The sequence below is a fragment of the Burkholderia sp. WTPI3 genome, from assembly GCF_021483755.1.
Taxonomy (GTDB): Bacteria; Pseudomonadota; Gammaproteobacteria; order Burkholderiales; family Burkholderiaceae; genus Burkholderia.
In genome coordinates this window covers 1-57671 of sequence record NZ_JAGIXF010000028.1, presented here as the reverse complement: position 1 = coordinate 57671, position 57671 = coordinate 1, and the positions used below count along the sequence as shown (strand labels likewise).

The 57671-nt window shown below is 66.2% G+C and carries 48 protein-coding genes, 1 tRNA gene and 1 pseudogene; 29 read left to right on the top strand and 21 right to left on the bottom strand.

The annotated features are described in order from the left end of the window. Positions 1-127: 127 nt before the first annotated feature. Positions 128-826 carry a phosphatase PAP2 family protein gene (locus J7024_RS17400; RefSeq protein ID WP_124826460.1) on the bottom strand — a complete coding sequence of 233 codons (699 nt, stop codon included), beginning with the start codon at positions 824-826 and terminating at the stop codon, positions 128-130. A gap of 249 nt (positions 827-1075) precedes the next feature. Between J7024_RS17400 and J7024_RS17395 the strand changes: the two genes are divergently transcribed. Next, entirely contained in the window at positions 1076-2185 is a 1110-nt protein-coding gene (locus J7024_RS17395) for an extracellular catalytic domain type 1 short-chain-length polyhydroxyalkanoate depolymerase (protein WP_124826459.1), read from the top strand. Between the two features lie 81 nt (positions 2186-2266). Further along, the gene (locus tag J7024_RS17390) at positions 2267-2443 is read left to right on the top strand and encodes a DUF3563 family protein (RefSeq protein ID WP_124826458.1); all 177 of its coding nucleotides are present in this window, start codon (positions 2267-2269) and stop codon (positions 2441-2443) included. Between the two features lie 107 nt (positions 2444-2550). Here the strand turns inward: J7024_RS17390 and J7024_RS17385 are convergent, their stop codons facing one another. From J7024_RS17385 to J7024_RS17365, 5 genes are all read right to left on the bottom strand, one after another. Continuing rightward, a complete protein-coding gene (locus tag J7024_RS17385) occupies positions 2551-2970 on the bottom strand; it encodes an organic hydroperoxide resistance protein (protein ID WP_011658280.1) in 420 nt (139 codons plus the stop codon). Positions 2971-3124: 154 nt separating this feature from the next. Next, on the bottom strand, positions 3125-3577 hold the full coding sequence (locus tag J7024_RS17380; RefSeq protein WP_124826457.1) for a MarR family winged helix-turn-helix transcriptional regulator: 453 nt from the start codon (positions 3575-3577) through the stop codon (positions 3125-3127). Between the two features lie 172 nt (positions 3578-3749). Next, positions 3750-4559: a BPSS1780 family membrane protein gene (locus J7024_RS17375; protein ID WP_124826456.1), complete on the bottom strand. Its 810-nt coding sequence runs from the start codon at positions 4557-4559 to the stop codon at positions 3750-3752. Next, positions 4550-5548 carry a homoserine kinase gene (locus J7024_RS17370; protein WP_124826455.1) on the bottom strand — a complete coding sequence of 333 codons (999 nt, stop codon included), beginning with the start codon at positions 5546-5548 and terminating at the stop codon, positions 4550-4552. The genes J7024_RS17375 and J7024_RS17370 overlap by 10 nt, the downstream gene beginning before the upstream one ends. 107 nt (positions 5549-5655) lie before the next feature. Further along, complete coding sequence (locus tag J7024_RS17365) at positions 5656-6063, bottom strand: hypothetical protein (protein WP_124826454.1); 408 nt, start codon at positions 6061-6063, stop codon at positions 5656-5658. A 140-nt stretch (positions 6064-6203) separates the two neighbouring features. Between J7024_RS17365 and J7024_RS17360 the strand changes: the two genes are divergently transcribed. After that, positions 6204-7730 (top strand): AMP nucleosidase, encoded by a 1527-nt coding sequence (locus J7024_RS17360; protein ID WP_124826453.1) that lies wholly within the window; start codon positions 6204-6206, stop codon positions 7728-7730. A 114-nt stretch (positions 7731-7844) separates the two neighbouring features. Here the strand turns inward: J7024_RS17360 and J7024_RS17355 are convergent, their stop codons facing one another. Next, positions 7845-8123 (bottom strand): hypothetical protein, encoded by a 279-nt coding sequence (locus J7024_RS17355; protein WP_124826452.1) that lies wholly within the window; start codon positions 8121-8123, stop codon positions 7845-7847. Positions 8124-8521: 398 nt separating this feature from the next. Next, on the bottom strand, positions 8522-9283 hold the full coding sequence (locus J7024_RS17350; RefSeq protein WP_175760231.1) for a TIGR00730 family Rossman fold protein: 762 nt from the start codon (positions 9281-9283) through the stop codon (positions 8522-8524). Position 9284: 1 nt separating this feature from the next. Between J7024_RS17350 and polA the strand changes: the two genes are divergently transcribed. The 3 genes from polA (at position 9285) to J7024_RS17335 (ending at position 14949) form a co-directional block, all read left to right on the top strand. Beyond that, positions 9285-12038, top strand: coding sequence for a DNA polymerase I (polA, locus tag J7024_RS17345; RefSeq protein WP_124826450.1), 2754 nt, complete (start codon positions 9285-9287; stop codon positions 12036-12038). A gap of 281 nt (positions 12039-12319) precedes the next feature. Next, positions 12320-13654, top strand: coding sequence for an NAD(P)/FAD-dependent oxidoreductase (locus J7024_RS17340; RefSeq protein WP_175750659.1), 1335 nt, complete (start codon positions 12320-12322; stop codon positions 13652-13654). A gap of 419 nt (positions 13655-14073) precedes the next feature. Beyond that, the gene (locus J7024_RS17335) at positions 14074-14949 is read left to right on the top strand and encodes a dienelactone hydrolase family protein (protein ID WP_124826448.1); all 876 of its coding nucleotides are present in this window, start codon (positions 14074-14076) and stop codon (positions 14947-14949) included. Between the two features lie 51 nt (positions 14950-15000). Here the strand turns inward: J7024_RS17335 and J7024_RS17330 are convergent, their stop codons facing one another. Then, positions 15001-15870 (bottom strand): sulfurtransferase, encoded by an 870-nt coding sequence (locus J7024_RS17330; protein WP_124826447.1) that lies wholly within the window; start codon positions 15868-15870, stop codon positions 15001-15003. A 117-nt stretch (positions 15871-15987) separates the two neighbouring features. After that, positions 15988-17094, bottom strand: a complete 1107-nt coding sequence (locus J7024_RS17325) for an aromatic ring-hydroxylating oxygenase subunit alpha (RefSeq protein WP_234745324.1) — start codon at positions 17092-17094, stop codon at positions 15988-15990. Positions 17095-17365: 271 nt separating this feature from the next. On the opposite strand from J7024_RS17325, the gene J7024_RS17320 reads away from it, so the two are divergent. The 4 genes from J7024_RS17320 (at position 17366) to folE2 (ending at position 21490) form a co-directional block, all read left to right on the top strand. Next, a complete protein-coding gene (locus tag J7024_RS17320) occupies positions 17366-17659 on the top strand; it encodes an exodeoxyribonuclease VII small subunit (RefSeq protein WP_124826445.1) in 294 nt (97 codons plus the stop codon). After that, entirely contained in the window at positions 17656-18540 is an 885-nt protein-coding gene (locus J7024_RS17315; protein ID WP_124826444.1) for a polyprenyl synthetase family protein, read from the top strand. The genes J7024_RS17320 and J7024_RS17315 overlap by 4 nt, the downstream gene beginning before the upstream one ends. A gap of 81 nt (positions 18541-18621) precedes the next feature. Beyond that, complete coding sequence (gene dxs, locus J7024_RS17310; RefSeq protein ID WP_124826443.1) at positions 18622-20526, top strand: 1-deoxy-D-xylulose-5-phosphate synthase; 1905 nt, start codon at positions 18622-18624, stop codon at positions 20524-20526. Positions 20527-20680: 154 nt separating this feature from the next. Beyond that, a complete protein-coding gene (folE2, locus tag J7024_RS17305) occupies positions 20681-21490 on the top strand; it encodes a GTP cyclohydrolase FolE2 (RefSeq protein WP_124826442.1) in 810 nt (269 codons plus the stop codon). Positions 21491-21589: 99 nt separating this feature from the next. Here folE2 and tsaD read toward each other — a convergent pair whose 3' ends face one another. Continuing rightward, a complete protein-coding gene (gene tsaD, locus J7024_RS17300; protein ID WP_124826441.1) occupies positions 21590-22630 on the bottom strand; it encodes a tRNA (adenosine(37)-N6)-threonylcarbamoyltransferase complex transferase subunit TsaD in 1041 nt (346 codons plus the stop codon). 120 nt (positions 22631-22750) lie between these two features. Here tsaD and J7024_RS17295 point away from each other — a divergent pair, with 120 nt between their 5' ends. The 7 genes from J7024_RS17295 to J7024_RS17265 all read left to right on the top strand — a co-directional run bounded on the left by J7024_RS17295 (position 22751) and on the right by J7024_RS17265 (position 31450). Then, a complete protein-coding gene (locus J7024_RS17295) occupies positions 22751-23980 on the top strand; it encodes an NAD(P)/FAD-dependent oxidoreductase (RefSeq protein ID WP_279607234.1) in 1230 nt (409 codons plus the stop codon). A gap of 105 nt (positions 23981-24085) precedes the next feature. Continuing rightward, positions 24086-24298, top strand: a complete 213-nt coding sequence (gene rpsU / locus J7024_RS17290; protein WP_006479415.1) for a 30S ribosomal protein S21 — start codon at positions 24086-24088, stop codon at positions 24296-24298. Positions 24299-24480: 182 nt separating this feature from the next. Continuing rightward, a complete protein-coding gene (locus J7024_RS17285; RefSeq protein WP_059524656.1) occupies positions 24481-24927 on the top strand; it encodes a GatB/YqeY domain-containing protein in 447 nt (148 codons plus the stop codon). A gap of 70 nt (positions 24928-24997) precedes the next feature. Beyond that, positions 24998-26866, top strand: coding sequence for a DNA primase (dnaG, locus tag J7024_RS17280; RefSeq protein WP_124826591.1), 1869 nt, complete (start codon positions 24998-25000; stop codon positions 26864-26866). An 88-nt stretch (positions 26867-26954) separates the two neighbouring features. Then, complete coding sequence (gene rpoD / locus J7024_RS17275) at positions 26955-29372, top strand: RNA polymerase sigma factor RpoD (RefSeq protein ID WP_234745323.1); 2418 nt, start codon at positions 26955-26957, stop codon at positions 29370-29372. Between the two features lie 138 nt (positions 29373-29510). Further along, positions 29511-29589 (top strand) — tRNA-Ile (locus tag J7024_RS17270). A 310-nt stretch (positions 29590-29899) separates the two neighbouring features. Further along, entirely contained in the window at positions 29900-31450 is a 1551-nt protein-coding gene (locus tag J7024_RS17265; RefSeq protein ID WP_234745322.1) for a phospholipase D family protein, read from the top strand. 150 nt (positions 31451-31600) lie between these two features. Here the strand turns inward: J7024_RS17265 and J7024_RS17260 are convergent, their stop codons facing one another. The 5 genes and pseudogenes from J7024_RS17260 to J7024_RS17240 all read right to left on the bottom strand — a co-directional run bounded on the left by J7024_RS17260 (position 31601) and on the right by J7024_RS17240 (position 38620). Then, the gene (locus J7024_RS17260) at positions 31601-33262 is read right to left on the bottom strand and encodes a DUF3300 domain-containing protein (RefSeq protein ID WP_124826437.1); all 1662 of its coding nucleotides are present in this window, start codon (positions 33260-33262) and stop codon (positions 31601-31603) included. Positions 33263-33623: 361 nt separating this feature from the next. Continuing rightward, a pseudogene (locus J7024_RS17255) lies at positions 33624-34055 on the bottom strand (S8 family serine peptidase); the annotation flags it as partial. A gap of 369 nt (positions 34056-34424) precedes the next feature. Next, a complete protein-coding gene (locus J7024_RS17250; RefSeq protein ID WP_175750655.1) occupies positions 34425-35912 on the bottom strand; it encodes an efflux transporter outer membrane subunit in 1488 nt (495 codons plus the stop codon). A 13-nt stretch (positions 35913-35925) separates the two neighbouring features. After that, positions 35926-37512: an MDR family MFS transporter gene (locus J7024_RS17245; RefSeq protein ID WP_124826435.1), complete on the bottom strand. Its 1587-nt coding sequence runs from the start codon at positions 37510-37512 to the stop codon at positions 35926-35928. After that, the gene (locus tag J7024_RS17240; protein ID WP_124826434.1) at positions 37505-38620 is read right to left on the bottom strand and encodes an HlyD family secretion protein; all 1116 of its coding nucleotides are present in this window, start codon (positions 38618-38620) and stop codon (positions 37505-37507) included. Before J7024_RS17240 ends, J7024_RS17245 begins: the two co-directional genes overlap by 8 nt. Positions 38621-38712: 92 nt before the next feature. Between J7024_RS17240 and J7024_RS17235 the strand changes: the two genes are divergently transcribed. Next, complete coding sequence (locus J7024_RS17235; RefSeq protein ID WP_124826433.1) at positions 38713-39510, top strand: CerR family C-terminal domain-containing protein; 798 nt, start codon at positions 38713-38715, stop codon at positions 39508-39510. A 50-nt stretch (positions 39511-39560) separates the two neighbouring features. On the opposite strand, the gene J7024_RS17230 is transcribed toward J7024_RS17235, so the two are convergent. Beyond that, the gene (locus tag J7024_RS17230) at positions 39561-42041 is read right to left on the bottom strand and encodes a mechanosensitive ion channel family protein (protein WP_175770040.1); all 2481 of its coding nucleotides are present in this window, start codon (positions 42039-42041) and stop codon (positions 39561-39563) included. A 333-nt stretch (positions 42042-42374) separates the two neighbouring features. Further along, positions 42375-43334, bottom strand: coding sequence for an LLM class oxidoreductase (locus J7024_RS17225; protein ID WP_175760228.1), 960 nt, complete (start codon positions 43332-43334; stop codon positions 42375-42377). 162 nt (positions 43335-43496) lie between these two features. On the opposite strand from J7024_RS17225, the gene J7024_RS17220 reads away from it, so the two are divergent. The 5 genes from J7024_RS17220 (at position 43497) to J7024_RS17200 (ending at position 48429) form a co-directional block, all read left to right on the top strand. After that, the gene (locus tag J7024_RS17220) at positions 43497-43895 is read left to right on the top strand and encodes a lysozyme inhibitor LprI family protein (protein ID WP_234745321.1); all 399 of its coding nucleotides are present in this window, start codon (positions 43497-43499) and stop codon (positions 43893-43895) included. A 935-nt stretch (positions 43896-44830) separates the two neighbouring features. Continuing rightward, a complete protein-coding gene (locus J7024_RS17215; RefSeq protein ID WP_124826429.1) occupies positions 44831-45727 on the top strand; it encodes an NAD-dependent protein deacetylase in 897 nt (298 codons plus the stop codon). 8 nt (positions 45728-45735) lie between these two features. Next, on the top strand, positions 45736-46374 hold the full coding sequence (locus J7024_RS17210; protein ID WP_124826589.1) for a DUF938 domain-containing protein: 639 nt from the start codon (positions 45736-45738) through the stop codon (positions 46372-46374). Positions 46375-46471: 97 nt separating this feature from the next. Beyond that, complete coding sequence (gene gndA / locus J7024_RS17205) at positions 46472-47884, top strand: NADP-dependent phosphogluconate dehydrogenase (protein ID WP_124826428.1); 1413 nt, start codon at positions 46472-46474, stop codon at positions 47882-47884. A gap of 200 nt (positions 47885-48084) precedes the next feature. Further along, positions 48085-48429: a DUF4148 domain-containing protein gene (locus J7024_RS17200; protein ID WP_096504037.1), complete on the top strand. Its 345-nt coding sequence runs from the start codon at positions 48085-48087 to the stop codon at positions 48427-48429. 102 nt (positions 48430-48531) lie between these two features. On the opposite strand, the gene J7024_RS17195 is transcribed toward J7024_RS17200, so the two are convergent. Continuing rightward, positions 48532-48852, bottom strand: coding sequence for a hypothetical protein (locus tag J7024_RS17195; protein WP_234745320.1), 321 nt, complete (start codon positions 48850-48852; stop codon positions 48532-48534). 399 nt (positions 48853-49251) lie between these two features. On the opposite strand from J7024_RS17195, the gene J7024_RS17190 reads away from it, so the two are divergent. Next, positions 49252-49986, top strand: a complete 735-nt coding sequence (locus J7024_RS17190; protein WP_124826426.1) for a peptidoglycan DD-metalloendopeptidase family protein — start codon at positions 49252-49254, stop codon at positions 49984-49986. Positions 49987-50034: 48 nt separating this feature from the next. On the opposite strand, the gene J7024_RS17185 is transcribed toward J7024_RS17190, so the two are convergent. Next, positions 50035-50673 (bottom strand): Pr6Pr family membrane protein, encoded by a 639-nt coding sequence (locus tag J7024_RS17185; RefSeq protein ID WP_124826425.1) that lies wholly within the window; start codon positions 50671-50673, stop codon positions 50035-50037. A gap of 228 nt (positions 50674-50901) precedes the next feature. On the opposite strand from J7024_RS17185, the gene J7024_RS17180 reads away from it, so the two are divergent. From J7024_RS17180 to J7024_RS17160, 5 genes are all read left to right on the top strand, one after another. Then, positions 50902-51435: a cytochrome b gene (locus J7024_RS17180; protein ID WP_096504031.1), complete on the top strand. Its 534-nt coding sequence runs from the start codon at positions 50902-50904 to the stop codon at positions 51433-51435. A gap of 158 nt (positions 51436-51593) precedes the next feature. Next, a complete protein-coding gene (locus J7024_RS17175) occupies positions 51594-51962 on the top strand; it encodes a DUF2946 domain-containing protein (protein WP_175770038.1) in 369 nt (122 codons plus the stop codon). Between the two features lie 84 nt (positions 51963-52046). Next, positions 52047-54176: a TonB-dependent copper receptor gene (locus J7024_RS17170; protein WP_124826422.1), complete on the top strand. Its 2130-nt coding sequence runs from the start codon at positions 52047-52049 to the stop codon at positions 54174-54176. Between the two features lie 221 nt (positions 54177-54397). Continuing rightward, complete coding sequence (locus tag J7024_RS17165; protein ID WP_124826421.1) at positions 54398-55492, top strand: triacylglycerol lipase; 1095 nt, start codon at positions 54398-54400, stop codon at positions 55490-55492. 3 nt (positions 55493-55495) lie between these two features. After that, positions 55496-56527, top strand: coding sequence for a lipase secretion chaperone (locus J7024_RS17160; RefSeq protein ID WP_124826420.1), 1032 nt, complete (start codon positions 55496-55498; stop codon positions 56525-56527). A 9-nt stretch (positions 56528-56536) separates the two neighbouring features. On the opposite strand, the gene pdxR is transcribed toward J7024_RS17160, so the two are convergent. Beyond that, a partial coding sequence (pdxR, locus tag J7024_RS17155) for a MocR-like pyridoxine biosynthesis transcription factor PdxR (RefSeq protein ID WP_234745319.1) occupies positions 56537-57671 on the bottom strand: 1135 nt, incomplete at its 5' end.

Here is a 57671-nt window from a genome sequence, read left to right as displayed (position 1 = left end):
GTTTGAATGGTGGAAAACCGTAATCGTAATATAGGGCAGGTTATAACGCTCGACATACCGCTCATGTGACGGTGCACATGAAATTGTCAGACGTGAGAGCGGGCGGGAATGACGCTCGCGTGGCCCGTTACGCGTGCAGCAATGCCGCCGACGATTCGCTGCGCTGCAGCGACGACGGCTGCGACGCCGGCCGGTAGTTCGGATTGGCTTTCCAGCGTGCGCGAACGAACGGGCGCTTGTGCCCCGACAACTCCAGCGCGACCTTCGTGACCCAGCGGTGCGACGGGACCGTGATGCCGTGCAGTGCGACCGTGACGAGGGCGAGGCTGGCGACCACGGCCGGCACCGACCAGCGGTGCGGCACGGCGCGCCACGAACCGGCGATGAACGCGAGCGCGGCGATCGCGCCGACGATGCAGCCGGTGATCGATTCGGACGGCGAATGGGCATCCAGCGCGACGCGCGATACGCCGACCGCGATGCCGGCCGCGAGCCCGAGCGCGATGCCGGCGATCCGGATCGGCGCGCGCGTGCGGATCAGCGCGAGGAAGATCGCGACGGGATACACCGACGTCGACAGCATCGCGTGGCCGCTGAAGCCTGTGAAGTCCCATGAGCGGATGCCGATGCCCCAGCCGAGGAACGCGATCTTCGTGAGCGCGACGATCGCGATCGCGGCCGCGAGCACCCCCAGCCATGCGGCCGAACGCTGCCACGAATAGCCGAGCGCCAGCCAGACGGCGATCGTGACCGCGAGCGGCAACGTCAGGCCGGCGCCGCCGAATGCGGTGATCATGATCCACAGGTGAGACGACAGGTCGAACATCGGGAAGGGGACAGGCAGAGGCGGGACGAATGCTTAAATCAACGCGCGAGCCGGAAAGAACGACTACAACGGATACAAGCGGCCAAACCCGAGTATAGCGCCGCGTGTGCTCGAGGCCCGTTTTTCGCGGCGCGGGGAACTATCCCCATGCAGGAAAAATCCCAGAAACAGTGTTATGGTGCATTGCACAAACGTGAACGATGCCCCCTGTGTGGTGTCCCCCATTTTCCCTGACTGCGAGCCCGATCGATGACCAAAAGTCTGACGAAGGTATGGCTGGGCGGCGTGAAACGCATGCTGTCTCCGGCTGCCAAACGTGCGGCGCGCGATGCCCAGCGGATCACGCGAGATACGCTCGAGGCCGCAGCGTCGTCCGCTGCTGCTGATCTGTCCCCGCCGCGCGAATCGCGCGTGCGACCCCGCGCGGCTGCGTGGGCGGCCGGCGAATGGACGCGCGGCGAGCATCCGATGGCGCCGGCGCTCGGGCGCCTGGTCCAGCAACTTGCATATGGCCTCTATGTGCCACCAGGCCGTCGACGTGGCGCGATGCCGCTCGTTGTGATGCTGCACGGCTGCCAGCAATCGGCCGACGAGTTTGCGCAGGGTACCCGGATGAACCTGCTGGCCGATAAGCACGGTTTCGCGGTGCTGTACCCGGAGCAATCGCTGCGTGCGCATGCGCACGGCTGCTGGCACTGGTACGAAGACACCGACCGCGCGGGCCGCGGCGAAGCGGATGCGGTCGCATCGCTCGTCGACGCGCTCGTCGACGAGCACGGTTTCGATGCGTCGCGCGTGTACGTCGCGGGTCTGTCGGCCGGCGCGGGCCTCGCGTCGCTGCTCGCGCTGCACCATCCCGACCGCTTCGCGGCGGTCGCGCTGCATTCGGGCCCGGCGCTCGGCGAGGCGAATTCCGGGATCAGCGCGATGGACGTGATGCGGCGCGGTCTGCGGCAGAACCCGGCCGTGGCCGTCGATGCGCTGGTCGACCCCGGTTCGCATCCGGGCATGCCCGCGCTGATCGTGCAGGGCGACGGCGACCATGTCGTCGCGCCGAAGAACGCCGATCAGTTGACCGTCCAGTTCATGCGCCTGAACGGGCTCGCGGACAGCCGCGGCGCGCTGCGCGGCGGCGACCGCGCGGAGACGCGCGAGGCGGGCGCGCAGATCACCGACGTGCGTCGCGACGGCGAACCGGTTGTGCGGCTTTGCCACGTGAAAGGGCTCGATCATGCGTGGGCGGGCGGGGACGAAGCCGTGCCGTTTCACGCGGCCGTCGGCCCCGATGCGAGCGCCATGATCTGGTCCTTTTTCGAACAGAATCGTCGAACTGTGGCGACCGAGCGACGCACCGTCTGATCGACGCTAGCCAAGATTTAGGGTTTTCCCTATAATTCGGGAAAACCCTAGTCGAAGAACCTTTGGATTGCGAGATCGAACATGTACCTGCTGAGCCACCTCTTCCTGATGCTGACCAAAAACGCCGAGAAGGCCTCGAAAGAGCGCGCCGAAGCGTACCTGTCCGAAGCGACCGACATCTACGATCTCGAATTCCGTATGCGCAAGATCGATCGCGAAGCGGCGATGAGCCGTCCGTTCTCGTTCGGCTCGCGTTAAGCAGCGCAGCTCGGGCCGGCTCGTCAGTCGGTCCTGCGAATCACGCAAAAGGGCGTGTGCGGCACAAGCCGCACACGCCCTTTTTGCATTTGACGTCGCGCGTCGCGTCAGACGACCGTCAGTCGCACCGGCACGTTGTTGCGCGTGGCGTTCGAGTACGGGCACACGTGGTGCGCCTTGTCGACCAGCGCCTGCGCGTCGGCCTTGTCGAGACCGGGCAGCGACACGCGCAGCTCGATGTCCAGCCCGAAGCCGCCTGCATCGTTCGGGCCGATGCCCACTTCTGCCGTGACCTGCGTGTCGGCCGGCAGCGTCTGCTTGTTCTGGCCGGCGACGAATTTCATCGCGCTCAGGAAACAGGCCGAGTAGCCTGCGGCAAAGAGCTGCTCCGGATTCGTGCCTTCGGCGCCCGTGCCGCCGAGCTCGCGCGGCGCGGCCAGCTTTACTTCCAGCTTGTTGTCGGCGGACACCGCGCGGCCGTCGCGGCCGCCCGTGCTTGTGGCGCTCGTCTTGTACAGAATGTTCATCGTGCAGCTCCTGTCGAAAGAAAGGGAGGAAAGCGGCCCGGTCGGACGGGATGTCGCCGGCCACGAAGAAAATATAGAACACAAATGATTTGTGTGCAAATGAAATTTCAAAGAAAAGGCCCGGCGGTGCCGGGCCCGCTGGCGGAGCGGTGCGTCAGCTTTCGTTGGCGTCCGACAGCGCGCTGCGCAGTTGCTGGAGATCCGCGCGCAGCCGCACCAGGAACTCGGGTGTTTGCTGCATCGCGCAAAAGAGATCGGCGGGTACCGAGCGTGCCTTGTCCTTCAGCGCGCGTCCCTCTGCTGTCACGCGCACGTTCACGACGCGCTCGTCGGTCGCGCTGCGCACGCGCTCGACATAGCCGAGTGCCTCGAGCCGTTTCAGCAGCGGCGTGACGGTGGCCGGGTCGAGGTCGAGCCGGCCGGCGATGTCCTTCACCGCGATGTCGTCGCGTTCCCACAGCACGAGCATCGCCAGATATTGGGGATAGGTCAGTGACAGCTTGTCGAGCAACGGCTTGTACGCCTTCGTCATCGCATGCGAAGTGGCGTACAGCGCGAAGCAGAGTTGCTCGTCGAGCGTCTGGGGCAACTGGGGCAGACGGTCCATGATTCAGGCGGCGCGGCGGACGCGCTAACGATTTGCACGCAAATTATTTTGCGCGCAAATGATTGGGTTGAACAGGGGAGCTGGGCAAGCGGCGGCGGGCTGGACGGGCCGGCGGCGATGTCCGGCCCTGGCGGGGGGAGGCGGCCGGCGATGCGCGCCGGCCGATCCGGGTTCAGCGGCCCGACGCGGGCGTCGGGGCGCCCGGTTCCTGCACGCCGAAGCAGCCGCGATAGGTCGCGTAGAACGAGCAGTACATCATCGTGACGATGATGATCGTCACCGGCATCATGATCGTCAGCCCGTAGGCGCCGGCGCCGAGCGCCTGCAGCAGCAGCGACAGGCCGAACGACGTGCCGAGCGCCACGCCGAACCACAGCAGGCCGTACACGACGAACGCGCCGCGATTGCGCCAGCAGCTGACGATGCTGAAGAACAGCGCCTTGGCGGGTGGAATGTCATGCCACGCGGTGAGCACGGGAGCGAACCAGAACAGCATCGCGACCGGCGCGTAGAGCAGCGTCGCGAGGAGCAGGGCGCCGAGCGTGCCTTGCGCGGCGAGCGCTTCCGGCGTGGTGCTCGTGTCGCCCGTCGTGCCCAGCATCATGTGGAGCAGTGCGCCGCCGTCCACGATCGACGAAGCGGCGAACACCAGCACCATCAGCGCGACATAGACGACGCCGAGCACGAGCAGCCGTTGCGTCGTGGCCGGGCCGTACGAGCGGAAGCCGTCGATGAGGATCGTCGGCATCACCGGTTTGCCGGCCACCGTGTCGCGGCACGCGGCCATGAAGCCGACCGCGATGCCGGGGATGAACAGCAGCGGCAGCGCCGCGCCGACCACCGGCACCATCGACACCAGCGTGATCGCCAGCAGGTACGTGAAAAACAGCGTGATGAACGCGAGCGGGTTCCGGCGGAACAGCCAGATGCCTTGACGGAACCAGACATAGCCCGCTTTCGCGGGCACTTCGATCAGTTGCATGCGGTGTGGATCTCGGGAAGCGCGGGCGTATGGGCAATACGCTCACGCAGGATGCGTTCGAAATGGCCGGGGTCGTGCGGTTTGAGCATTTCGGCCGCGCGCGGCAGGTAGAAGTCGTACAGGCGCGATACCCAGAAGCGGTACGCGCCGGCGCGCAGCATGTCGCTCCAGTGGCGGCGTTCCTCGGCCGTGAACGGGCGCACCGTCTGGTACGCGCGCAGCAGTGCGTCCGCGCGCGCGACGTCGAGCACGCCGGTCGCGAGGTCGACGCACCAGTCGTTGACGGTGACCGCGACGTCGAACAGCCATTTGTCGCAGCCGGCGAAATAGAAGTCGAAGAACCCGCCGAGCCGGACGTCATGGCCGGTATCGGGCGCCGCGTGCGCAAACAGCACGTTGTCGCGGAACAGGTCGCAGTGGCACGGGCCGCTCGGCAGCGCCGCGTAGTCGTCCGACGCGAAGAAGGTGGCCTGGTGCGCCAGTTCGCCCTCGAGCAGTGTGCGCTGCGCGTCCGAGATGAACGGGACGATTGCCGGCACGTTCTCCTGCCACCACGGCAGGCTGCGCAGGTTCGGCTGGTAGCGCGGGTAGTCGCGCCCTGCCAGGTGCAGGCGGGCGAGCATCTGCCCGACCTCGATGCAGTGTTCGACCCCCGGTGCGAGCTCGGCGGCCCCGTCGAGCTTCGTGACGATCGCCGCCGGCTTGCCGTGCAGCTCGCCGAACAGCGCGCCGTCGTCGCGCGGGATCGGATCCGGCACCGGCACGCCGTGGCCGGCCAGATGGCGCATCAGGTCCAGGTAGAACGGAAGTTGCTCCGCCGTCAGCTTTTCGAAGATCGTGAGGACGTATTCGCCGCGCGTCGTCGTCAGGAAGAAATTGCTGTTTTCGATGCCGGACGGAATGCCGCGGAACGCCAGCACGTCGCCCAGTTCATAGTGGCGCATCCATTGCGCGAGATCGGAGTCGGAAACAGCGGTGAAAACGGCCATGCGGGATGCGTCTGGTCAGTTGTCGGCCCGCGCGGGGCGTGCAGCGCGACAGGAGGTGAAGGGGGAACTGGCGTGCCGCGTCGGGATCGATGCGGCGCGGCAGGAAATCAGTAGCGCAGGTTGACCGACGGCAGGCGCGTGATCGGGACGCCCGCGTCGTGCGGCTTCGGCGACGTGTCGAGCGTCGAGCTCATCTGGTAGCGCGTGCCGAAGTTCGACTTCACGTCGATCTCGACCGGCTTGCCGCGATCGCGATACTCGGTGACCTCGGTGCCGTTCTTGCTTTTTTCATGGAAGCTCGGCGTGCGGCGGATGTCGGCGAAGTCTACTTTCGACGTGACTTCGGCGCCCGGCCGGTTGATCTTGCGGAGATCGGGCAGGCCGGCGGCTTCGTTGGCCTCGGCCTGGGCCTGCGCGTCGGCGGCCGGCGTGCTGCCGGCGGCGTAGGCGGCGCCGGCAGTGGCAAACACGCCAGCGAACGCGGCGGCAGCGGCGACGAGAATGAGCGGCTTCATGATGAGTCTCCAGTGAACCTTCCGATTTTAGCAAATACTGCGCGTCGCCCGGCCTTCACGTGCAGGCGGCCTGCAAGCGGGCGGCCATGATCGTGACCGGGTTCCGTGGTAATGTCGTCGGATCAGACGAGGTGATGAAAATGAAGAACGATTTGAGCCGCCGGCACCGGGTGCTGACGCCCGAGAGCCCGCCCGTCGAAGCATTCGACGACCCGATCGCCGCCGTCGCGCGGCTGTCGGCGATCTACGACACGAATACCGGTTTCCTGCGCGATGCATTCGCGCGCTATCGCCGCCACGAACCGATCACCGAGCACGTGCGTGCGTGCTATCCGTTTGTACGGATCCGCACCGAAGTCAACACGCATGTCGATTCGCGCCGCTCGTACGGTTTCGTCGCGGGCCCGGGCGTGTTCGAGACCACCGTCACGCGTCCCGATCTCTTCGCGAACTACTATCGCGAGCAACTGCGTCTGCTGTCGAAGAACCACCATGTGAAGATCGAGGTCGGCGTGTCGTCGCAGCCGATTCCGATTCACTTCGCGTTCCCCGAAGGGATCCACCTCGAAGGCGAACTCGACCGCGACCGCCTGCTCGCGATGCGCGACATCTTCGATACGCCCGATCTGTCGTATCTCGACGACCGCATCGTCAACGGCACGTTCGAGCCCGAGCATGGCGAGCCGCATCCGCTCGCGCTGTTTACCGCCGCACGCGTCGACTTTTCGCTGCACCGGCTGCGTCACTACACGGCGACGTCGCCCACGCACTTCCAGAACTACGTGCTCTATACGAACTATCAGTTCTACATCGACGAGTTCGTGAAGCTGGGCCGCACGCTGATGACCGAAAGCAGCGATCCGGAGGTGCGTGCGTACCGCAGCGAGTACAGCGCGTTCGTCGAGCCGGGCGACGTCATCACGTACAACGCGAATCTCGGCAGCGAGGCGGCCGAAGGCGCCGCACCGCCGCGGTTGCCGCAGATGCCCGCGTATCACCTGAAGCGCGCGGACGGCAGCGGGATCACGATGGTCAACATCGGCGTCGGCCCGTCGAATGCGAAGACGATCACCGACCACATCGCGGTGCTGCGTCCGCATGCATGGGTGATGCTCGGTCACTGCGCGGGCCTGCGCAACACGCAGCGTCTCGGCGACTACGTGCTCGCACACGGTTACGTGCGCGAGGATCACGTGCTCGACGCCGACCTGCCGCTGTGGGTGCCGATCCCGGCGCTCGCCGAAGTGCAGCTCGCACTCGAGCGCGGCGTGGCCGAAGTCACGCAGCTCGAAGGCGTCGAACTGAAGCGCGTGATGCGCACGGGGACGGTCGCGAGTGTCGACAATCGCAACTGGGAGCTGCGCGATCACCGCGAACCCGTGCAGCGACTGTCGCAGAGCCGGGCGATCGCGCTCGACATGGAAAGCGCGACGATCGCCGCGAACGGGTTCCGCTTCCGCGTACCGTACGGCACGCTGCTGTGCGTATCGGACAAGCCGCTGCACGGCGAGCTGAAACTGCCGGGCATGGCCGACACGTTCTATCGCGGGCAGGTCGACCAGCATCTGCAGATTGGCGTGAAGGCGATGGAGATCCTGCGCACGAACGGGCTTGACAAGCTGCATAGCCGCAAGCTGCGCAGCTTTGCGGAAGTGGCGTTTCAGTAACGCGCGCGGCGCAGCCGCGCCTGCAATGACAAAGGCCGCACGCGAACCTTCGTTCGCGTGCGGCCTTGTTTTTTTACGTCAGTGCGCGGCCTCGAAGGCCCTGCGCCCGGGCGTTCAGCACTCGCCTTTCTTCATGTGTCCCGGCGGGCAGTGGTACCCGTCGCGGCCATCGTGGCCATGGTGGCGCTGATGGTCTTCCCATTCGCGGCGTTCCCAGTAGCGATGGCCGTCCCAGTAGCGGTCGCCGTGCCAGCCGACCACCGCCACGGGTGCCGGCGCGACGACGACCGGCGCGGGCGTGCCGATGTTGACATCGACGTTGACGGCGTGGGCGAGGCCGGACAGCGAGAGGCCGAGGCCGGCGAAGGCGAGGGCGATCAGCGAGCGTTGCATGTTTGTTTCCGTGATGTCGTTGTTGAGAGGTCGGCGCGACGCGATGGACGCGAGGGGGAATCGTTCCACCGGGGGGCCGCCACGCCGACGACTGCAGTGTGCGGGCGCGGCGTGGAAAAGGCGAGGCGCGCTTGTTACGGCGGATTGGCGTGACGCAGCGCGACCGAATGGCGCGCGCAGCGTGATTTGACAATGACGAGCCGCACGCACGGGACGTTGCCGCGCATTGCGCGGTGCGGGCTGCCGGGATTTGACATTCGACGGCACGCGGCCGTGAAACCGGATTAACGCGGCGTTACAAAGTCATGCGCGGCAGGAGGCCGAATGGCCATGCCTGCCGCGCGTGAAGCGATACGCCGGCCATGAGGCCGGCCATCGACATCGATCGATTGACGGATTTACAGGTAGAACATGCGGTCTTCTTCGGGCCCCGGCGGATGACCTTCGGCATCGTCCGAGCCCTCCTCTTCGCCGCTGTCCTCGTAGAACGCGAGCACGGCGTCGAGCACCTGGTCGGGATCGTCGATCACCTGCATCAAGTTCATGTCTTCCGGATTGATGAGCCCCATCGGAATCAGCTGATCGCGGAACCACTGCAGCAGGCCCTTCCAGAACTCGCTGCCGACGAGAATGATCGGCACGAGGCGCGACTTTTTCGTCTGGATCAGCGTGAGCACTTCGGACAGTTCGTCGAGCGTGCCGAAGCCGCCCGGCATCACGATCACCGCATCGGAGTTCTTCACGAACGTGACCTTGCGCGTGAAGAAGTGACGGAAGCGCAGCGAGATGTCCTGATAGTGGTTGCCGGCCTGCTCATGCGGCAACTCGATGTTCAGGCCGACCGACGGCGCCTTGCCGGCGTGCGCGCCCTTGTTCGCGGCTTCCATGATGCCGGGGCCGCCGCCGGAGATCACGGCGAAGCCGGCGTCGGAGAGCTTGCGTGCGATCTGCACGGCGAGCTTGTAGTGCGGCGTGTCGGGTTTGAGGCGGGCAGAACCGTAGATGCTGACGGCAGGGCGGATCTCCGACAGGTACTCGGTCGCCTCGATAAACTCTGCCATAATCGTGAACATCTGCCACGATGCGCGTGCCTTCTTGGCCGTCGCGCGTTCTTGATCTGCGAGCGAACGCAGACTCGGAATCACTTTTCTCTTGTTCATAATGCCTGAAGAACGAAATCTGGAAGGTAAGACCCTGCTATTGGTTGACGGTTCGAGCTATCTGTATCGGGCTTACCATGCGATGCCTGATTTGCGTGGCCCTGGCGGGGAGCCGACCGGAGCGCTCTACGGAATCATCAACATGCTGCGCCGTATGCGCAAGGAAGTCAGTGCAGAGTATAGCGCTTGCGTGTTCGATGCAAAGGGCAAGACGTTCCGCGATGACCTTTATGCCGACTATAAGGCAAACCGTCCGTCGATGCCGTCCGATCTTGCATTGCAGGTCGAACCGATTCACGGCGCGGTGCGTGCACTCGGCTGGCCGTTGTTGATGGTCGAGGGTGTCGAAGCCGACGACGTGATCGGCACGCTTGCGCGCGAAGCCGAGCGGCACGGCATGAACGTGATCGTGTCGACCGGCGACAAGGATCTCGCGCAGCTTGTTACCGATCGCGTCACGCTCGTCAATACGATGACCAACGAGACGCTCGATCGAGACGGCGTGATCGCGAAGTTCGGCGTGCCGCCCGAGCGGATCATCGACTACCTGTCGCTGATCGGCGACACCGTCGACAACGTGCCGGGCGTCGAGAAGTGCGGGCCGAAGACGGCCGTCAAGTGGCTGTCGCAATACGACAGCCTCGACGGCGTGATCGAACACGCGGGCGAGATCAAGGGCGTGGTCGGCGACAATCTGCGCCGCGCACTCGACTTCCTGCCGCTCGGCCGCAAGCTCGTAACCGTCGAGACGGCCTGCGATCTCGCGCCGCATCTCGAATCGATCGAGGCGTCGCTGAAATCCGATGGCGAAGCGCGCGACCTGCTGCGCGACATCTTCGCGCGCTACGGCTTCAAGACGTGGCTGCGCGAAGTCGAGAGCGCGCCCGCCGAAGGCGGCGGTGCCGATGCGCCGGAAGGCGAGCCGGCGCCGGTGGTGATGGCCGACATCGTCCGCGAATACGACACGATCCAGACGTGGGAGCAGTTCGACGCATGGTTCGCGAAGATCGATGCGGCCGCACTGACCGCATTCGATACCGAAACCACGTCGCTCGATCCGATGGTGGCGCGACTCGTCGGGCTGTCGTTCTCGATCGAGCCGGGCAAGGCTGCCTATCTGCCGGTTGCGCATCGCGGCCCCGATCTGCCCGAGCAGCTTCCGTTCGACGACGTGCTCGCACGCCTGAAGCCGTGGCTCGAATCGGCCGATCGAAAGAAGGTCGGCCAGCACCTGAAGTACGACGCGCAGGTGCTCGCGAATTACGGTATCGCGCTGAACGGCATCGAGCACGACACGCTGCTCGAATCGTACGTGCTCGAATCGCATCGCACACACGACATGGACAGCCTCGCGCTGCGTCATCTGGGCGTCAAGACGATCAAGTACGAAGACGTGGCTGGCAAGGGCGCTAAGCAGATCGGCTTCGATGAAGTCGCGCTCGAGCAGGCCGCTGCGTACGCGGCTGAAGATGCCGACATCACGTTGCAGCTTCATCAGGTGTTGTATCCGCAGGTCGCGCGCGAGCCCGGCCTCGAGCACGTGTATCGCGACATCGAGATGCCGGTGTCGCTCGTGTTGCGCAAGATGGAGCGTACCGGCGTGCTGATCGACGATGCGCTGTTGCAGGCGCAAAGCAGCGAGATCGCCACGCGGCTCATCGAGCTCGAAGGGCAGGCGTACGAACTGGCCGGCGGCGAATTCAATCTCGGCTCGCCGAAGCAGATCGGGCAGATCTTCTTCGAGAAGCTGCAGTTGCCGGTCGTGAAGAAAACGCCGAGCGGCGCACCGTCGACCGACGAAGAAGTGCTGCAGAAGCTGGCCGAGGATTATCCGCTGCCGAAGCTGCTGCTCGAACATCGCGGACTGTCGAAGCTGAAGTCGACGTACACCGACAAGCTGCCGCGCATGGTGAATCCCGAAACGGGCCGCGTGCATACGAACTATGCGCAGGCCGTCGCCGTCACGGGCCGCCTCGCGTCGAACGATCCCAATCTTCAGAACATTCCGGTGCGCACGGCCGAAGGCCGGCGAATTCGCGAGGCATTCATCGCGTCACCGGGCCACCGGATCGTGTCGGCCGACTATTCGCAGATCGAACTGCGGATCATGGCGCACATCTCGGGCGACGCGTCGCTCTTGCGTGCGTTCTCGCAGGGCGAGGACATTCACCGTGCCACCGCCGCTGAAGTGTTCGGCGTGACCCCGCTGGAAGTCAATTCCGACCAGCGCCGGATCGCGAAGGTGATCAACTTCGGGCTCATCTACGGGATGAGCGCGTTCGGCCTCGCGTCGAACCTCGGCATCACGCGCGATGCGGCGAAGCTCTATATCGACCGCTACTTCGCGCGTTACCCCGGTGTTGCGCAGTACATGGAAAATACGCGCGCCGTGGCGAAGGAAAAGGGCTACGTTGAGACCGTTTTCGGCCGTCGCCTGTGGCTGCCGGAAATCAACGGCGGCAACGGCCCGCGCCGTCAGGCGGCCGAACGCGCGGCCATCAATGCACCGATGCAGGGCACGGCGGCCGACCTGATCAAGCTGTCGATGATCGCGGTGGACGACTGGCTCACGCGCGACGGGCTTGCGTCGCGGATGATCATGCAGGTGCACGATGAACTGGTGCTCGAGGTGCCCGACGGCGAACTGTCGCTCGTGCGCGAGAAGTTGCCGGAAATGATGTGCGGCGTCGCGAAGCTGAAGGTCCCGCTCGTCGCCGAAGTCGGCGCCGGTGCGAACTGGGAAGAGGCGCACTGACGCATCGCTGCCTGATTCCCGCATTCCCGCGGCATATTGTTGCGGAGATGTTGAATATCGAGACGGTTTGCTTGTGGTCAACGCGCAAGCTCCCGGACAATGCATGTCAGTCAGGTCATTGTCGCGGGGGCTGCGTGCCACGCGTTCCGGGATCGGACGCATCGAAGTGCTTCGAACTGCACATCGATGATGTCCGAACTGGTTAATCCAGCGGGCGATGCGAACGCATCGCGTCTGTATCGTCCGGCGGCAGCAGTTTCGAATCGCAAAGGGGGAGTCAGATGCATCGGATCATCATCGTAGGCGGAGGCGCGGGCGGCCTGGAACTGGCGACGCGGCTCGGCGACCGTTACGGCGCGCGCGGCAATCGTCCTGCGCGTGCGCTCGTCACGCTCGTCGACCGCAATCCGACCCACATCTGGAAACCATTGCTGCACGAAGTCGCGGCCGGCAGCATGGACCCGTTCACGCAGGAGCTCGAATACGCGGCGCAGGCGCGCTGGCACGGGTTCGAGTTCCAGCAGGGCGAACTGAGCGCGCTCGACCGTGCCGCGAAGCGCATCACGCTGTCGCCCGTCAACGACAGCGATGGCGAGGAGCTGCTGCCGGCGCGTGACCTCGAATACGACACGCTCGTGATCGCGATCGGCAGCACGACGCACTTCTTCGGCGTGCAGGGCGCGGCGGAAAACACGATCGCGCTGGATACCGTCGGCGAGGCCGAGCGTTTCCGCAAGCGGCTGATCGCTGCGTGCATGCGCGCCGAACATCAGGCGCCTGCCGAACCCGTGCCCGGTGCGGCGGCCGAGCCACGCATCCAGGTCGTGATCGTCGGTGGCGGTGCGACGGGCGTCGAGTTGTCCGCGGAGTTGCGCAATACTGCCCAGGTGCTGTCCGTGTACGGTCTGCACAAGCTCGATCCGCGGCACGACGTCGGCATCGTGCTGATCGAATCGGGGCCGCGGATTCTCCCGGCATTGCAGGAGCGCGTGTCCGCGGCGACGGCTGAACTGCTCGAGAAGCTCGGCGTGCGGCTGATGCTTGCCGAGCGCGTGACCGAGGTCGCGCCGGGTGTCGTGCATACCGCGAGCGGCAAGGCGGTGCGCGCGGACCTCACGGTCTGGGCGGCCGGCATCAAGGCGCCGTCGGTGCTGTCGCATCTCGACGGCCTTCAGGTCAACAAGCTTGGCCAGCTCGACGTGCGTCGCACGCTGCAAACTTTCACCGACGACAACGTGTTCGCGCTCGGCGATTGTGCCGCATGCGTGTGGCCGGGCAACGAGCGCAACGTGCCGCCGCGCGCGCAGGCCGCGCACCAGCAGGCGAGCTTCCTGCTGAAGGCGATCGGCTGCCGGCTCGACGGGCGTCCGCTGCCCGAGTTCACGTATCGCGATTTCGGTTCGCTCGTGTCGCTCGGTCACTTCAGCGCGGTCGGCAACCTGATGGGCGGGCTGATCGGCGGCAACATGCTGATCGAAGGGCTGTTCGCGCGGTTCATGTACATGTCGCTGTACCGGCTGCATATCGCGGCGCTGCACGGCTATCCGCGCATGGTGCTCGACACGTTCGCGCACTGGCTGCGGCGCACGACGTTGCCGCGCGTCAAGTTGCACTGAGCGCACGGATCGCGCATGAAGCGGGCAGGGAACGGGTTCCTGCCCGTCGTTGCTTCAGTTGCGGGAAGCGTCGCCGCACGCTGCGCTTGCCAGCGCACCGCTGGCTGCAACGTCTTTTTGTGTTTCGATCGGCAAGCATTCGATTACGCAGCGGCGTGTCGCAGCATACCTGCTGCGTGTGGATTTCCGGTCCCGTCGGCGCGCATCGACATCGCCATCGACACCGCTCGATCGAGTCGTCGTAATCGAGTCTTACACATCTGACAGTTGACGTGGCAACGGATTATTGGGCATCTTGTCCGGGTTTCCGTTTGCGGCGGGGTGCCAACCGCCGCAACAACCGCGCCGTCCGCCGGCGCGATGCCCCGTCAGATCGAATCCGTGACCGTGACGGCGGCGCCCAATCGAGGAGTGCATTCATGTTGAAACCCGAAGTCGACAGCCTGGTTCCCCACGTTCCGTTCTCGCGCCGCAAGTTCATGCAGGCCGCGCTGGGCGGTACTTTCGCGGCAGCGGTGCTGCCCGTGTCGGCGCAGACGGTCACGACCGACAGCGCCGGGCTGGACGTCGACACCATCGAGATCCGCTCGGGCGATGCGAGCATCCCCGCGTATCGCGCGCAACCGGTCGACAAGACGAACTTGCCGGTCGTCATCGTAATTCACGAGATCTTCGGCGTGCATGCGCATATCGCCGACGTCTGTCGCCGCTTCGCGAAGCTCGGCTATCTCGCGATCGCGCCGGATCTGTTCGCACGGCAGGGCAACGCGGCGAAGTATCCGACGATGAAGGAACTGTACGACCACATCATCAGCAAGGTCCCTGACCGGCAGGTCACCGAGGATCTCGATGCGACCGTCGCATGGGCCGGGAAGAACGGCGGCGACCTGTCGCGTCTCGGCGTGACCGGGTTCTGCTGGGGCGGTCGTCAGGCGTGGCTGTATGCGGAGCACAATCCGCACGTGCGCGCCGCGGTGGCGTGGTACGGGTTCGTCGAAGGCAAGACCGACGAGATGACGCCGTTCAATCCGGTCGATCGTGCGTCGTCGCTGAAGGTGCCGGTGCTCGGGCTGTACGGCGAGAAGGATCAGAACATCACGCAGGCGTCGCTCGCGGACATGCGTAAGGCGATCCAGACAAGCGATTCGAAGCTCGCCCGCGAGTCTGAGATCGTCGTCTATCCGGATGCTGGCCACGCGTTTTTCGCCGACTATCGGCCGAGCTACGTGAAGGGTGACGCCGAGGACGGCTGGAAGCGCGCGATCGCGTGGTTCCACAAGTATGGCGTGATGTAAACAGCAAGCGGCGGCCGGGGCCGCCGCTTCGTCATCGTGCCGCGCCGATGCTTACGGCGTCGGGCCGGTCGCGACCGGTCGCGACGGATCGGCGCTCCACTCGCTCCACGAGCCCGGATACAGCGACGCGCCGTGCAGCCCCGCGATCTCTAGCGCGAGCGCGTTGTGGCATGCGGTGACACCCGAGCCGCACTGCAGGATCGCGCGATTCGGTTCGGTGCCGGCCAGCAGTGTCGTGAACGTCTCGCGCAGCTCGTGGCCGGTCTTGAAGCGGCCGTCGGCGTTCAGGTTGTCCTTGAAGAACCGGTTGCGTGCGCCCGGAATGTGGCCGCCCACACGATCGATCGTTTCGTTTTCGCCGCGATAGCGGTCCGGTGCGCGCGCGTCGATCACGACACGCGCGGGCGACGTCACGTTCGCGAGCACGGTTGCCGCATCGACCGTCGATTCTAGCGGCGCCCCCGTACGGAAATCGCCGGCGGCGGGGTGCGGCACGTCGGTCGTCAGCGGCTGGCCGGCCGCTTCCCATGCCTGCAGGCCGCCGTCGAGCACGGCGACCGAATCGTGCCCGAGCCAGCGCAGCAGCCACCACAGGCGCGCCGCATAGGCGCCGCCTTGTGCGTCATAGGCCACGACCTGCTGGCCCTGTTTGACGCCGCGGCTCGCGAGCAGGGTGGCGAGCGCGTCCCGGGTCGGCAGCGGATGGCGGCCGTTGGTGCCCGTCTTGCGTCCGGACAGGTCGCGATCGAGATGAAGGTACTGGGCGCCTGCGATATGGCCGGCCGCATAGGCGGCTTCACCCGCGTTCGGATCGACGAGATCGAAGCGGCAGTCGAACACGGCGACGCTGCCGGGCGCGGCTGCCAGGCGCTCGGCGAGATTGGCTGCGGAGATGAGCGTGGTGTAGTGGGTGTGTGGCATGACGGCTCCCTGGAGTGCAAACGGCCTGATACTCCAAGTCTAAACAAAAAAAGACGGGCCGAAACCCGTCTTTTCATATGCCGAATGCCGTGCGGCGCCGGAGCGCCGCGGAGGCCGTCAGATATCGCCGAGATGGCGGCGCAGGAACTCGTGGAAGTGCTGCATGCCGTCTTCCATCGGGCTCTGGTATGGACCGACCTGCGACTCGCCGCGCGCCATCAACGCACGCCGGCCTGCGTCCATCCGCATCGCGATTTCGTCGTCCTCGACGGCCGTCTCCATATAAGCGGCGCGCTCGGCCTCGACGAACTCGCGCTCGAACAGCGCGATTTCCTCGGGGTAATAGAACTCGACGATGTTCGTCGTCTTCTGCGGGCCGCGCGGGATCAGCCACGACACGACGAGCACGTGCGGATACCACTCGATCATCAGGCCCGGGTAGTAGACCATCCAGATCGCGCCGAACTCCGGCGGCACGCCGTTGCGGAACTTGAGCACCTGCTCGTGCCACTTCTGGTAGGTCGCGCTGCCCGGCTTGGCGAGCGCGTTGTGCACGCCGACCGTTTGCACGCTGTACCAGTCGCCGAACTCCCAGTTGAGATCGTCGCACGACACGAAGCTGCCGAGGCCCGGGTGGAACGGAACGACGTGGTAATCCTCGAGGTAGACCTCGATGAACGTCTTCCAGTTGTAATCGCACTCGTGCACTTCGACGTGATCGAACTGGTACTCGGAGAAGTCGAAGTGATGCTTCGTGCCGAGGTTCGCCAGGTCGCGCGCGACGTTGCGGCCTTCGGCCTCGAACAGCAGCCCCTGCCAGTTCTGCAGCGGGCTCTCGCCGAGGTTCAGGCACGGCTTGTCGGGGAAGTGCGGTGCGCCGAGCAACTGGCCTTCCAGATCGTACGTCCAGCGGTGCAGCGGGCACACGATGTTCTGTGCGTGGCCGCGCCCGTTGAGCATGATCGCCTGCCGGTGGCGGCACACGTTCGACAGCAGTTCGATCTGGTTCGCCGGATTGCGGACCAGCACGCGGCCTTCCTTCTCGGACGGCAGCGCAAAATAATCCCCCGCCTCGGGCACCATCAACTCGTGCCCGACGTAACGAGGTCCTTTCTTGAAGAGGGTTTCGATCTCGCGCTCGAGCAGCGCCTCATCGAAATATGCAGTGACTGGAAGCTGGCTGTGAGCCGACTTCAACTGAAGCGCATCGCTCAGATTGGACATTCCCACTCCCGGTGTTAGCGTGAAAGCAGTGAACAACCCAACCATCGAAAAATCGATTTAGGGAAACGGGGAATTATACCCGGTTCGCCTCGCAAGGCTAGGATTAAGTGCCTGATTTGTGTCAATTTTTTGTCGGGCGACGATCGCCGGGTGCACAATGTGTGCAACAGAAGGGGCCCGAAGCCGGGCCAGGGTGCCCAAGTCGGCAGGTCGGAAAATTCTCTTTTGCCGTAGAATGTCCGACTTGTTTTGAAATTTGACACCCTCGTCCATGGCGAAAACCGCATCCCAAGGCGCTACCCCGCCCGGTAATGGCACCGAGCCGTTGCCGGATAATTACGAAGCGGCGCTCGCGGAACTCGAGACGCTGGTTGCCCGGATGGAAGGCGGCGCACTGAGCCTCGAGGATTCGCTGGCGGCGTATCGCCGCGGTGCGACCCTCGTTGCATTTTGCCAACAGCAACTCGAGAAGGTGGAGCAGCAGGTCCGCGTGCTCGACGGCGCGACGCTGAAGCCGCTTTCGTCCGGAACGGCCGCCACGGACGGCGAAGACGACGATCTATGACATTCGAACAATGGATGCGGTCCGTGCTCGACCGCGTCGAGGACGCACTCGGCCACTATTTGCCGGCTGAAAACGTGGTGCCCACGCAGCTCCACGAAGCGATGCGCTACGCGGTCCTCGGCGGCGGCAAGCGCGTTCGCCCGCTGCTGTGCCATGCGGCAGGCGAACTGACCGGCGCGACGGAAGCGGCGCGCAACGCGGCGGCGGCGGCGCTGGAGATGATCCACGTCTACTCGCTCGTGCACGACGACATGCCGTGCATGGACGACGACGCGCTGCGACGCGGCAAGCCGACCGTGCACGTGCAGTACGACGAGCCGACGGCGCTGCTGGTCGGCGATGCGCTGCAGTCGCAGGCATTCGTCGCGCTGACCGACGCCGCTGCGCTGTCGCCGGTGCAGCAGGCCGCGCTCGTGCGCGAGCTTGCGCTCGCGAGCGGCTCGATCGGCATGGCCGGCGGTCAGGCGATCGACCTGGCGAGCGTCGGCCTCAAGCTGACGCGTGAACAGCTCGAGACGATGCACCGGATGAAGACGGGCGCGCTGCTGCGTGCGGCCGTGCGGATGGGGGCACTGGCTGGCGAGGCGCCGTCGGCGGAAGCGATGGCTGCGCTCGATGTATACGCGGGGGCCGTGGGTCTGGCCTTTCAGGTCGTCGACGATATTCTCGACGTCACGACCGATTCGGCGACGCTCGGCAAGACGGCCGGCAAGGACGCGGCGAACGACAAGCCGACCTACGTATCGATCCTCGGCCTCGACGCGTCGCGCGAGCTCGCAGCCCAGCTGCGCGCCGAAGCGCACGACGCGCTGAAACCGTTCGGCGCACGCGCACAGCGTCTCGCCGAACTTGCCGACCTGGTGGTGAACCGGGTCAGCTGACGCGAAAGCCCGCCGCTGCGCACACGCTACGGTGCGTGCAATAGAATGCGGGCGCGTTTGATTTCCTACAATGGAACGACGATGTACGACTTGCTGAAAACCATCGACGACCCGGCGGATTTGCGCCGCCTCGATCGTCGCCAACTCCAACCGCTCGCGGACGAACTGCGCGCGTTCGTGCTCGACAGCGTGTCGAAGACGGGCGGCCATCTGTCGTCCAACCTCGGGACGGTCGAGCTGACGATCGCGTTGCACTACGTGTTCAACACGCCGAACGACCGGATCGTCTGGGACGTGGGTCACCAGACCTACCCGCACAAGATCCTGACGGGGCGCCGCGACCAGATGCATTCGCTGCGCCAGTACGGCGGCATCTCGGGTTTTCCGCGTCGCAGTGAATCCGAATACGACACGTTCGGCACCGCACACTCGAGCACGTCGATCTCGGCGGCGCTCGGCATGGCGATCGGCAGCCAGCTGAACGGCGACGATCGCTTCTCGATCGCGGTGATCGGCGACGGTGCGATGACGGCCGGCATGGCGTTCGAGGCGATGAACAACGCGGGCGTGTCGGAGGATGCGAAGCTGCTCGTGATCCTCAACGACAACGACATGTCGATTTCGCCGCCGGTCGGCGCGCTGAATCGCCATCTCGCACGCCTGATGTCGGGCCGCTTCTACGCGGCCGCGCGCGCAGGCGTCGAGCGCGTGCTGAGCGTCGCGCCCCCCGTGCTCGAACTCGCGCGCAAGCTCGAGGAGCATGCGAAGGGCATGGTCGTACCGGCTACGCTGTTCGAAGAGTTCGGCTTCAACTACATCGGCCCGATCGACGGTCACGATCTCGATTCGCTGATCCCGACGCTGCAGAACATCCGCGAACTGCGCGGCCCGCAGTTCCTGCACGTGGTGACGAAGAAAGGCCAGGGCTACAAGCTCGCCGAAGCCGATCCCGTGCTCTATCACGGTCCCGGCAAGTTCAACCCGGCAGAAGGCATCAAGCCGTCGACCACGCCCGCGAAGAAGACATACACGCAGGTGTTCGGCGAATGGCTGTGCGACGAAGCCGAGCGCGATTCGCGCGTCGTCGGCATCACGCCCGCGATGCGCGAAGGTTCGGGCATGGTCGAATTCGAGAAGCGCTTCAAGGATCGCTACTACGACGTCGGCATCGCCGAGCAGCACGCGGTGACGTTCGCAGGCGGCCTCGCAACCGAGGGGTTGAAGCCCGTCGTCGCGATCTACTCGACGTTCCTGCAGCGTGCCTACGATCAACTGATTCACGACGTCGCGCTGCAGAATCTGCCGGTCGTGTTCGCCATCGACCGTGCGGGCCTCGTCGGTGCCGACGGCGCGACGCACGCCGGCGCGTACGATCTCGCGTTCATGCGCTGCATCCCGAACATGACGGTCATGGCTGCGTCCGACGAGAACGAGTGCCGCCAGATGCTGCACACGGCGCTTCAGCAGCCGAACCCGACCGCGGTGCGTTATCCGCGCGGCGCGGGCACGGGCGTGGCGACGGTGAAGGAACTCACCGGGATCCCGCTCGGCAAGGGCGAAGTGCGTCGCCGTACGTCGCAGCCGGAAGGCAAGCGCGTCGCAATCCTCGCGTTCGGCACGATGGTCGCGCCGTCGCTCGTGGCGGGTGAAGAGCTCGACGCAACGGTCGCGAACATGCGCTTCGTGAAGCCGGTCGATGCGGCGCTCGTGCGTGAACTCGCCGAGACGCACGACTACCTCGTCACGGTCGAGGAAGGCTGCGTGATGGGCGGTGCGGGCTCGGCCTGCGTCGAAGCCCTGATGGAGAGTGGGGTTATCCGACCCGTAATACAATTGGGCCTCCCTGACCAGTTCATCGATCACGGCGACCCCGCGAAGCTGCTGTCGCAATGCGGCCTCGACGGCGCGGGCATCGCGAAATCGATTCGCGAACGCTTCCTGAGCCCGGCGGCCGATGTCGCCGGTCAGGCGAAGCGCGTCGCGTAAGCTGGCGCCGCCCGCGGGCGGCGTCGGTGCGACTGGCATAACCGGTCTTCATTGATTCGGAAAACATGGGCCTGCGGGCCCATGTTGCTTTTCCGGCTGCCGCATGACGCGGCGTGCGCGTCGTCGAACGCGCGGCTTACAAGGATTGAACAAGATGAACCAGATGAATCCCGCCTTCGTGATGCCCGACGTGCAGAGCACGGTGGATACCCGCCAGATTCCGATTCAGCGCGTGGGCGTGAAGGCGGTCCGGCATCCGTTGACGGTGTGCACCGAGAGCGGCGACGTGCAGCCGACCGTCGGCGTCTGGAACCTCGACGTGCGTCTGCCCGCCGATCAGAAGGGCACGCACATGTCGCGCTTCGTCGCGCTGCTCGAAGACAACCGTGCGCCGCTGACGGTCGAACGCTTCCGCGCGATGCTTGCATCGATGCTCGAGAAGCTCGAAGCCGAGGCCGGCCGCATCGAGGTCACGTTTCCGTATTTCGTGAACAAGACGGCGCCGGTGTCGGGGGTGCAGAGCCTGCTCGACTATGAAGTGACGCTCGCGGGCGAAAGCCGCGACGGCGAGACGCGCCTGTTCCTGAAGGTGCTCGTGCCGGTGACGAGCCTGTGCCCGTGCTCGAAGAAGATCTCGCAGTACGGCGCGCACAACCAGCGCTCGCACGTGACGATCGACGCCGAGCTCGCGGCCGACCTGCCGGTCGAAGCGCTGATCCGCATCGCGGAAGAAGAGGCGTCGTGCGAGCTGTGGGGCCTGCTGAAGCGTCCGGACGAGAAGTTCGTCACGGAGCGTGCGTACGAAAACCCGAAGTTCGTCGAGGATCTGGTGCGCGACGTCGCGCAGCGTCTCGATGCGGATGCGCGCGTGATCGCGTATGTGCTCGAAGCCGAGAACTTCGAGTCGATCCACAATCACAGCGCGTATGCGCTGATCGAGCGCGACAAGCGCCACGCCGCGTAACGCTGCGTCGATTCGCCGCTGCAATGAAGAAGGCCGCTCGAATTGAGCGGCTTTTTTTCGGAGCGTGCCGGCCGGCGCGGGGTTATCGCGTTGTGCGGCTCAGCGTGCGAGCGACGCGAGATCCCAGCGCGGTTTGACCGTGAACGCGTAGTCGGCGCTTGCTTGCTCGGGCCAGCGGCCGAGTCGCAGCGCGCCGGCGAGCGCGATCATTGCGCCGTTGTCGGTGCAGAGCGCGAGGTCGGGGTAGTGCACGTCGAAGCCGCGCTTGGCCGCGGCGGCCGATAGCGCCGCGCGCAACTGGCGATTCGCGCCGACGCCGCCGGCGACCACGAGCCGCTTGAGCTTCGTTTTCTTGAGCGCGGCGAGCGACTTCGCGACGAGCACGTCGACGGCCGCATCGACGAAGCCGCGCGCGAGGTCGGCCTTCGCGCGCTCCAGCGCCTCGCCTTCGAGCTTCGCGGCCTCGAATTTCTTCATCTGCGTGAGCACGGCCGTCTTCAGGCCGCTGAAGCTGAAGTCGAGATCGCCGGAATGCAGCATCGGACGCGGCAGCACGACGGCGCCCGGCGTGCCCGTTTCCGCGAGCTTCGAGACTTCCGGGCCGCCCGGGTAGCCGAGGCCGATCAGCTTCGCGGTCTTGTCGAACGCTTCGCCGGCCGCATCGTCGAGCGTCTCGCCCAGTGTCTCGTACACGCCGACGTCGGTCACACGCATCAGTTGCGTATGGCCGCCCGACACGAGCAGCGCGATGAACGGGAACGGCGGCGGCGCGTCGACGAGCAGCGGCGACAGCAGATGGCCTTCGAGGTGATGGATGCCGACGGTCGGCTTGTTCCACGCGAGCGCGAGCGCATTCGCGATGCTCGCGCCGACCAGCAGTGCGCCGGCGAGGCCGGGGCCCTGTGTGAAGGCGATCGCGTCGATGTCGTCGCGGTGCGTGCCGCTTTGGGTCATCACTTCCTCGAGCAGCGGCAGCGCGCGGCGGATGTGGTCGCGCGAGGCGAGCTCGGGCACGACGCCGCCGTATTCGCGATGCATCGCGATCTGCGAATGGAGCGCGTGCGCGAGCAGGCCGCGCTGCGTGTCGTAGAGCGCGAGGCCGGTTTCGTCGCAGGAGCTTTCGATGCCGAGAACGAGCATGGGTGCGGGCAGGGCGCGCCGTATCGGACGTGCCGCAGGAAGGTCAACGTATCCTGAAATTATAGCAGGCGAGGGCTGGCCGCCGCCGCGGGCGGCCCGGTCCCGGGCTGGGCAGGTACAATCCGCGCCATGGAAACTTATGACATCGCCGTGATCGGCGCGGGCGCCGCCGGGATGATGAGCGCCGCGGTCGCCGGGCAACTCGGCCGCCGTGTGGTGCTGATCGACCACGCGCCGCGGCTCGCAGAGAAAATCCGCATCTCGGGCGGCGGCCGCTGCAACTTCACGAATCTGTACGCTGGCCCCGACAACTACCTGTCGTCGAATCCTCATTTCGCGCGCTCGGCGCTCGCGCGCTATACGCCGCGCGACTTCCTCGGGCTGCTCAAGCGCCATCATGTCACCTGGCACGAAAAGCACAAGGGCCAGCTCTTTTGCGACCACGGCAGCGACGCGATCATCGACGTGCTGAAGCATGAGTGCGACGCGGGCGGCATCGCGTGGCGCCGGCCCGTGGTCGTGGACGCGGTGCGCCACGCGCCGGAGGACGGCTTCACGCTCGACACGCAGCAGGCGGGGCCGATCCGCGCGCGCGCGCTGGTCGTTGCGACGGGAGGCCTGTCGATCCCGAAGATCGGCGCGACGGACTTCGGCTACCGGCTCGCGAAGCAGTTCGGCCACAAACTCGTCGATACGCGGCCCGCGCTCGTGCCGCTCACGTTCGCGCAGCAGGACTGGGAGCCGTTCGCGGCGCTGTCCGGCGTGTCGCTCGAGGTGCGCGTGTCGACCGGCGACAAGAAGCGCGGCGGCGAATTCGTCGAGGATCTGCTGCTGACTCATCGCGGCCTGTCGGGGCCCGGCATTCTGCAGATATCCAGCTACTGGCAGTCCGGCGATCCGATTCGCATCGACCTGCTGCCGCAGCGCGACGCGGTGGCCGAACTACTGGACGCGAAGCGCTCGTCGAAGCGCCAGATCGGCTCGTTGCTCGCGGACTGGGTGCCGTCGCGTCTCGCGCACGTGTGGCTCGACACGCACCGCGTCACGGCCGATGCGCGGCTCGCGGACCTGCCCGACAAGACGCTGCGCCAGATCGGCGATGCGCTGTCCGGCTGGACGCTGACGCCGAACGGCACCGAGGGCTACAAGAAGGCCGAGGTGACGAAGGGCGGTGTCGATACGCGCGAACTGTCGTCGGCGACGATGATGAGCGCGCGGGTGCCGGGGCTGTTCTTCATCGGCGAAGCCGTGGACGTGACGGGCTGGCTCGGCGGCTACAACTTCCAGTGGGCATGGGCGTCCGGCACGGCGGCCGGGCAGGCGGCGGCGGAGTTCGCGCGCGGCGCGTGACGGCCCGCGGCCTGCCCGTGTATACGGGACCCGGCCCTTATGTCTTTGTGCGGTGCTCTGCTATACTCGTAAATCTTCCCTGCAAACCTTTATTCGTGTCGGATCATGACGATCATTCGCGTTAAAGAGAACGAGCCGTTCGAAGTCGCCATGCGTCGCTTCAAGCGCACGATCGAGAAGAACGGTCTGTTGACCGAGCTTCGTGCGCGCGAGTTTTACGAGAAGCCGACGGCCGAACGCAAGCGCAAGAAGGCTGCCGCGGTGAAGCGTCATTACAAGCGGATCCGCAGCCAGACGTTGCCGAAGAAGCTGTACTGAACGATTGAGCGCCGCGCGATTCACCGAGCGGCGCACCGGCGATTCCGCACGGTCGGTCACGATTGCGGGGCGAGTCGCCGATGCCGGATTCGAGCAACCCGCTTGAGACATAGTCCCAAGCGGGTTTTTGTGTTGACGCCCTTTTGTGGGCGTCGAAGTCACACTTCCATCCCGGGTGCAAGATGAGTTTGAAAGAGCAGATCAGCGAAGACATGAAGGCCGCGATGCGCGCGAAGGAAAGCGAGCGTCTGGCGACGATTCGCCTGCTGATGGCCGCGATCAAGCAACGCGAGGTCGACGATCGCGTGACCCTCGACGACGCGGGCATCACGGCCGTGATCGACAAGATGATCAAGCAGCGCAAGGATTCGATCAGCCAGTTCGAGGCCGCTGGCCGCGACGATCTCGTCGCGAAGGAACAGGCCGAGCTGACCGTGCTGGGCGCCTACATGCCCGCGCAGCTGTCGGACGCCGAAGTGGCTGCCGAAGTCCAGGCCGCGGTCGCGGCAACGGGCGCGGCGGGCCCGCAGGACATGGGCAAGGTGATGGGCGTGCTGAAGGGCAAGCTCGCCGGCCGTGCCGACATGACGGCCGTTTCCGCGCAGGTCAAGGCCGCGCTTTCTAAGTAAATCCCGCTTCCCGGCGCGCCGCATGCGCGTGCGCCGGGGCGTCGTATCGTTTTTTTCGCTCGATCCCACGGTGATTCCGCATTCGTTCCTGCAGGATTTGCTGAACCGCGTCGATATCGTCGACGTGGTGGGCCGGTACGTGCAGCTCAAGAAGGGCGGCGCGAACTTCATGGGGCTGTGCCCGTTCCACAACGAGAAAAGCCCGTCGTTTACCGTCAGTCCGACCAAGCAGTTCTATCACTGCTTCGGCTGCGGCGCGCACGGCACGGCGATCGGCTTCCTGATGGAGCACGCCGGCCTCACGTTCCCGGAAGCGGTCCAGGAACTCGCGCAATCGGTCGGGTTGACCGTGCCGCACGAGCCGTCGATGCGCGGTGGCGGTGGGGGCGGTGGCGATTATCCGGCGCCCGTATCGAAGTCGGTCGCGACTGCGTTGTCCGACGTGATGTCGGCCGCGTGCGACTACTACCGCAAGCAATTGCGCGGCGCGACCGTCGCGATCCAGTATCTGAAGAACCGGGGGCTGACCGGCGAGATCGCTGCGCGCTTCGGGCTCGGCTATGCACCGGACGGCTGGCAGAACCTCGAAGCCGCGTTCCCGGACTACCGTGACGATTCGCTCGTCGAATCGGGGCTCGTGATCGTCAGCGAGAAGACCGACGGGCAAGGTGTCGCTCGACGCTATGACCGGTTCCGCGAGCGAATCATGTTCCCGATCCGCAACGTGAAGGGGCAGGTGATCGGGTTCGGCGGCCGCGTGCTCGGCAGCGGCGAGCCGAAGTACCTGAACTCGCCCGAAACGCCGCTGTTCAACAAGGGCAGCGAACTGTACGGGCTGTTCGAGGCGCGTCTCGCGATTCGCGAGCGCAAGTACGTGCTGGTCGTCGAAGGCTACATGGACGTCGTCGCGCTCGCGCAGCTCGGATTCCCGAACGCGGTCGCGACGCTCGGCACGGCGTGCACGCCGATTCACGTACAGAAGCTGCTGCGCCAGACCGACACGGTCATCTTCAGCTTCGACGGCGACTCGGCCGGCCGGCGTGCGGCACGCCGCGCGCTCGAGGCATGCCTGCCGCATGCGGCGGACAATCGCACGATCCGATTCCTTTTCCTGCCGTCCGAGCATGATCCGGACAGCTACGTACGTGAATTCGGCGCGGATGCGTTCTCCGAACAGGTCGAGCGCGCGATGCCGTTGTCGCAATTTCTGTTGAACGAAGCAATTGCCGGCAAGGCGCTCGATCAGCCGGAAGGCCGTGCGAAGGCGCTGTTCGATGCGAAGCCGCTGCTGCAGGCGCTGCCGGCGAACGCGTTGCGCGCGCAGATCATGCACATGTTCGCCGACCGGCTCGATATCCCGTTCGAAGAAGTGGCCGCGCTGTCCGACGTCGATTCGCGGATCGCCGCGCCGCCGCGCCAGGCACCCCCGCGCAGCGAGCGGCGACGCGTGACCGACAGCGAAAAGCGGGCATTGCGCACGCTCGTCATGCATCCGCGGATCGCATCGCAACTCGACGACGATCAGATTGCGACCCTGCGTACGCTGCCGCGCATCGGCGAGTTGTTCGCGGAGGTCGTCGATCATGCGCGCGCGCTGGGCGACGGTGCCGAGTTCCGGCTGCTGTCGGATGTCCTGCGGACGTCCTCGAATGGGGCGACTTACGAGGAAATCTTCCGCGAAATTCTGGACTATGATGAAAACGTCCGCGACTTGCTGTTACAGAATCCGGAAGACGAGACGGTGCCCGAGCGGCAGCGTGAACAGGAACGGATCGCGGGGGAGGAACTGCAGGCAGCGGTGCTCAAGATGCGCTATGACGCTTGCTGCGACCGGCTCGACAGGCTGGCGCGGCAATCCACTTTCACACCCGAGGAACTGGCGGAATTGACGGAATTGAACCAGCAGCGAACCGACATGAAGCGTCGGCTCGGGCTGTAGGCGGCCGGGGCGCCAGGAGAGGGTTCCCCAGCGTGCTATAATATAAGGTTTCCAGCGGTTTGTTTTCTAAGCAGAGGCGAAATTCGCGATGGCAAAGACGACAGGCGGAAAGAAAGCAACAGGCAAGGGCTCGACGGAGCCGACCACAAAGGTCACAGCGGCCAAGTCTGCTTCTTCCATCAGGACAGCGTCTTCAGCCACGTCAGCCCCTGCAGGAAAAAAAGCCGCGGCCGGCACTGCTCAGGCTGCGCCGGCGCCGGCAGCCAGAACACGGGCTGCCGCTAGACCCGACTCCGGGCCGGCCCAGCCGGCGGCGAAGCGGGCAAGTGCGAAAAGCGCAAGGGACACGACTGCCGCCGCGGACGAAACGGCAGTACGTACTACTCATGCACCAACGGTTCAACCGGCTGTCGTCCAGCAGCCGCGAGTCGATATAGCCGGTACGGCGAACTCCATGACCAAAAAGCTGAACGAAGTATCCGTCGATGACGACGCAAATCAGAGCGACGAGCAGCCCGCAGCCGCGGCTGCTCCGGGCAAATCCAAGGTGCGTGATCGTCGCGCCAAGGAAAAGGCGCTGCTGAAGGAAGCGTTCGCGACGAGCACGCCCGGCACGGCCGAGGAGCTCGAAGAGCGCCGCGTGAAGCTGCGCGCGCTGATCAAGCTCGGCAAGGAGCGCGGCTTCCTCACGTATGCCGAAATCAACGACCACCTGCCGGACAACTTCACCGAGACTGAAGCCCTCGAAGGCATCATCGGCACGTTCAACGACATGGGCGTGGCGGTTTACGAGCAGGCGCCGGACGCGGAAACGCTGCTCCTGAACGACAACGCGCCGGCCGCGTCGTCCGACGATGAAGTCGAAGAGGAAGCGGAAGTCGCGCTGTCCACCGTCGATTCGGAATTCGGTCGCACGACCGATCCGGTCCGGATGTACATGCGTGAAATGGGTACGGTCGAGCTGCTCACGCGCGAAGGCGAAATCGAGATCGCGAAGCGGATCGAGGACGGCCTGCGCCACATGGTGATGGCAATTTCCGCGTGCCCGACGACGATCGCCGACATCCTCGCGATGGCCGAGCGCGTCGCGAACGAAGAGATCCGCGTCGACGAACTCGTCGACGGCCTGCTCGATCCGAATGCTTCGGACTCCGCCGATACGGACGGTTTCTCCGCGAAGGAAGCGGAAGCGATCGAGAACGAGGACGAGGAAGCCGAAGAGGAAGAGGAAGAAGAGGAAGAGGAGGAGGACGACGGTGCTGCGCAGGCGTCGGCCAACGCCGCCCAGCTCGAAGCCCTCAAGCGTGCCTCGCTCGAAAAGTTCTCGCAGATCAGCGAGTGGTTCGACAAGATGCGCCGCGCGTTCGAGAAGGAAGGCTACAAGTCGAAGGCCTACCTGAAGGCGCAGGAAACGATCCAGACCGAACTGATGACGATCCGCTTCACCGCGCGTACCGTCGAGCGTCTGTGCGACACGCTGCGTGCGCAAGTGGACGAAGTGCGTCAGGTCGAGCGTCAGATCCTGCACATCGTCGTCGACAAGTGCGGCATGCCGCGTTCGGAATTCATCGCGCGCTTCCCCGGCAGCGAGACGGATCTCGACTGGGCCGAGAAGGTCGCGGCCGAAGGTCATTCGTACAGCGCGGTGCTGTCGCGTAACGTTCCGGCGATCCGCGAACAGCAGCAGCGTCTGCTCGACCTGCAGGCGCGTGTCGTGCTGCCGCTGAAGGACCTGAAGGAAACCAACCGCCAGATGGCGGCCGGCGAACTGAAGGCGCGTCAGGCGAAGCGCGAAATGACCGAGGCGAACCTGCGTCTCGTGATCTCGATCGCGAAGAAGTACACGAACCGCGGCCTGCAGTTCCTCGATCTGATCCAGGAAGGCAACATCGGCCTGATGAAGGCGGTGGACAAGTTCGAATACCGTCGCGGCTACAAGTTCTCGACCTATGCGACGTGGTGGATCCGTCAGGCCATCACGCGTTCGATCGCGGACCAGGCGCGTACGATCCGTATTCCGGTTCACATGATCGAAACGATCAACAAGATGAACCGCATCTCGCGGCAGATCCTGCAGGAAACCGGTCTCGAGCCGGATCCGGCAACGCTCGCCGAGAAGATGGAAATGCCGGAAGACAAGATCCGCAAGATCATGAAGATCGCGAAGGAGCCGATCTCGATGGAAACGCCGATCGGTGACGACGACGATTCCCATCTCGGCGACTTCATCGAGGACAACAACACGGTCGCGCCGGCGGATGCCGCGCTGCATGCAAGCATGCGCGACGTCGTGAAGGACGTGCTCGATTCGCTGACGCCGCGCGAGGCGAAGGTGCTGCGGATGCGTTTCGGCATCGAGATGAGCACCGATCACACGCTCGAGGAAGTCGGCAAGCAGTTCGACGTCACCCGCGAGCGGATCCGTCAGATCGAGGCGAAGGCGCTGCGCAAGCTGCGTCACCCGAGCCGTTCCGACAAGCTGAAGTCGTTCCTCGAAGGGAACTGATTTCCAGCGTCTCAGTTACGAACGCCGCTGGTATCCGCGTGATGCCGGTGGCGTTTGTCCCCTTTGTCGTCTTTGTTGTTACAATGCCCGCCCGGCCTCGTTGCCGGGGCAGCGTGTAGCACGCTTTGCTTCTCGTCTGGGCCCCTAGCTCATGCTTGGTTAGAGCAGCGAACTCATAATTCGTTGGTGCCGGGTTCGACTCCCGGGGGGCCCACCAGATTCGCTTCCACGATTGTCCGGGGAAGCTGCGAAACCCGCGATGCCGCACGGCGTCGCGGGTTTTTTCTTGTGCGCCGCCTGAATGTGTCGAACGTATTGAATGCGTTCGCGCCGGTGCCGCATGTCGCATCCTCGCCACCGGGGAAACACTGAAAGCGCGCCGCCCCGAGATCAATCGAAGTATGCTGTAGCGCGATCCGGTCGCACGCTGGTCCGTTCAGCGTACGCACCGTGGACCCGTGCCGCGCTTCGTCCGGCAGCCAGAACAAACACAATCCGACTTCGCCCGACAGTGGGGGGCGGCCAACATGATCATGCTGCGTTCGTGGGGTGCGATTCTGTCGTTGCTGATGCTTGTCGCGTGCGCGAGCCTGCCGCCGCAGGCTGACCGCGCGCCGACGCATGCATTCACCGATACCGGCAACACGCGCCTGGGCGTGGCATTTCGTCAGCAGGCCGCCGCTCATCCGGGGCAGGACGCGTTTCATCTGCTGCGTGACCCGGTCGATGCGCTCGATGCGCGCGTGCTGCTCGCCGATCGCGCGGACCGCTCGCTGGACCTCCAGTACTACATCTGGCACGACGACCTGACCGGACATGAACTCGCGGATGCGATCATGCGCGCGGCCGACCGCGGAGTACGCGTGCGCGTGCTGCTCGACGATCTCGGGACGAACGCGGACGACCGAAAACTGCTCGAGATCAGTTCGCATCCGAACATCGAGATCCGGCTCTTCAATCCGGTCGCGACACGCCACTTCAAGAAGATCGGCACGGTGTTTGAATTCGCGCGTGTCAATCGGCGCATGCACAACAAGGCGATGATCGCGGACAACCAGGCGGCGATCATCGGCGGCCGCAATATCGACGACGAGTACTTCGGCGCGTCGTCGATGCTGGAGTTCGGCGATCTCGACGTCGTCGTGCACGGCCCGGTCGTGAACGACATCTCGAACGAATTCGATACGTTCTGGAATTCGCCGTATGCGTATCCGGTCAATGTGCTGGTCGGACATGACGCGCCACCGGGCGGACTCGATCAGGAGCGCGAACGATTGCGCGATTACCTGCGGGCCATGGAAGACAATCCGTACGTGCTCGAGGCGCGGCACCGGCTCGACCAGATCGTGCATGGCGAGGGTGCGGAACTCTCATGGGGGCATGCAACGCTGCTGTACGACGATCCCGCGAAGATCGCGCGGGCACCGAAGGACAGTGAAGGGCACCTGATGCCGCAGCTGCGTGCGCTTGCGTTGCGGCCCGAGCACGAGTTGCTGATCGTGTCGCCGTATTTCGTGCCGGGCAAGGACATGGTCGAACGGCTGCATGCGCTCACCGCGCGCGGCGTACGCGTGACGATCCTGACGAACTCGCTCGCATCGACCGACGTCGCGGCCGTGCATGCTGGCTACCGGCGGTATCGGCGCGATCTGGTGGAGGCCGGTGTGCGGCTTTACGAGCGCCGGCCGTCCGGCGACAAGAGCATCTCGAAGCAGGTCATCATCGGTTCGTCGCGCGCGTCGTTGCATGCGAAGACGTATGTGTTCGACCGCAAGAGCATCTTCATCGGGTCGATGAATCTCGACCCGCGCTCGTTGAACCTCAACACCGAGATCGGCGTTTATTGCGAGAGTCCGGCGATCGCGTCCGAAGTCGCAGCCGACCTGGAGCCGCGGCTCGATCGCATCGCGTGGCGCGTCGAATTGAGGACGGATCCGGCGGGGACAGGGCAGCTCAAGTGGATGCAGACCGACGCGGACGGGAAGGTGACCGAGCTCGATCACGAACCGGAAGTGTCCGCGGCGCGGCGGATGGAGGTGTGGTTTCTCGGCTTGTTCCCGATCGAGTCGCAGCTATGAGCGATGACGCGGGCATCCGGCGATCCCTGCCTTCGTTGCCGGATGCCCGCGGTAGGACGCTAGCGAACGAGCCGGTCTCGTGCTTGATGCACGAGACGTCGTCACATGTGCTGACGGCACTGCACGCGTGCATGTGGCGGCCGCTACCGTTCACTCGGGGCGGTGTTCATGCGGGTCGTGCTGCTCGTGCTGCTGTTGCGGTTGCGCGGGGTGATGCTGCGCGGGCTCGGGTTGTCTTGGCTGCGGTGCCGCGTGTTCCTGCGGCTGCGGTTGGGGATGCGGCTGCATCTCCTTGCGCTGCTGTTGCTGCTGAGCCTCGTTGCGTTGCTGCATCTCCGCGCGTTGTTGCTGTTGCCGAGCCTCGTTGTGCTGCTGCATTTGCTCGTGTTGCTGTTGAGCCTCGTTGTGCTGCTGCATTTGCTCGTGTTGCTGTTGAGCTTCGTTGCGTTGCTGCATCTCCTCGCGTTGCTGCTGCTGTTGCTGCGCTTCGTTCCGCTGCTGCGCCTGCTCCCGTTCCTGCTGCATCGCCCGTTGAGCATGCATCGGGCCACCGGGTGCCTGCCGATCCGTTGCATCGGCATGCGGCGCATTCGCGCGGTTCTGCTCGAATGCGTTCGGCGCCGGTCGCGCACCCGGGCGTGCGTCACTCGCGCCGAAGTGCGGCATCGTCATCGGCGCGGCGCCGGGAGAGGGCCGCATCGCCTGCTCGCGCGGCGGCTCCGCGCCCGGGCGCATGCCGTTGCGCTCGAACGTATTGTTGTTGGTGACGTTGCCGCCGTAGTTGTTCGTGATTCGCGTGTTGCGGATGTTGGTGATGTTGTTGACCACGGTGGTCGACTTCGTCACGTACGTGCTGTGGTTGTACACCACGGCCGGACGCCGCCAGCCTTCGTTCCGGCTCGGGCCGCCCCGGTGCGGCGCGCCCCAGTTCATGCCCCACGCGTGCCAGCCCCAGTCGTGGTGCCCGAAGATCGCGGCGCCCACCGCAATGCCGATACCGAACGTGACCACGCCGGCCGCCACGGCTTCGCCGGTGGTGTATGCGGGCGGCCGGTACACGTAGCCGGGATAGGACGACACGGGTTCGCCATAGACGAGCGTCGGGTTGTACGACGGCACGTAGACGACGTCCGGCTGTGCGGGCTCGATCTCGATGGCCTGTTCCGGCGGCGGGATGATGGCCGGGCCGTTGTAGACCACCGGTGCGTCGGCAGACGGCGCGTAGTTGGCCGGCGCGGCCGGTGCGACCTGCGTGACGTGCAACTGGCTGCCCGAGCGCAGATGGCCCGATGCCTGCGCCCGCTGGCGCATCACCTGGATCGCATTCATCACGTCGGTCGGATCGTTGTAGTACGCCTGGCCGAGTGCGGTCGTCCACGCCGGGTTCGACGCCATTTGCGCGAGCACCGCGGGGAATGCGGTCAGCGCCTTGACGGACGGATCCCACGGCTGCGTATCGGCGGCGGTAGCGAGTGCCTGCCCCTTCAGCGACGGATTCTGCCCGACCCAGATGTTGGCGGCCGCGATCTGGTCCGGGTAGGTGGCGCCCGCGAGCACCAGCGCAACGAGCTTGTCCGGAAAGAGCGCGATCGGCGCGACCATCTGGTAGAGCTGGTCGGCGCTCGGCGGCGTGTATGCAACCGGCGTCGACGCGGGCTGCGGGGCGGACGCGGCGCCGGCATCGCTTGCCGGTGCGGACGGCGTGGACGTGCTGTCGTTCTTGTTACAGGCCGACAGCCCGAGCAGCGACACGATGAGGGACGACGCAATCAGCGTCCTGACGGGGCGGCGGGGTGCGGAGGTAGCGTTCATGGTGTTCGTTCGATGTAGTGGAGGCGTAAGCGGGTATACGGGTCACGCGACCGGTTCGAGCACGGTGCCGGCACCGTCCGTGGATGCTCCGGAGGCATCGGCCGGAGCAAGAGAAGGACGGGAAGATCGGGTCGGCATGTTGTTGTTCCTCGATCGATTGATATTCGGATAAACGCGCGACGGGTGCGGAAGGTGTCGCCATGTTGTGTAACAGTGTGTGAGTGCCTTGCAGTTTGAAAGCATGAAGGAGCAACGAACAGGCCGGACATGCGAAAAACCCGCGAGGCCGTGAGGCCGTCGCGGGCTTTCTGTTTCGGCGAGGCGGTGCCGGCGGTGGGCCGGAACACCGGTCATCGCGCCGTCATCGCACGAAATCCGACGTGCTCTTGATGAACGCGTTCAGCTTCGAGATGTTCACGCTGCCGAAGCCCGTCGTCGCGTCCCAGCCGGCTTTCGCGTTGTAGCCGTAGCTACCGCTGCCGTTGTTGCCGGACGTGACGTCGTGCAGCAGCGTCGCGTTGCCCGGGAAGTACTTGTAGATGCTCGACGCCGGGAAGCCGAGTGCGTTGTTGTTCGCCGATTGCAGACGCGCCCAGATGCCCGTGAAGATCGGTGCGGCGAGACTCGTGCCGCCTTCGTTGTTCAGATAGCCCGAGCCCCACAGCGTGTTGGACGTCTGGCCGTTCACCACGAGGATCGCGCCGGTGCGCAGGTCGGCGTCGAAGCCGACGTCGGGCAATGCACGCCTGGTGGATCCGGTGAGGCTCGACGATTGCCACGACGGCGCGGCTTCGTACTTGCCCGGTTCTGGATGCAATGACGGATCGATTCGCTCGATCATCGACGAATCGATTCGTAATGCGCGAGCGTTCGTCGAGGAATCATTCGAGTCGCGGGTGTGTGTCGTCCGGCGCGGCATGTCCGGTTCCGGCAGGGGCGAGCGTTCGGCGAATCAGCCTGGCGAGACCGATGGCCGCCGCGACCAGCCCGATCGGCAGCATCATTGCGAGAACGAGATAGGTCGACGCATCGTGATATATCGCATCGCACGGCCACGCGAGCGGACGAAGCAACGCGCCGACGATCAACGCAGCGGCGCCGGCCCTGCCGGCTCGAGCGGCCGGATCGATGCGGCTACATGCCGCTGGCGGTTTGCCGCGCGTCAACCGGCGTTCGTCTGCCATCCGAGCCCGAGGCTCTTCTGCAGCGACACGTAATCCTTGATCAGTTCGGCTTGCCCGGCGATCACGTTCTGTTGGGCGGCGAGCGCTTCGCGTTGCGTATCGAGCAGATCGATCATCGACGCGACGCCCGCGCGATAGCGTTCGTCCATCAGCGTGGCCGAATGCGTGGCCGACGTCTGCACCTTGGTGAGCGCGACGACGTGTTCGCGCTGGTGTCCGTAGCGCTGCAGCGACGTGTTCGCGTCCTGCAACGCGCCGAGCACCGCTTTCTGATAGTTCGCTTCCGCTTCGTCGCGCGACGCTTCGGCTGCGCGCACCGCGCCGCGCGTGCGTCCGAAGTCGAGGATGTTCCATTGCAGGTACGGCGCGCCGACCCACGTGAAGTTCTGCTTGCGGAACAGATGGCCGGGGTCCGTCGCGCTGAAACCGAGATCGCCGAGCAGCGTCACTTTCGGGAAATAGTCGGCGATGTGTTCGCCGATCTGCGCATTGCTCGATGCGAGCCGGCGCTCGGCCGCGCGGATGTCCGGCCGCTGCTTCAGCAGCGCGGCCGGATCGCCGACCGGCACGCTCGCGGGCAGCGCCGGCAACGGCGTGTCCGGCGCCGACAGCGCGGCATCGAGTGTACCGGGTGCACGGCCGGTCAGGATGGCCAGCCGGTCGAGCGACTCCGTTACCTGCGCGTCGAGCGGTATCAGCGACGCGCGCGTGTTCTCGACCTGCGTCGTCAGGCGCTCGATGTCCGCATCGGCGGCGACGCCGCGCGCGCGGCGCTGCTCGGTGAGTTCGAGCATCTTCTGTTGCAGCTCGGCCGTGCGCCGTGACAGCGCGAGCCGTTGCTGCTGATCGCGCAGGTCGACATACGCGGTCGCCACTTCGGCCGCGATCGACACCTGCGTGTCGGCGAGATCGGCGTCGACGGCTTCCGCCTGCGCGGAGGCGGCTTCGACCGCGCGACGCGTGCCGCCGAACAGGTCGATTTCCCAGGTCGCGTCGAAGCCTGCCGAATACAGTTGCAGAGGACCGGAGCCGCCGAGCGATGGGGACGAGCCGCCCGACTGGTTCGAACCGTCCGACGGCAGCAGCGAGCCGAGTGCGCTGACATCCGGCTCGCGCATGCGGATCGCGGCGACGGTGGCCGACGACTTCGGCAACTGGGCCGCGCGCTGTTGCGAGAGTTGTGCGCGCGATGCCCGCAAGCGCGCCTGCGCGACGTGGAGATCGGGGTTGTGCGCGAGCGCGGCGGCAATCAGGTCGTCGAGCTGGCGATCGTGCAGCGCATGCCACCACGCGCTCGGCGCGGGCGCGGCGGTGTCGACGCCGGATGCCGGCGCGCGCACGAAGGTCGGTGCGTCGGGCGCCGCGGGCGCGCCGTGGTAGTCGGGGCCGACGGTACAGCCGGCGAGCAGGCATGCGGCCGCGCACAGCGTGAGTGCGGGGCGGCGGGACAGGGAGAAGGGCTTCATCGCGTAAGACGGTTCAATGGCCGGATGACATCGGTTGCGGGCCGCGCGGCGTTTTCAGCAGCAGCGCGAGCGGCACGCACGCAAGCAGCGCGAGGCCTAGCAGGTAGAAGGTTTCGGAGTAGGTCATCACGATGGCCTGGACCTGGATCTGCTGCGCGAGCTGGCCGAGCGCGCGCATGTTCGAATACGCGAGGTCGCCCGTGTGTGCGAACCAGTTCGCCGCATAGTTCGACAGCCGCTCCTGCCCGATCAGCGAATTGGCCGTCACCGATTCGCGCAGCGCGGCGGCATGGAAGGTCGTGCGCCGGTCGATCACGGTGCCGATGATCGCAAGCCCGATCGAGCCGCCGAGGTTGCGCGCCATGTTGTAGAGCCCGGCCGCATCGCCCGAATCCTCGCGCGCGACGGCGGCCATCGATGCCTGGTTCAGCGGCATCATCGCGAGCATCTGCGCGACGCCGCGAATCAGCTGCGACCACACGAAATCGTGGCCGACGCTCTGCGCGGTCAGGCTGATGTCGAGCATGCAGCTCAGGCAGAACAGCAGCAGGCCGGAAATCACCAGGATGCGGAAGTCGACCTTGCCGAGCAGGCGCGGCAGGATCGGCATCACGAGAAACGCGGGCAGGCCCGACAGCAGCATGATCGAGCCGGCCTGCTCCGCGTTGTAGCCAGCGACGATCGCGAGGAACTGCGGCAGCAGGTACGACACGCCGTACAGCCCGGCGCCCACCGCGGACACGATCACGATCACGCTCGCATAGCGCGGGTTGCGCATCAGCGACAGGCGCATGATCGGCCGCTTTGCGAAGCGCTGCGACAGTGCGATCAGGATCATCCCTGCGAGTGACACGTAGCTCAGCGTCACGATCGTCTGCGATTCGAACCAGCGTTCGCGCTGGCCTTCCTCGAGCACGACGGTCAGCGAGCTCAGCCCGATCGCGAGGCCCGCAATCCCGAGCCAGTCGGCATTGAAGAACGTATTCCATTGAGGCTTGTCCGACGGCAGCCCGAACACCAGCAGCGCCATCAGCAGCAGGCACACCGGCAGGTTCAGGAAGAAGCACCAGCTCCAGCTCACGTTCTCCGCGAGCCAGCCGCCCAGCACGGGGCCGAACAGCGGGCCGAGCAGCACGATCAGGCCGAACAGCGTCATCCCGACCGGCAGTTGCGACAGCGGCAGCCGCGTGCGGATGATCGTTTGCGCGGTCGGGATCAGCGCGCCGCCCGTGAAGCCCTGGCCGATGCGTCCGGCGATCATCATCGCGAGCGAATGCGACCAGCCGCACATCATCGAGAACGCGATGAACAGCGCGGCGTTCGTCAGCAGGAAATTGCGCAGGCCGAACACGCGCGTGAGCCACGCGGCGAGCGGGATCATCACGATTTCAGACATCAGGTAGCCGGTCGAGATCCATGTGCCCTCGGTGCCCGTCGCGCCGATTTCGCCCTGGATCTGCGGCAGCGCGGAGTTCGTGATCGAGATGTCGAGCGTTGCCATCAGCGCGCCGAGTGCGCCGGCGGCAACCGCGATCCAGTCGGTCACGCTCGCGCGGCCTTCGTGCGGCGGCGCGGGCGGGGTCGCGGCGGTATCAGCCATGATGCTTCTCGTTGCCGGCCGAGTGCGTGTCGACGTCGACGGTCACGGACAGACCCGGCAGCAGGTGTTGCACGCGCGCATTCGCGGCGAGGCGGATGCGCACCGGCACGCGCTGCACGATCTTCGTGAAGTTGCCGGTCGCGTTCTCGGGCGGCAGCAGCGCGAACTGCGCGCCCGTGCCAGGCGCGAAGCTGTCGACGGTGCCGGTGAGCGTGTCGTCCGGCAGTGCGTCGATGTGCAGTTCGACGGGCTGGCCGATGCGCATCCGGCCGATCTGCGTTTCCTTGAAGTTTGCGACGAGGTAGATTGCATCCACCGGCACGACGGTCAAGAGGCGCGTGCCGGGTTGCACGTACTGGCCGACGCGCACCGTGCGGTCGCCGACGCGGCCGTCGAGCGTGCTGCGCACGATCGTGTTGTCGAGATCGAGTTGCGCCTGCGCGGCGCTGGCCTGCGCGGCTTCGAGCTGCGCGCGCGCCTGTTGAAGCTGCGCGGTAAACGACGCGATCTGCGTGCGGGCGGCGGCGATGGACGCATTGTTCGCGGCAAGCGTCGCGGCGGCCTGGTCGCGCGTGCTCTTCAGGTCGGCGACGCGTTCGTGCGTTTCGGCGCCGGTCGCCGCGAGCGGCGCATAGCGCGCGTATTCGTCGCTCGCATGCGCTGCGTTGATCCGCGACACCTTCGCCTGCGCTTCGGCCTGTTCGAGGTTCGCGCGCTGCTGGCTGATGTCCGCTTCCGCGCGCGCGATGTCGGCGCGGCGCGCGTCGACAGTCGCGGTCGATTGCGCGAGCGCGACCTGGTACTGACGGACGTCGAGCCGTACGAGCGGATCGCCGGCCTTGACCGTCTGGTTGTCGCGCACGTAGACGTCGGTCACGTAGCCGGCCACCTTCGGCGCGGCCGTCATGTTGTCGGCCTGCAGATACGCGTCGTCGGTGCTCTCGATGAAGCGGCCGACCGTCCACCAGCGGCCGAGCCACACGGTGCCGCCGATCGCCGCGAGCACGACGACGGCAATCAGGATGCGCCGCTTCGAGCCGCCGTTGCGCGGCGATAGTGCGGGTTCCTGACGATTTGCTTTCGAAAGCGGGTCTTGCGGCGTCGACATGCGGGCATCCAATTTATTCCGATCGGAAGAATTATTCCAGCTGATAGAATTGTGTCAAGTAAAATGCTGGCCGATCGAATGACGAGGAATGCATGAACGAAGCGAAGAAGCTGCGCCGCACATCGGCGGCCGGCTACGCGCGCGGCGACGAGACGCGCCAGCGGATCATCGAGGCGGCGATCGAGCTGTTCGGCGAATACGGGTTCGCCGGTGCATCGACGCGCGACATCGCTGCGAAGGCCGGTGTGAACGCGCCGGCGCTGCAGTACTACTTCGAGAACAAGGAAGGCGTGTACCGCGCGTGTGTCGACGCGATGGCCGAACTCGGCTGGAGCGTGCTGGGCCCGGCGGTCGAACATGCGCGGGCTGTGCTGGACGCGGATGCGGACGTCGACGCGCTGATCGACGCGTTCGTCGGCATCCTTCGCATGCTGGCCGACCGGATGTTCACGGTGCCGAAGACGCTGGGGCAGCGGATGTTCTTCGCGCGCGAGCAGGTCGGGCAGGAGCCGGCAAGCGCGACGGAAATCCTGATGAAGCGCGTGCGCAAGCCGCTCAACGACGTGAGCGCCGAGCTGATCGGCCGGATCTCCGGGCGAGCGGCCGACGATCCCGTCACGCGGCTGCGCGCGATGAGCCTGTTCGGGCAGTTGACGGTATTCCATCTCGTGCCGCGCTCCACGCTGCAACTGCTCGACTGGGACAGTTTCGATGGGGAAGGTGGCGCGCTGCTGATGGCGACCATTGCCGATCAGACGCGTGTGCTGCTCGAACACTGGCATGCACAGCGCGGCGCGGCGGGCGGCGGACAGGCCGTCGTCGCGAAGCCGGCCGCGCCGGCGAGCGCATCGAAGCGCGTTCCGCGCGCGAAGAAAACCGCCGCGCGCTGAGCGCGGCGGTCAGTCGTCAGCAGGCGATAGTGCCGCCGGCATCGGCCCGATCAGTCCGGCTTGCGCGCCGGTGCCGCGGGCAGCGGCGGTTCGGCGGCCGGCGTGCCGGTGGCTTGGTCGCCGTGCTCGTTGCCATCGTCGTTCCCGGGCGAAGCAGGCCGCGAACCCTGCTCATACGCGACGAGACTGCGCTGCGGATTCGCGATCCGGATCCCGCGTTCGGCGAACATCACCGCGATCCGCCGGTTGAATTCGCGCTGTACGCCCCAGCGCGCCGAGTCCTTGCACTGCACTTGCCCTGCCAGCGCGATCGTCGCGCCGTCGACCTGGTCGATGCCCCAGTAGCTGAAGTCCGACAGGATGCCGTCCTTGTAATTCGGGTCCTCGCGCAGTGCGGCGCCGATTTCCTTCAACGTCGCGATCGCGCGATCGATGTCCTGGCCGTACGCGATGCTGACCTTCACGGCAGCGTTGCCGAGCCCGCGATTCGTGTTGTTGACGGTCGTCACCGAGCTGAACGGGATCGTGTAGAGCGACCCGTCGCCCGCGCGCAGCCGCACCGTGCGGATCGACAGGTATTCGACCGTGCCGGACACGCCCGCGAGCGTGACCCAGTCGCCCACCTGCATCGCGTTTTCCATCAGCAGGAAAATCCCGGTGATGAAATCCTGCACGAGCTTTTGCGAGCCGAAGCCGAGCGCGACGCCGAAGATGCTCGCGCCGGCGAGCAGCGGGCCGATGTTCACGCCGATTTCGCTGAGGCCCGTCAGCACGACGACGAGCGCGATCATGATGAACAGCAGCGAACGCAGCATCGGCAGCAGCGTGCGCAGCCGCGCGGCCCGCACGAGATTGCCTTCGCGGGTCCACTGCTGCAGGCGCCGCTCGATCGCGATGTTCGCGGCTTCCCACACGATCAGCGCGACGACGGCCGCGATCGCGATTGTCATCAGCGCCGACGCGAGCCGATGGCCGATCGTGCCGCTCTCGAATGCGTGGAAGATCGGCACGCCCCAGATCTGCAGCAGCAGCACGACAGTTACGACCGCGATCACCGCCGACACGATCTGGCGCAGCAGCGGGTAGTAGCGATAGGCGTGAAGGTGAACGAGCGTGGGATCGTCGTCGTGGTGCTGGAACAGCCGCGCGAGCGCGCCGAACACGACGATCGACACGATCCGCATGCCGATCATCACGGCGATCGAGCGGCCGCCGAGCGTGATCAGCACGCGATAGCCGTTGTGGACGTCGAGCGCCCATACGAACCACAGCGCCATCACGACGAATACCGAGGCGGGCGCCCAGGCGTCGGCGAGCGCATTGCCGATCATCGCGAAGGTCGGGCGGTCTTCGCAGGCCGCGCGAATGCGCGCGGCGACCGGCCGGCGGCACCGCAGGATCAGCGCCGAGACCATCAGGTGGCCGACGAGTGCGATGGCCTTCAGCAATGCGACGTGGCCGGCATCACTCAGGCCGAAGTTCGCGGCGATCTCGACCGCGGACGTGCAGACGCCGACGACGATCACGATCCGTGCGATCGAGCGTTGCGCGAACGCGGCCCACGCGTCGCTGATGTGCAGCAGTCGCAGCTGCCGCGCATCGGGCTGGAAGAACAGCCGGCTGACGATCGTCACGAGGCGGCAGATCACGTAGATGTCGATCAGCGATTCGAGTGCGCTCTCGACCGGCGTGCCGGCGGCGTCGAGGACCGACATCGTCAGGCTCGCAACGCCGACGAAAACCAGCAGCGGCACGACCCGCAACGCGAGGCTGACCAGCGCGCGCGGCATCCGGCGCAGCAGGGTAGTGTGGCGGCGCGCGTGGCCGCGGCCTTGCGACGACGTAACAGGCGTATCGGTGTCGTCGGTCTTCGCGGTCGAGTCGGCCGGGGCCGCCGCCGACACTGTGTCGTCGTCGGGCCCGGGCGGCTCGGACCCGGATGGTTCGGCCTCGGTCCGTCGCGACGCTTCCACGCGACGCGCGCTCAGAGCGGCCAGCGCGTGCCGCAGCAGCCGCTTCGCGAACCATTCGACGACGAACGCGGGTACGAGCACGGCGAGGATGATCAAGATCGCGTGCGTGAGGTCCGCACGCTCGTCGGCGCGGACCAGCCGTTCGTGCCACCAGCTTCCGACCGAGCCGACATCGAGCAGCGAGTGCAGCGACTCGTTCAGCGCGCCGCCGATTTCCGCTGCCCAGTGCGCTCCCTGCCGGACGATCATCGACGCGAGCCCGTTCGTCGTGAGCGTGGTGGGTGCAGCTGCCGCCGACACGGCGCTGGCCGCGGCTGCGCTGCTCGCGGAAACCGCGGGCGTGCTCAACACGCCGACGGCTGCGATCGCGCGCAAGGTCGTCTCGACCTGTTCACGCTCGCGCGGGTTTTGCAGCACGGAAAGCGCTTGCTGCGCCTGTTGCGGCGTCAGCGCGGGCGTGGCGCCGGAGGCGGCCGATGCGGCGGCCGGAGCAGGAGTGGCCGCATGGGCGGCCGATACGACGGCGGCGAGCAGCCAGCCGAGCAGGATATGTCGCATGAGTAGGCATGCGGGCGCGCTTTGACACGCGGCCCGCCGGTCTGGACGATGGACGGAAGTTAACATGATCGCGATCGGAACCGAATAGTTCCGTCGATGAATATTCGAATCAGGCATGCGACTGGTATGGCGGGCGTGTGTGGTCTGCCGGACGATGCGCGTCGGGCGGGAAACTGTCCGGCCGGGAAGGATTGCGGCCCGCTATTCGGGAATCGTGTTCGTGCGCCGGCGCGGCGCGTGGCGCGGTGGCCTCGATGGGGCATGAGCAGCGAACGAAACGTGCTCGCCGTAGATGGCTCCGTCAGCATGAAACTGATTCGAATTCCTGATGAATCATCCGTGGTCGTCATGGAAGATCGGCAGCACGTGCCCGGCGATTTCCTCGATGATCTCTCGGACGGGCCGGTCCGAACCCGGGTTCAGCGTGACGTGATGCGTGCCGGCCGCGCGCATGTCGCGCAGGATGTCGATCAGCGCATGCCGGCCGGTCGCATAGCCGAGCGGCAGCGCGGTGGCCGGCGCATCGCGGTTCGACGCGAGATCGAGCCGCATCGATACGCCGAATGCGCGAAATGCCGGTTGCGGGAGTCGGTCGACGGCCGCGCGCCACATCGAATGGCGGGCGCGCTGCGTGTCCGGATCGCGGTGATACGTCATCCAGCCGATCGAGTTTCGCGCGATCCAGTCGACGCTCTGTCCGCCGGAGCCGACCGCGAGCATCGGCACCGCGTCATCGCCGCGCGGCAGCAGCGTGAACTCGGGTGCGTCGGGCGGCGCTTCGTCGGGCAGCACGCGCGACGGCATGCCGAGCGCGGTCGCGACGATGTCCCAGTGCCGGCGATACCGGTCGCGTCGCGTTTCCGCATCCACGCCGAACGCCGCATATTCAGGCGGCCGGTCGCCGGAGCCGAGCCCGAGGATGAAGCGCGAACCGGACAGCGCCGCGACCGATAGCGCGCCTTTCGCGATATGCAGCGGATGACGCAGCGGCAGCACGATCGCGCCGCTGGCGAGCACGATCCGGCGCGTGCGCGACGCGAGCGCGCCGAGCAGCACCCATGGGTCGAGATGCCCGACCGGGTCGGGATAGTCGGCGTTGTTCAGCGGCACGTCGCGAATCCACAGTGCGCGAAAGCCGAGCGTATCGGCAAGCGCGGCGAGTTCGATCTGCTCGTTGAAATCCGCGACGGTGTTGCCGCCGCGAAGCAGCGGCAGCGTCAGGCCGATCGACAGCCGCCCGGCCGGGAAGACGCGTTGCGCGACGCCGGCGCGGTCGGGGGTGGGCAAGGGCATGTCCATTCCTTGAAGTCGGGGAGGCGGGCTCGCCACGCGAGTCGTGCCGTGCCCGCATGCTAACGTGTTTGCGCGCGTCTTGCGGTGCGTGCAGCACCGGCAATCGAACGCATCGGCGGTTCCGGCATAATCGGCGCGTTCCGTCATCAGGCAATGATCAGAATGAACGTACTTCAGCAGACGATGACCGGCCTCGCGGCGAGCGCGGTGCTGTCCGCGGCGACATGCAACGCTGTCGCGGACGAAGCGCCGCGCGCCGATATCTGCAGGACCGCCGAAGAGTCGGGCGTCACGGCCGACATCCGCAATTGCCTCGGACTGAAATACGACGCGGCCGACAAGCGGTTGAACGCCGTTTACAAGACGAAGATGGCGAGTCTCGACGAAGCGGCCAAGCTGAGGTTGCGCAACGACGAGCGCCGCTGGCTCAAGGCACGCGACACCCGCTGCGCGGAGGCGCGGCAGCCCGATGCGGGCGGCACGCTCGGACTGGTCGAACACGACAGTTGCGTCGTCGACGAAACCGAACGCCGCGTGAAGGCGCTCGAAGCCTATCGTTGATCGGAGCGCTTCGGCCACGCGATCGGCTGTAAGAGGATCGTCAGCGTCGCGCGAATCCTCTCGACGCCGCAGCCCGTCCCATTCCTGTAACACTGCCGCCGCGGCAAACGCTGCGTGCCGACGTCGATCGCGCGGGCTTTTTCCCGTCGTTTCACTTTCGAAACGTTAGCGTGTATTCATCGCGGCCCGATTGCCGATGGGGCCATTTCACCTGCCCGCGCGGCCTTGTGCCGCGAAGCATGGTGCGCTCCTTGCATATCCGTATGGGCCGTGAGCGCGATCGCCGGCGGAGTCGGTTCGGCAATCGCTTCAGTGGGTCGGACGCATATAAGACGGGGACAAGAGAATGAAAACACACCGAATCGCAACGCATCGTGTTGCAAACATGAATCGCCGACCCGCCCGTGGATTCGCTTCGCCGCTGATTGTGGCGACATGAGCACACGGCTTTCCGTTCCATCCGATCGAATCAGGTTCGTTCCGGACGACGACGTGCATGCGTGACGCACGAGGCCGACAGGTGCCAGTCGGCCGTCGGGGATGAGCCGCTGGTGCACGCAGATGGGCGAGCATGACTTCCGGATCGTCACACCAATATGCAAGATGCGAGCGCGACGCGTGCATTCATGCGTCGCATGCGCTGCATGGTAGCGACCCGCGCGACATCGGGAAACCGAAGACGTAGTTCAGGGGAAAGGTCCGCCGGCCGCATCGCGGCGGATACGACGACATTGTGCTGTCAGTTGATCCACTACCCCGATGGATCAATTGTTGAAGCGCCCATCGCCATGAGGTCGATGGGCGTCTTTTTTTGATGTGCCGGTGCGCCGCGCGGACCTCCGGCCGGATCGCACGGCGTTCTGTATCATGTGCTGGCGCGCTGGCCGCCCGTGCGGGCGCACGGCCTGCCGGCACCCCGATCACGCACCGCCGACATGAACGATACCGCCTTGCACGACCCTTCATCCGCCGGCATCGAGCCGGCTGCGCTCGATGCGCTGCACACGTTCGTCGAGCGCCATCCGCGGCTGCTCGTGCTGACCGGCGCCGGCATCAGCACGGATTCCGGCATTCCCGGCTATCGCGACCGCAACGGTCAATGGATGCGCTCGCCGCCGATCCAACTCCATGAATTCCTCGGCTCCGACGCTGCACGCCGACGCTACTGGGCGCGCAGCATGATCGGCTGGCCGGTGGTCGGCCGAGCGCAGCCGAACCGCTCGCACGTCGCACTCGCGCGGCTCGGCGGTGCCGGCCGGATCGAGCGGCTCGTTACGCAGAACGTCGACGGGCTGCATCAGCGCGCGGGCAGCGGCGACGTGATCGAACTGCACGGCGGGATCAACGGCGTGACGTGCCTCGATTGCGGCGCGCATCATGCACGCGCGACGATCCAGACCGTGCTCGAAACGGACAACCCCGAATTGCTGGGCGCGCAGGCGGAGCCGGCCGCCGACGGCGACGCGCACCTCGAGTGGGCCGCGCTCGACACGTTCCGCATTCCGGCGTGTCCCGCATGCGGTGGGCTGCTGAAACCGGCGGTCGTGTTCTTCGGCGAGAACGTGCCGCGCGAACGCGTGGCGCTGGCGTCGCAGGCGCTCGACGCGGCCGATGCGTTGCTCGTCGTCGGTTCGTCGCTGATGGTGTATTCGGGCTACCGCTTCTGCGTGTGGGCGCAGGCGCGGGACAAGCCCGTCGCCGCGCTGAACCTCGGCCACACGCGCGCCGATCCGATGCTGACGCTGAAGGTCGAGGCGCGCTGCGCGCCTGCGCTCGATGCGCTGACGGCGCGGCTGGGCGTCGGCGATACCGCGCCGGAGCGTGCATCGTGAGCGGGCCGATGTCATCGCCGGGTGCCCCCGATCCGTCCGCGCGGTTGTCGGCGCCGGCGGCCGAGCGCAACCGCGAACCGATCCTCGACGTGCTGCGCCGCGTGCTGCCGGCGAGCGGCAACGTGCTCGAGATCGCGAGCGGCACGGGGCAGCATGCGGTCCATTTCGCGCAGGCATTGCCGGCGCTGCGCTGGCAGCCGAGCGACCCCGACGCGCACGCGCGCCGCTCGATCGCCGCGTGGGTCGCGCATGCCGGCCTCGCGAACCTGGCCGAGCCGCTCGCGTTCGACGTGCGCGACGCAGCATGGCCGGCCGCGGCGCTCGATGCAATCGTCTGCATCAACATGATCCACATCTCGCCATGGGCGTGCACCGACGCGCTGTTCGCCGGGGCGTCGCGCATGCTGCGCCCGGGCGGCGTGCTGTTCCTGTATGGCCCGTATCGTCGCGAAGGCCGTCACACGGCACCGTCGAACGAAGCATTCGACCTGCAGTTGCGCAGCCGCGATCCGTCGTGGGGCGTGCGCGATCTCGAGACCGTCGTCGCGCTCGGCCTCGATCGCGGGCTCGACTGCATCGAGGTCGTCGAGATGCCGGCCAACAACCTGAGCGTCGTGTTCCGGCGCCTGCCGCACGCCGAGCAATGACGCGCATGCGCGCATCGCGGCCGGGTTTCCACTATCCTTTCGCCTGTGCGCGCGGCCCGGCTCGGGTCGCGTCCTGTTTTTTCCGGAGAATCGAATAATGGGCAAACAAGCAATCGGTGTGATCGGGCTCGCGGTGATGGGCCGCAATCTCGCACTCAATATCGAGAGCCGCGGTTACGCGGTGTCGGTGTACAACCGCAGCCGCGAGAAAACCGACGAACTGATCGCCGAATTCCCCGGCCGCAATCTCGTGCCGACCTATACGCTCGAGGAATTCGTCGCATCGCTCGAAACGCCGCGCCGAATCCTGATGATGGTGAAGGCCGGCGAAGCGACCGACGCGACGATCGCGTCGCTCAAGCCGCTGCTCGAGAAGGGCGACGTGCTGATCGACGGCGGCAACACGCACTTTACCGACACGATCCGCCGCAACCAGGAACTCGCGCAATCGGGCCTGCATTTCATCGGCACCGGCGTGTCGGGTGGCGAAGAGGGCGCGCTGCGCGGCCCGTCGATCATGCCCGGCGGCCAGCGCGACGCGTACGACCTGGTCGAGCCGATCCTCAAGCAGATCGCCGCGAAGGCGCCGTCGGACGGTGAGCCGTGCGTCGCGTACATGGGGCCGGACGGTGCGGGCCACTACGTGAAGATGGTCCACAACGGGATCGAATACGGCGACATGCAACTGATCGCCGAGAGCTACGCGGTGCTGAAGGACGTCGCGGGCCTGACCAACGAAGAACTCGGCGCGGTGTACACCGAGTGGAATCAGGGCGAGCTCGACAGCTACCTGATCGAGATCACGGCGAAGATCTTCGGCAAGAAGGACGACCAAACCGGCAAGCACCTCGTCGACGTGATCCTCGATCGCGCCGCGCAGAAGGGCACCGGCAAGTGGACGAGCCAGAACGCGCTGGATCTGGGCGTGCCGCTGCCGCTCATCACCGAATCGGTGTTCGCGCGCGTGCTGTCGTCGCTGAAGACGGAGCGCGTCGCGGCCAGCAAGATCCTGTCGGGCCCGGCCGCCGCGTCGTTCGACGGCGATCGTGCCGCGTTCATCGAAGCGGTGCGCCGCGCGTTGTACCTGAGCAAGGTGATTTCGTACGCACAGGGCTTCGCGCAACTGCGCACGGCATCCGAAGAGTACGGCTGGAGCCTCGATCTCGGGACGATCGCGAAGATCTTCCGCGCGGGCTGCATCATCCGCGCGCGCTTCCTGCAGAAGATCACCGACGCGTACGCGACGGATCCGGCGCTCGCGAACCTGCTGCTCGATCCGTACTTCAAGGACATCGCCGCGAACTACCAGGCGTCGCTGCGCGACGTCGTGGTTGCCGCGGTGAAGGCAGGCGTGCCGGTACCGGCGTTTGCGTCGGCGGTCGCGTACTTCGACAGCTACCGTTCCGAGCGGCTGCCGGCGAACCTTGTGCAGGCGCAGCGGGATTTCTTCGGCGCGCATACGTTCGAGCGTACCGACAAGCCGGGCAGCTTCCACGCGAACTGGTCGTAACCGGCCCGCGAGGGCGGCATTGTTGCGAAATTCTATTCTTTGAGTAGGGTTTTTGATTACCGGATCCCGGAATTGTTGGCTTCTGGGAAACAGTGTTTTCGTTCTTTCATGGTTTTCCCTAGGGGACGCCGGGACTAAACTCTGTTCCATCGCTGCAGACATGGTGTGTGCGGCGGAGCAAAAAAATTCCGGAGGTAATCATGAAATCGCTGATCGCAACGTTCGCTGCAGCTGCCGTCCTCGCCGTTCCCGCCGTGTCGTTTGCCCAACAAAACGCACCCGTCACCCGCGCGCAGGTGAAGGCCGAACTGTCCGCTCTGCAACAAGCCGGCTACAAGCTGGGAAGCGACCGTACGGACTACCCGGCAGGCATCCAGGCCGCTGAAGCCCGTCTGAACCCGCAACAGAACGTCGCCGCTGCCGATACGACCGGCTACGGCGCACAACCGGTCGCCCAGCAAGAGTCGGGCGCTCCGGCTGTCGCGAAGGCCGGCTGGCAAGTCAAGCGCGTGTCGGATGGCGCACCGGTCTACAAGGGTCGTTAATCGAACGGCCATCCTGGTGGCCTGATCGGACCCCGAAGGACAAGCAGCTCGTCGTTCCGTATCGCGGAACGACGGGCTGTTTTCATTGGCATGCCGGCCGGATCAGTGCAACGGTCGCGGACCGCGTCGGATCGCGGCGAATGGTCCTCCGGCCGGCTCCAGCGCCTGCAGCCACGTTTCGTCGTAGCCGCTGAGCGTGTCGAGTGCTTCGCGCAGCCGCTCGATCGCGAGTACCGGCAGTTCGACGCTGTGGCGGGCGGCGCCCGTCAGGTGCGTGACGCTCGCGAGCTGGACGAGCGCGTCGGCCGCTTCGGCGACGTCGGTGGCGAACAGCAGGTGCCGGTTGAGCAATTCGACGAGGCCGCTGGAACCAGTGAAATCCTCGGCGTTGAGCTGCACGGATAGAAACGTCGCGTTGTTCATGGTGATCTCCTCGTTGTCGCTGGATCGTGCCGCATTCCGCAGTATAGGAGGCGTCCGGCCGGGTGACGGCGGGTAGTTCGACGCCGACTGCCGCGGCCTCGCGGTGCGGCGCAAGCCCGCCGGGCGCGGCTTGCGCGCCGCCGGCACCCGTGCGCGGCGCCGCAAGAATGTTGCCGGAACGCGTGCTTGCCGCGGTCCTGAGCGCGACAAATGGTATCTTTGCCGATCGGAGCGACGCGAAAAAGGGGCCGGTGAGCCCGTTCGCGTCGACGTTCCGCTGTGGAAACTGACGGCCGCGACAGCGGTCGGATACTGGTCGGTCCGGCTTTTTGGCCGGACATCGTGCGTCGCGCGCCGGGGGGCGGTGGGCGGCGCGACGACGCAACTCCGGGAGGACCCTTGAAAAAAAATATTCCGATCCACGATTCCCTGGCGCGCTGGCTGCCGCAGGCGGCGCTCGTCGTCGCGGCCGCCGCGTTGACGGGCTGTACGATGACGCCGTGGACCGACAGTTGGCAGCCGGTGCGCCCGTCGACGCCGACGTCGGTCGCCACGCCGGGCGTGATCGCCGGCTATTACCGCGTGAATCCGGGCGACACGCTCGCGGGCATCGCGGCCGCCTACGGGCAGCGCGTGCAGGACGTCGCCACCTGGAACCACATGGCGCCCACCGATGCCGTGTCGCCGGGCCAGGTGCTGCGCGTCGCGCCGCCGCCTGCCGCGACGTCGCTCGGGCAGCCGTCCACGTCCGTCGCACAACCAGGCTCGCTCGCATGGCCGGCCACGGGCAGCGTCGTGACGTCGTTTACGGCCGGCAGGACGCGCGGCGTCGTGATCGCCGCATCGGGGCCCGATCATTCGGTGCGCGCAGCGGCAAACGGGCGCGTGGTGTATGCCGGGTCGGGCGTGAAGGCTTACGGGCCGCTCGTGATCCTGAAGCATGACAACGGGCTTATCACGGCCTACGGGCACAACGGCAAGCTGCTCGTCAGCGAAGGCGACGCAGTGCGCGCGGGCCAGCCGGTCGCCGAGATGGGGACCGACGCAAGCGGCCGCGCCACTTTCGAGTTCGAAGTCCGGCAGAACGGCAAGGTCGTCGATCCGATGAACTTCCTGCCGCGCAACGGCGGCTGACCGACCGCATCACGACGTGTGCGCCATGCGGCGCACACGCTCCCGTCTTCACCCTTCCTTGAGCGTCGCGGCGCCGGACTGTCTCGCATGATTGCCGAGCCAGCGGATTCCGAGCGCAAGTCCCGCCGCGCCGAGCGCAATCAACGAGCACTGGATTGCCACCGGCAGGTAGCCGTGCGGACGCGGATCGACGAACGGGTACGGATACCAGTTCTCCAGCGCGCCGCGCACGAGCGTATAGCCGAGATAGACGAGCGGAAAGCCGAGCCACGCGAACGCGCTGCGCCGCGCGATCGGCGAGCGCGGCTCCACGTACAGCCAGTCGCAAAGCATCACGAGCGGCACGATCCGGTGCAATACCCAGTTGTTGAAGGCAGGCGTGATGTGGCGCAGCGCATCGAGCCGCGCGAGCAGCAGCGCGTAGACGATCGCGGTGATCAGCATGTACAGCACGGCGGCGCCGCGCATCGATTCGTAGCGGGCCGAGCCCGGGCGCGCGATGCGCCGCAGCCCCGCGGCCAGCACCGCGGCCGCGTAGAGGCTGCTCAGTTGCGTGAAGTAGCTGAGATAGTTGCCGAGATGAAAGCTCGGCATGGACCAGTAGTTCGCGATGCTGTGCAGCGTGGTGGATACCGCGAGCAACGCGGCAATCAGCCGATAGGCTGCAACGAAGAACGCTTTGCTCATGACGGCCGCGCGACGTCGCACCAAAGCTTCATCGTGCCACAGCCGTCCGCGCGCGCGATGCGGATTTTCCATATGCCGGCGTGCGGCGGGGCAGCACCGTTTCTCCAGTTATTTGATTCGGTCGCGCAACAGTGGACACACGGACGGCTACAATCGGGGCAGCCGCCCGGCCCAGGCCAGCCGCGGCGCGCTTTCCCCGAATACAACACGAGAAACACGAGACCAAGCATGAGAAACATCCTTGCGAAACAGACGCGCTACAGCTCGCCTGCGATCTTCTTTCACTGGGCCATCTTTCTGCTGGTGGCGCTGGCCTACCTGGCCATCGAGATTCGCGGGCCGAAAGGCAGCGACAGTCGCGTGTTCTGGATGAACGTGCACCTTCTGGCCGGTACGTTCGTGCTGGTGCTGTCGGTATTGCGCGTGCTGTGGCGGGCGGTCAGCCGCGTGCCGGAAGCCATCCCGCAGGCGACGCTGCTGAAGTGGCTGTCGAAGCTCGCGCATTTCGCGCTGTACGTGTTCATCATCGCGCAGCCGCTGCTCGGCATCATGATGGTTAACATGGGCGGTAAGCCCGTGTCGCTCGACTGGATCGGCGTGTCGTTCACGCTGTTCGGCCCGGACAAGGCGCTGCGGCCGACGATCAAGGAAGCGCACGAACTGATCGGCAATGCGTTCTACTTCGTGATCGGCCTGCATGCGCTGGCCGCGCTCTATCACCATTTCATCCGGCGCGACGACGTGCTGCGGCGCATGGTGTGATCGCCGCACGCTGACGCCACGCTGCAGCTCCGGGGGCGCATGGTTGTGTTGACAACCATGCGCCCCCGGGCCGTTTACCGGTCCGTACGGCTGGCTATCGCACCGAACATTCTGTAACATCTCGGCTGTTTTTACATTTCTCTTACGCACTGCCGCGCATGTTGCATCGACATCGTCACTTGACCGCCTGGCTCGGCGTGTTCGCGATCTGGATCGCGATCGCGGCGCCGCTGGTGTCGCAGTGGCGTATCGCACAGGCGGCGACGCCCGATGCAATCGTCTGCAGTGCAGAGCATGGCGCGCACCGGTCGGCCGGTGCGGTCAGCGCGCACGACCATGCGTTGCATCTCGATGCATGCGGATACTGCGCATTCTTCGCGCACAGTCCCGCGAGCGGCGGCCCGGCTGCTGCATCGTTCGCTCTCGTCTCCGTCACGACCGTTTCCGCCGCCGCACTGCATGCCGCCGCGGCGCGCGAAGATCGCTATCCGCGCGCGTATCCGCGCGCACCGCCCGAGCGCGCCTGACGCGCTGTCTTCCGTTTTTTTCATCGCCGATATCCGTGCGGTCCGTCGAGACCGCGTGGAGGGCGTCACTCGGGCATTCGATCCATGAACACTTTCTCGTTGCGCGCGCCGACGGCGCCGCGCCATTCCCGTAAGCGGCGCGTGCCGCAAATGCTGAAACTCACCGTTCCCGCGCTGGCCGTCAGCGCAATGACCGCGGCGGCTGCCGCTGAACCCGCGAGCGCGGCCGGTACGCCGACCGACGACGCGACCGTGCTGCTGCCGCCCGTCGAGATCGTCGCGTCGCCGCTGACGACACCGCTCGTCGTCGTCACGGATCCGAAGACGCCGCGCCAGCCGCTGCCGGCGAGCGACGGGGCGGATTATCTGAAGACGATCCCCGGCTTCACGTCGATCCGCAGCGGCGGGACCAACGGCGACCCGGTGCTGCGCGGGATGTTCGGCTCGCGGCTGAACATTCTCGCGAACGGGCTGCCGACGCTCGGCGCGTGCCCGAACCGGATGGACGCGCCGACTTCGTATATCGCGCCCGAAAGCTACGACAAGGTTACGGTCGTGAAGGGGCCGCAGACCGTGCTGTACGGTCCCGGCGCATCGGCCGGCACCGTGTTGTTCGAACGCGTGACGCCGCGCTTCGAGCGGCCCGGCATGCGTTTCGAGGGCAGCGTGATCGGCGGCTCGTTCGGCCGCAACGATCAGAACGTCGATGTGACGGCAGGCACGCCGGATGGGTACGGCCGCGTGACCGCGAACCATGCGCACGCGCAGGACTACAAGGACGGCAACGGCAATACTGTGCCGTCGCAGTGGGACAAGTGGAACGCGGACGCGGCGCTCGGCTGGACGCCCGACGATCACACGCGCGTCGAACTGACGGCCGGCGCCGGCGACGGCTACGCGCGTTATGCGGGACGCGGGATGGACGGCGCGCATTTTCGTCGCGAGACGTTTGGTCTGTCGTTCGAGAAGCGCCATCTCGGCGACGTGCTCGACCGGATCGAGGCGCGCGTGTACTACAACGAAGCCGACCACGTGATGGACAACTACACGCTGCGGCAGCCCGATCCGACCAGCAGCATGCCGATGCGCATGGCGTCCGAAGTGCGGCGCCGCACGCTCGGCGTGCGCGCAGCGGCGACGTTCCGCATCGGCGACGACTTCAAGCTCGTGACCGGCGTCGATGCGCAATCGAACCGGCTCGACGCGCGCTCGGCGATGGGGCGACAGAACTACGGCGATCAGCCGTGGAATGCGCAGGCGACGATGTGGAACGCGGGCGCGTTCGGCGAGCTGACCTGGTATGCGGACGACGCGTCGCGCGTGATTGGCGGCGCACGGGTCGACTACGCGAGCGCGCGCGACAAGCGTGCGACCACGAGCGGGATGATGATGAACAAGCCGAACCCGACTTTCGATGACGATCGCGCGCGCGTGCTGCCGAGCGGTTTCATGCGCTATGAGCGAGATCTCGCGTCGCTGCCCGTTACCTGGTACGCCGGGGTCGGTCACGCAGAACGCTATCCCGACTACTGGGAGCTGTTCTCTGCGCAGCGCGGGCCGGCCGGCTCGATCAATGCGTTTTCCGCGGTACAGCCGGAGAAGACCACGCAGATCGACATCGGCGCGCAGTACAAGAGCGACCGCTTCGACGCGTGGGTGTCGGCCTATGCCGGCTATGTGCAGGACTTCATCCTGTTCAACTACGCGGCCGGGATGATGGGCCCGACCACGCAGGCGACCAACGTCAACGCGCAGATCATGGGCGGCGAAGCAGGCGTGTCGTGGCGGCCGGTCGCGCCGCTGCGCGTCGAGACGTCGCTCGCCTATGCGTGGGGGCGCAACGCGACGAGCGGCGGGCCGTTGCCGCAGATGCCGCCGCTCGAGGCGCGCGTCGGGCTCGAATACACGCGTGGCGCATGGTCGGCCGGCGGCCTGTGGCGAGTCGTTGCGCCGCAGCATCGCTATGCACTGAATGAGGGCAACGTGGTCGGCAAGGACTTCGGCCCGAGCGCCGGGTTCGGCGTGCTGTCGCTGCACGCGCAGTACAACGTCAGCAAGAAGGTGCAGGTCTCGGTCGGTGTCGATAACGTTTTGAACAAGGCCTATGCCGAGCATTTGAACCTGGCCGGCAACGCGGGCTTCGGCTATCCGGCGAACGCGCCGGTGATGGAGCCGGGGCGCACCGCATGGGTGCGCGTGAGCGCGAAGCTGTAACGCCTGTCGCGCATGTGCGATGCAGCATGCGCGCGTACGAACGCGGCCCCGCCTGAACGGGCGGGGCGCGTCAACCGATTAGAGAACCGTATCTAGTCGGGGCGCAAACGTTCGCGACTCGTGATTCACTCCCGCATTCGACGCACGCGGCGCCTGCAACGCATCGTGCGCGTCGATCCGATCTCATTCGCACCGGCAGCACAATAATCAGGAGAACATGCATGGCCAGATCGATGCGTTCCAGGGTGGTGGCAGGGGCAGTGGCATGCGCGATGAGCGTCGCGCCGTTCGTCGGGACGACCGCGGCGATGACGCTCGCGACGGCGCACACGGCGATGGCGGCAATCGCGCCGGTGGACAACTATGCGGCGACGCGCTATCCGATCATCCTCGTGCACGGGCTTACCGGCACCGACAAGTACGCGGGCGTGCTCGAGTACTGGTACGGCATCCAGGAGGACTTGCAGCAGCACGGTGCGAACGTCTATGTCGCGAACCTGTCGGGTTTCCAGAGCGACGACGGCCCGAACGGGCGCGGCGAACAGCTGCTCGCATACGTGAAGACGGTGCTCGCCGCGACGGGCGCGACCAAGGTGAACCTGATCGGCCACAGCCAGGGTGGCCTCACGTCGCGCTATGTCGCCGCGGTGGCGCCCGATCTCGTCGCGTCGGTGACGACGATCGGCACGCCGCATCGCGGCTCCGAGTTCGCCGACTTCGTGCAGAGCGTGCTCGCGAACGATCCGACCGGCCTGTCGTCGTCGGTGATCGCCGCGTTCGTCAATGTGTTCGGGATCCTGACGAGCAGCAACCACAACACCGACCAGGATGCGCTTGCCGCGTTGACGACGCTGACGACCGCCCAGGCCGCCACGTACAACCGGAATTATCCGAGCGCCGGCCTCGGTGCTCCAGGCAGTTGCCAGACGGGCGCGCCGACGGAGACGGTCGGCGGCAACACGCATCTGCTGTATTCGTGGGCCGGCACGGCGATCCAGCCGACGATCTCCGCGTTCGGCGTCACGGGGGCGACGGATACCAGCACGATTCCGTTGATCGACCCGGCCAACGCGCTCGATCTGTCGACGCTCGCGCTGCTCGGCACCGGCACGGTGATGATCAATCGCGGCTCGGGCCAGAACGACGGGCTGGTGTCGAAGTGCAGCGCACTGTACGGGAAGGTGCTCGGCACGAATTACAAGTGGAACCACCTCGACGAGATCAACCAGTTGCTCGGCGTGCGCGGCGCGTACGCGGAGGATCCGGTCGCGGTGATCCGCACGCATGCGAACCGGCTGAAGCTCGCGGGCGTGTGATCGATGATGGCACGTGAAGGACGCGCGCCGCTCGCGCGGCGCGTTGCGCTCTACGGGGCGGTGGGGCTCGCGGCGATTGCCGGAGCGGCGATCTGGAACGGTGCGGCATCGCATCGCGGCGCTGCTGCCACGCCCTCGTCGGCGGTGGCGGCGGCGCTTGGTGGCGCGGCCGCCGCGCCGCAGGCCGCGGTGCCGGCGAGCGCGGGCCTGCCGGCACCGCTCGCCGGTTCGAGTGCGCCGCGGCTGCCGCTCGATGCCGGAGGCCATCTTGCGAAGTCGCGCTCGGTGCGCGATTTCTTCGACTACTGCCTGACCGCGCAGAGCGACCTGAGCGCGGCCGCGCTCGATGCGCTCGTCGTGCGCGAGATCGCCGCGCAGCTCGACGGCACGGTCGCGCAGCCCGAAGCGCTCGACGTCTGGCACCGGTATCGTGCGTATCTCGATGCGCTCGCGAAACTGCCGGATGCGGGCGCGGTCGACAAGTCCGATCTCGGCGCGCTGCAACTCGCACTCGACCAGCGCGCGTCGATCGCATACCGAACGCTCGGCGACTGGAGCACGCCGTTCTTCGGGGCGGAGCAATGGAGGCAGCGCCACGATCTCGCGCGGTTGAAGATCATGCAGGACCGCACGCTGACGGATGCGCAGAAGGCCGAGCGGCTCGCGGCGCTCGCGCAGCAGATCCCGGCGGACGAGCGGGCGGCGCAGCAGCGGATCGATCAGCAGCGCGCCGCAATCGACCAGATCACACAGTTGCAGAAAAGCGGGGCGACGCCGGACGCGATGCGCGCGCAACTGACACAGACACTGGGCCCGGAGGCCGCCGCACGGGTCGCGCAGATGCAGCAGGACGATGCATCTTGGCAGAGCCGCTACGCCGACTATGCGGCGCAGCGCGCGCAGATCGACTCAGCCGGGCTGGCGCCGCAGGACCGCGACGCGCAGATTGCAGCACTGCGGCAACGCGTGTTCACCAGGCCCGGTGAAGCGGTGCGCGCGGCCTCGCTCGACCGCGGCGCGGGCGGCGCGAACTGACGCGCACGGTCATGCCGCACGCGTGAAGCGCCGCGGCAGATGCTGCTCGATGGTTTGCGCGAGCGTGTCGAACGCGGGGCCGATCCCTTCGTGCGCGACGCACGCATAGCCGAGCAGCAGCCCGCGCCGTGCGGTGTCCATGCGGCTGTAGTAGCTCGTGAGCGGGCGCACGATCACGCCCGCGTCGAACGCGCTCTGCGTGACGACGCGATCGTCGCACGTGTCGGGCAGGCCGAGCACCAGATGCAGGCCGGCCTCGTCGCCCATCACGGGCAGCGCGTCGCCGAAGCGGGCGCGGATCGCGTCGATCAGCAATTGCCGGCGCTCGCCGTACAGCGTGCGCATGCGCCTGACGTGCGAAGTCAGGTGCCCGTCCATGATGAATTCGGCGAGCACGGCCTGCTGCATCAGCTGGCCCTCGCGGTACAGCTCCGACAGTCCGGTGCGGAATGTGTCGACCAGATGCTCGGGGACCACCATGTAGCCCATCCGCAGGCCGGGGAACAGCATCTTGCCCAGGCTGCCGACGTAGATCACGCGGCCGCCGTCGTCGAGCCCCTGCAGCGACGCGAGCGGCCGGCTGCCATAGCGGAATTCGCTGTCGTAGTCGTCCTCGATGATCCAGCAGCGGTGCTGACGCGCGTATTCGAGCAGCATCCGGCGTCGCGCGAGACTCATCACCATGCCGAGCGGATATTGGTGCGACGGCGTGACGAGCACGAGCCGCGGCGGATGCTGCATGTCGCTCGCGCGCGGATCGATCCCCTCGTCGTCGACCGGCACCGGTGCGAGCGTGAGGCCGGTCGCCTGCAGCACGCTGCGTACGCCCCAGTAGCACGGCTCTTCGACCCACGCACGATCGCCGATGTCGGACAGCAGTCGCACCGCGAGGTCGATCGACTGGTGGATGCCGGTCGTGATGATCACCTGGTCCGGCGAGCATTTGACCGAGCGCGCGACGCGCAGGTAGTCGGCCAGTGCGCGGCGCAGCGGCCGGTAGCCGCCGCCCGGAGCGTAGGTCAGCAGTTCGGGGTTCGCTTCCTTCCACAGTCGCGCCTGCAGGCGGCTCCACGTTCGGCTCGGAAATTCCGATACGTCCGGCACGCCCGCCATTATCCCGCCCCCCTGCCGCCCCGACCCGCCC

Bases quoted from the DNA above. Each gene is read 5' to 3' on its own strand.
- J7024_RS17400 (WP_124826460.1), bottom strand. From the start codon at position 826: ATGTTCGACCTGTCGTCTCACCTGTGGATCATGATCACCGCATTCGGC.
- J7024_RS17395 (WP_124826459.1), top strand. From the start codon at position 1,076: ATGACCAAAAGTCTGACGAAGGTATGGCTGGGCGGCGTGAAACGCATG.
- J7024_RS17390 (WP_124826458.1), top strand. From the start codon at position 2,267: ATGTACCTGCTGAGCCACCTCTTCCTGATGCTGACCAAAAACGCCGAG.
- J7024_RS17385 (WP_011658280.1), bottom strand. From the start codon at position 2,970: ATGAACATTCTGTACAAGACGAGCGCCACAAGCACGGGCGGCCGCGAC.
- J7024_RS17380 (WP_124826457.1), bottom strand. From the start codon at position 3,577: ATGGACCGTCTGCCCCAGTTGCCCCAGACGCTCGACGAGCAACTCTGC.
- J7024_RS17375 (WP_124826456.1), bottom strand. From the start codon at position 4,559: ATGCAACTGATCGAAGTGCCCGCGAAAGCGGGCTATGTCTGGTTCCGT.
- J7024_RS17370 (WP_124826455.1), bottom strand. From the start codon at position 5,548: ATGGCCGTTTTCACCGCTGTTTCCGACTCCGATCTCGCGCAATGGATG.
- J7024_RS17365 (WP_124826454.1), bottom strand. From the start codon at position 6,063: ATGAAGCCGCTCATTCTCGTCGCCGCTGCCGCCGCGTTCGCTGGCGTG.
- J7024_RS17360 (WP_124826453.1), top strand. From the start codon at position 6,204: ATGAAGAACGATTTGAGCCGCCGGCACCGGGTGCTGACGCCCGAGAGC.
- J7024_RS17355 (WP_124826452.1), bottom strand. From the start codon at position 8,123: ATGCAACGCTCGCTGATCGCCCTCGCCTTCGCCGGCCTCGGCCTCTCG.
- J7024_RS17350 (WP_175760231.1), bottom strand. From the start codon at position 9,283: ATGAACAAGAGAAAAGTGATTCCGAGTCTGCGTTCGCTCGCAGATCAA.
- polA (WP_124826450.1), top strand. From the start codon at position 9,285: ATGCCTGAAGAACGAAATCTGGAAGGTAAGACCCTGCTATTGGTTGAC.
- J7024_RS17340 (WP_175750659.1), top strand. From the start codon at position 12,320: ATGCATCGGATCATCATCGTAGGCGGAGGCGCGGGCGGCCTGGAACTG.
- J7024_RS17335 (WP_124826448.1), top strand. From the start codon at position 14,074: ATGTTGAAACCCGAAGTCGACAGCCTGGTTCCCCACGTTCCGTTCTCG.
- J7024_RS17330 (WP_124826447.1), bottom strand. From the start codon at position 15,870: ATGCCACACACCCACTACACCACGCTCATCTCCGCAGCCAATCTCGCC.
- J7024_RS17325 (WP_234745324.1), bottom strand. From the start codon at position 17,094: ATGTCCAATCTGAGCGATGCGCTTCAGTTGAAGTCGGCTCACAGCCAG.
- J7024_RS17320 (WP_124826445.1), top strand. From the start codon at position 17,366: ATGGCGAAAACCGCATCCCAAGGCGCTACCCCGCCCGGTAATGGCACC.
- J7024_RS17315 (WP_124826444.1), top strand. From the start codon at position 17,656: ATGACATTCGAACAATGGATGCGGTCCGTGCTCGACCGCGTCGAGGAC.
- dxs (WP_124826443.1), top strand. From the start codon at position 18,622: ATGTACGACTTGCTGAAAACCATCGACGACCCGGCGGATTTGCGCCGC.
- folE2 (WP_124826442.1), top strand. From the start codon at position 20,681: ATGAACCAGATGAATCCCGCCTTCGTGATGCCCGACGTGCAGAGCACG.
- tsaD (WP_124826441.1), bottom strand. From the start codon at position 22,630: ATGCTCGTTCTCGGCATCGAAAGCTCCTGCGACGAAACCGGCCTCGCG.
- rpsU (WP_006479415.1), top strand. From the start codon at position 24,086: ATGACGATCATTCGCGTTAAAGAGAACGAGCCGTTCGAAGTCGCCATG.
- J7024_RS17285 (WP_059524656.1), top strand. From the start codon at position 24,481: ATGAGTTTGAAAGAGCAGATCAGCGAAGACATGAAGGCCGCGATGCGC.
- rpoD (WP_234745323.1), top strand. From the start codon at position 26,955: ATGGCAAAGACGACAGGCGGAAAGAAAGCAACAGGCAAGGGCTCGACG.
- J7024_RS17265 (WP_234745322.1), top strand. From the start codon at position 29,900: ATGATCATGCTGCGTTCGTGGGGTGCGATTCTGTCGTTGCTGATGCTT.
- J7024_RS17260 (WP_124826437.1), bottom strand. From the start codon at position 33,262: ATGAACGCTACCTCCGCACCCCGCCGCCCCGTCAGGACGCTGATTGCG.
- J7024_RS17250 (WP_175750655.1), bottom strand. From the start codon at position 35,912: ATGAAGCCCTTCTCCCTGTCCCGCCGCCCCGCACTCACGCTGTGCGCG.
- J7024_RS17245 (WP_124826435.1), bottom strand. From the start codon at position 37,512: ATGGCTGATACCGCCGCGACCCCGCCCGCGCCGCCGCACGAAGGCCGC.
- J7024_RS17240 (WP_124826434.1), bottom strand. From the start codon at position 38,620: ATGTCGACGCCGCAAGACCCGCTTTCGAAAGCAAATCGTCAGGAACCC.
- J7024_RS17235 (WP_124826433.1), top strand. From the start codon at position 38,713: ATGAACGAAGCGAAGAAGCTGCGCCGCACATCGGCGGCCGGCTACGCG.
- J7024_RS17230 (WP_175770040.1), bottom strand. From the start codon at position 42,041: ATGCGACATATCCTGCTCGGCTGGCTGCTCGCCGCCGTCGTATCGGCC.
- J7024_RS17225 (WP_175760228.1), bottom strand. From the start codon at position 43,334: ATGCCCTTGCCCACCCCCGACCGCGCCGGCGTCGCGCAACGCGTCTTC.
- J7024_RS17220 (WP_234745321.1), top strand. From the start codon at position 43,497: ATGAACGTACTTCAGCAGACGATGACCGGCCTCGCGGCGAGCGCGGTG.
- J7024_RS17215 (WP_124826429.1), top strand. From the start codon at position 44,831: ATGAACGATACCGCCTTGCACGACCCTTCATCCGCCGGCATCGAGCCG.
- J7024_RS17210 (WP_124826589.1), top strand. From the start codon at position 45,736: ATGTCATCGCCGGGTGCCCCCGATCCGTCCGCGCGGTTGTCGGCGCCG.
- gndA (WP_124826428.1), top strand. From the start codon at position 46,472: ATGGGCAAACAAGCAATCGGTGTGATCGGGCTCGCGGTGATGGGCCGC.
- J7024_RS17200 (WP_096504037.1), top strand. From the start codon at position 48,085: ATGAAATCGCTGATCGCAACGTTCGCTGCAGCTGCCGTCCTCGCCGTT.
- J7024_RS17195 (WP_234745320.1), bottom strand. From the start codon at position 48,852: ATGAACAACGCGACGTTTCTATCCGTGCAGCTCAACGCCGAGGATTTC.
- J7024_RS17185 (WP_124826425.1), bottom strand. From the start codon at position 50,673: ATGAGCAAAGCGTTCTTCGTTGCAGCCTATCGGCTGATTGCCGCGTTG.
- J7024_RS17180 (WP_096504031.1), top strand. From the start codon at position 50,902: ATGAGAAACATCCTTGCGAAACAGACGCGCTACAGCTCGCCTGCGATC.
- J7024_RS17175 (WP_175770038.1), top strand. From the start codon at position 51,594: ATGTTGCATCGACATCGTCACTTGACCGCCTGGCTCGGCGTGTTCGCG.
- J7024_RS17170 (WP_124826422.1), top strand. From the start codon at position 52,047: ATGAACACTTTCTCGTTGCGCGCGCCGACGGCGCCGCGCCATTCCCGT.
- J7024_RS17165 (WP_124826421.1), top strand. From the start codon at position 54,398: ATGGCCAGATCGATGCGTTCCAGGGTGGTGGCAGGGGCAGTGGCATGC.
- J7024_RS17160 (WP_124826420.1), top strand. From the start codon at position 55,496: ATGATGGCACGTGAAGGACGCGCGCCGCTCGCGCGGCGCGTTGCGCTC.